Source organism: Microbacterium sp. LMI12-1-1.1, from assembly GCF_040676455.1.
Taxonomy (GTDB): domain Bacteria; phylum Actinomycetota; class Actinomycetes; order Actinomycetales; family Microbacteriaceae; genus Microbacterium.
The window spans coordinates 786,890-841,869 of the sequence record NZ_JBEGIA010000015.1 but is presented as its reverse complement, the minus strand read 5'-3'; the positions used below and the strand labels follow the sequence as shown (position 1 = coordinate 841,869).

Annotated in this window: 54 protein-coding genes, 1 tRNA gene and 2 pseudogenes (2 of these 57 running past the window's edge); 41 read left to right on the top strand and 16 right to left on the bottom strand. The window is 70.3% G+C overall.

Features of this window, described 5'->3' with window-relative positions:
• The 5 genes in view from scpB to der are tightly spaced (at most 34 nt apart) and all read left to right on the top strand, a layout consistent with a single transcriptional unit that may run on beyond the window.
• Positions 1–289: the 3' portion of an SMC-Scp complex subunit ScpB gene (gene scpB, locus MRBLMI12_RS18030; protein WP_363357613.1), read on the top strand. Its footprint begins 311 nt before the window's first position; only the last 289 of its 600 coding nucleotides appear in the window; its start codon lies beyond the left edge, outside the window; its stop codon occupies positions 287–289.
• A complete protein-coding gene (locus MRBLMI12_RS18025) occupies positions 286–1,119 on the top strand; it encodes a pseudouridine synthase (RefSeq protein ID WP_363357612.1) in 834 nt (277 codons plus the stop codon). The genes scpB and MRBLMI12_RS18025 overlap by 4 nt, the downstream gene beginning before the upstream one ends.
• Before the next feature lie 34 nt (positions 1,120–1,153).
• On the top strand, positions 1,154–2,296 hold the full coding sequence (locus MRBLMI12_RS18020) for a prephenate dehydrogenase (protein WP_414686229.1): 1,143 nt from the start codon (positions 1,154–1,156) through the stop codon (positions 2,294–2,296).
• The gene (cmk, locus tag MRBLMI12_RS18015) at positions 2,289–3,053 is read left to right on the top strand and encodes a (d)CMP kinase (protein ID WP_363357611.1); all 765 of its coding nucleotides are present in this window, start codon (positions 2,289–2,291) and stop codon (positions 3,051–3,053) included. Before MRBLMI12_RS18020 ends, cmk begins: the two co-directional genes overlap by 8 nt.
• Before the next feature lies 1 nt (position 3,054).
• Positions 3,055–4,596: a ribosome biogenesis GTPase Der gene (der, locus tag MRBLMI12_RS18010; RefSeq protein WP_363357610.1), complete on the top strand. Its 1,542-nt coding sequence runs from the start codon at positions 3,055–3,057 to the stop codon at positions 4,594–4,596.
• 52 nt (positions 4,597–4,648) lie between these two features.
• Here the strand turns inward: der and MRBLMI12_RS18005 are convergent, their stop codons facing one another.
• Positions 4,649–5,074 (bottom strand): GNAT family N-acetyltransferase, encoded by a 426-nt coding sequence (locus MRBLMI12_RS18005; protein WP_363357609.1) that lies wholly within the window; start codon positions 5,072–5,074, stop codon positions 4,649–4,651.
• Between the two features lie 101 nt (positions 5,075–5,175).
• Here MRBLMI12_RS18005 and MRBLMI12_RS18000 point away from each other — a divergent pair, with 101 nt between their 5' ends.
• The 3 genes from MRBLMI12_RS18000 to MRBLMI12_RS17990 all read left to right on the top strand — a co-directional run bounded on the left by MRBLMI12_RS18000 (position 5,176) and on the right by MRBLMI12_RS17990 (position 8,371).
• Positions 5,176–6,078, top strand: coding sequence for an NUDIX hydrolase (locus tag MRBLMI12_RS18000; protein ID WP_363357608.1), 903 nt, complete (start codon positions 5,176–5,178; stop codon positions 6,076–6,078).
• A gap of 155 nt (positions 6,079–6,233) precedes the next feature.
• Positions 6,234–7,856, top strand: a complete 1,623-nt coding sequence (locus MRBLMI12_RS17995) for a helix-turn-helix transcriptional regulator (protein ID WP_363357607.1) — start codon at positions 6,234–6,236, stop codon at positions 7,854–7,856.
• Positions 7,857–7,966: 110 nt separating this feature from the next.
• Entirely contained in the window at positions 7,967–8,371 is a 405-nt protein-coding gene (locus MRBLMI12_RS17990) for a hypothetical protein (protein WP_363357606.1), read from the top strand.
• On the opposite strand, the gene MRBLMI12_RS17985 is transcribed toward MRBLMI12_RS17990, so the two are convergent.
• Entirely contained in the window at positions 8,289–8,666 is a 378-nt protein-coding gene (locus tag MRBLMI12_RS17985) for an RNA-binding S4 domain-containing protein (RefSeq protein WP_349427848.1), read from the bottom strand. The two genes, MRBLMI12_RS17990 and MRBLMI12_RS17985, sit on opposite strands and share 83 nt — an antisense overlap.
• The gene (locus MRBLMI12_RS17980) at positions 8,663–9,340 is read right to left on the bottom strand and encodes a lysoplasmalogenase (RefSeq protein WP_363357605.1); all 678 of its coding nucleotides are present in this window, start codon (positions 9,338–9,340) and stop codon (positions 8,663–8,665) included. The genes MRBLMI12_RS17985 and MRBLMI12_RS17980 overlap by 4 nt, the downstream gene beginning before the upstream one ends.
• 37 nt (positions 9,341–9,377) lie before the next feature.
• Here MRBLMI12_RS17980 and MRBLMI12_RS17975 point away from each other — a divergent pair, with 37 nt between their 5' ends.
• On the top strand, positions 9,378–10,556 hold the full coding sequence (locus MRBLMI12_RS17975) for a low temperature requirement protein A (RefSeq protein WP_363357604.1): 1,179 nt from the start codon (positions 9,378–9,380) through the stop codon (positions 10,554–10,556).
• 25 nt (positions 10,557–10,581) lie between these two features.
• Here MRBLMI12_RS17975 and MRBLMI12_RS17970 read toward each other — a convergent pair whose 3' ends face one another.
• Entirely contained in the window at positions 10,582–11,169 is a 588-nt protein-coding gene (locus tag MRBLMI12_RS17970; RefSeq protein ID WP_363357603.1) for a GNAT family N-acetyltransferase, read from the bottom strand.
• Between the two features lie 131 nt (positions 11,170–11,300).
• Between MRBLMI12_RS17970 and MRBLMI12_RS17965 the strand changes: the two genes are divergently transcribed.
• From MRBLMI12_RS17965 to MRBLMI12_RS17955, 3 genes are all read left to right on the top strand, one after another.
• Positions 11,301–11,377 (top strand) — tRNA-Pro (locus MRBLMI12_RS17965).
• A 520-nt stretch (positions 11,378–11,897) separates the two neighbouring features.
• Positions 11,898–12,986, top strand: a complete 1,089-nt coding sequence (locus tag MRBLMI12_RS17960; RefSeq protein ID WP_363357602.1) for a DUF2510 domain-containing protein — start codon at positions 11,898–11,900, stop codon at positions 12,984–12,986.
• Between the two features lie 347 nt (positions 12,987–13,333).
• Positions 13,334–13,891, top strand: coding sequence for a hypothetical protein (locus tag MRBLMI12_RS17955; protein WP_363357601.1), 558 nt, complete (start codon positions 13,334–13,336; stop codon positions 13,889–13,891).
• 393 nt (positions 13,892–14,284) lie between these two features.
• Here MRBLMI12_RS17955 and MRBLMI12_RS17950 read toward each other — a convergent pair whose 3' ends face one another.
• The 3 genes from MRBLMI12_RS17950 to MRBLMI12_RS17940 form a co-directional block, all read right to left on the bottom strand.
• A complete protein-coding gene (locus tag MRBLMI12_RS17950) occupies positions 14,285–14,593 on the bottom strand; it encodes a hypothetical protein (protein WP_363357600.1) in 309 nt (102 codons plus the stop codon).
• A 280-nt stretch (positions 14,594–14,873) separates the two neighbouring features.
• Positions 14,874–15,671 carry a transglutaminase-like domain-containing protein gene (locus MRBLMI12_RS17945; RefSeq protein WP_363357599.1) on the bottom strand — a complete coding sequence of 266 codons (798 nt, stop codon included), beginning with the start codon at positions 15,669–15,671 and terminating at the stop codon, positions 14,874–14,876.
• 52 nt (positions 15,672–15,723) lie between these two features.
• Complete coding sequence (locus tag MRBLMI12_RS17940; protein WP_363357598.1) at positions 15,724–17,046, bottom strand: flavin monoamine oxidase family protein; 1,323 nt, start codon at positions 17,044–17,046, stop codon at positions 15,724–15,726.
• A 122-nt stretch (positions 17,047–17,168) separates the two neighbouring features.
• On the opposite strand from MRBLMI12_RS17940, the gene MRBLMI12_RS17935 reads away from it, so the two are divergent.
• The 5 genes and pseudogenes from MRBLMI12_RS17935 to MRBLMI12_RS17920 all read left to right on the top strand — a co-directional run bounded on the left by MRBLMI12_RS17935 (position 17,169) and on the right by MRBLMI12_RS17920 (position 20,702).
• Complete coding sequence (locus tag MRBLMI12_RS17935; protein WP_363357597.1) at positions 17,169–17,639, top strand: hypothetical protein; 471 nt, start codon at positions 17,169–17,171, stop codon at positions 17,637–17,639.
• Between the two features lie 52 nt (positions 17,640–17,691).
• Positions 17,692–19,200 carry a multicopper oxidase family protein gene (locus MRBLMI12_RS17930; protein WP_363357596.1) on the top strand — a complete coding sequence of 503 codons (1,509 nt, stop codon included), beginning with the start codon at positions 17,692–17,694 and terminating at the stop codon, positions 19,198–19,200.
• 50 nt (positions 19,201–19,250) lie between these two features.
• A complete protein-coding gene (locus tag MRBLMI12_RS17925; protein ID WP_363357595.1) occupies positions 19,251–19,964 on the top strand; it encodes a hypothetical protein in 714 nt (237 codons plus the stop codon).
• Positions 19,949–20,503, top strand: a pseudogene (locus MRBLMI12_RS22260) (lipoyl protein ligase domain-containing protein); the annotation flags it as partial. The gene MRBLMI12_RS17925 and the pseudogene MRBLMI12_RS22260, both read left to right, overlap by 16 nt.
• 28 nt (positions 20,504–20,531) lie before the next feature.
• Positions 20,532–20,702 carry a hypothetical protein gene (locus MRBLMI12_RS17920; RefSeq protein WP_363357594.1) on the top strand — a complete coding sequence of 57 codons (171 nt, stop codon included), beginning with the start codon at positions 20,532–20,534 and terminating at the stop codon, positions 20,700–20,702.
• 5 nt (positions 20,703–20,707) lie between these two features.
• Here MRBLMI12_RS17920 and MRBLMI12_RS17915 read toward each other — a convergent pair whose 3' ends face one another.
• Positions 20,708–21,634, bottom strand: coding sequence for an Lrp/AsnC family transcriptional regulator (locus MRBLMI12_RS17915; protein ID WP_363357593.1), 927 nt, complete (start codon positions 21,632–21,634; stop codon positions 20,708–20,710).
• Positions 21,635–21,851: 217 nt separating this feature from the next.
• Between MRBLMI12_RS17915 and MRBLMI12_RS17910 the strand changes: the two genes are divergently transcribed.
• From MRBLMI12_RS17910 to MRBLMI12_RS17885, 6 genes are all read left to right on the top strand, one after another.
• A complete protein-coding gene (locus tag MRBLMI12_RS17910) occupies positions 21,852–23,174 on the top strand; it encodes an MFS transporter (RefSeq protein WP_349427802.1) in 1,323 nt (440 codons plus the stop codon).
• Positions 23,175–23,219: 45 nt separating this feature from the next.
• Entirely contained in the window at positions 23,220–24,890 is a 1,671-nt protein-coding gene (locus tag MRBLMI12_RS17905) for an amidohydrolase (protein ID WP_363357592.1), read from the top strand.
• A gap of 14 nt (positions 24,891–24,904) precedes the next feature.
• A complete protein-coding gene (locus MRBLMI12_RS17900) occupies positions 24,905–26,569 on the top strand; it encodes a thiamine pyrophosphate-binding protein (RefSeq protein WP_363357591.1) in 1,665 nt (554 codons plus the stop codon).
• The gene (speB, locus tag MRBLMI12_RS17895) at positions 26,566–27,546 is read left to right on the top strand and encodes an agmatinase (RefSeq protein ID WP_363357590.1); all 981 of its coding nucleotides are present in this window, start codon (positions 26,566–26,568) and stop codon (positions 27,544–27,546) included. The genes MRBLMI12_RS17900 and speB overlap by 4 nt, the downstream gene beginning before the upstream one ends.
• An 81-nt stretch (positions 27,547–27,627) precedes the next feature.
• On the top strand, positions 27,628–28,056 hold the full coding sequence (locus MRBLMI12_RS17890) for a hypothetical protein (protein ID WP_363357589.1): 429 nt from the start codon (positions 27,628–27,630) through the stop codon (positions 28,054–28,056).
• A 56-nt stretch (positions 28,057–28,112) separates the two neighbouring features.
• On the top strand, positions 28,113–28,544 hold the full coding sequence (locus tag MRBLMI12_RS17885; RefSeq protein ID WP_363357588.1) for a DUF2809 domain-containing protein: 432 nt from the start codon (positions 28,113–28,115) through the stop codon (positions 28,542–28,544).
• A gap of 52 nt (positions 28,545–28,596) precedes the next feature.
• On the opposite strand, the gene MRBLMI12_RS17880 is transcribed toward MRBLMI12_RS17885, so the two are convergent.
• Positions 28,597–29,355 carry an NADPH-dependent F420 reductase gene (locus tag MRBLMI12_RS17880; protein ID WP_363357587.1) on the bottom strand — a complete coding sequence of 253 codons (759 nt, stop codon included), beginning with the start codon at positions 29,353–29,355 and terminating at the stop codon, positions 28,597–28,599.
• Positions 29,356–29,417: 62 nt separating this feature from the next.
• On the opposite strand from MRBLMI12_RS17880, the gene MRBLMI12_RS17875 reads away from it, so the two are divergent.
• A complete protein-coding gene (locus MRBLMI12_RS17875; RefSeq protein ID WP_363357586.1) occupies positions 29,418–30,398 on the top strand; it encodes a L,D-transpeptidase in 981 nt (326 codons plus the stop codon).
• Between the two features lie 43 nt (positions 30,399–30,441).
• On the opposite strand, the gene MRBLMI12_RS17870 is transcribed toward MRBLMI12_RS17875, so the two are convergent.
• Positions 30,442–31,671, bottom strand: a complete 1,230-nt coding sequence (locus tag MRBLMI12_RS17870) for an FUSC family protein (protein ID WP_363357585.1) — start codon at positions 31,669–31,671, stop codon at positions 30,442–30,444.
• 21 nt (positions 31,672–31,692) lie between these two features.
• On the opposite strand from MRBLMI12_RS17870, the gene MRBLMI12_RS17865 reads away from it, so the two are divergent.
• Positions 31,693–32,700 (top strand): aldo/keto reductase, encoded by a 1,008-nt coding sequence (locus MRBLMI12_RS17865; protein WP_363357584.1) that lies wholly within the window; start codon positions 31,693–31,695, stop codon positions 32,698–32,700.
• Positions 32,701–32,931: 231 nt separating this feature from the next.
• Here MRBLMI12_RS17865 and MRBLMI12_RS17860 read toward each other — a convergent pair whose 3' ends face one another.
• The 3 genes from MRBLMI12_RS17860 to MRBLMI12_RS17850 all read right to left on the bottom strand — a co-directional run bounded on the left by MRBLMI12_RS17860 (position 32,932) and on the right by MRBLMI12_RS17850 (position 36,203).
• Complete coding sequence (locus MRBLMI12_RS17860; RefSeq protein ID WP_349427792.1) at positions 32,932–33,333, bottom strand: DUF7144 family membrane protein; 402 nt, start codon at positions 33,331–33,333, stop codon at positions 32,932–32,934.
• Positions 33,334–33,564: 231 nt separating this feature from the next.
• Positions 33,565–35,496: a glycosyl hydrolase family 28-related protein gene (locus MRBLMI12_RS17855; protein WP_363357583.1), complete on the bottom strand. Its 1,932-nt coding sequence runs from the start codon at positions 35,494–35,496 to the stop codon at positions 33,565–33,567.
• Between the two features lie 119 nt (positions 35,497–35,615).
• On the bottom strand, positions 35,616–36,203 hold the full coding sequence (locus MRBLMI12_RS17850) for a GNAT family N-acetyltransferase (protein WP_363357582.1): 588 nt from the start codon (positions 36,201–36,203) through the stop codon (positions 35,616–35,618).
• 50 nt (positions 36,204–36,253) lie between these two features.
• On the opposite strand from MRBLMI12_RS17850, the gene MRBLMI12_RS17845 reads away from it, so the two are divergent.
• Positions 36,254–37,051 (top strand): glycosyltransferase, encoded by a 798-nt coding sequence (locus tag MRBLMI12_RS17845; RefSeq protein ID WP_363357581.1) that lies wholly within the window; start codon positions 36,254–36,256, stop codon positions 37,049–37,051.
• A gap of 288 nt (positions 37,052–37,339) precedes the next feature.
• Here the strand turns inward: MRBLMI12_RS17845 and MRBLMI12_RS17840 are convergent, their stop codons facing one another.
• On the bottom strand, positions 37,340–37,771 hold the full coding sequence (locus tag MRBLMI12_RS17840; RefSeq protein ID WP_363357580.1) for a DUF1294 domain-containing protein: 432 nt from the start codon (positions 37,769–37,771) through the stop codon (positions 37,340–37,342).
• Positions 37,772–37,812: 41 nt separating this feature from the next.
• Between MRBLMI12_RS17840 and MRBLMI12_RS17835 the strand changes: the two genes are divergently transcribed.
• The 4 genes and pseudogenes from MRBLMI12_RS17835 (at position 37,813) to MRBLMI12_RS17820 (ending at position 39,709) form a co-directional block, all read left to right on the top strand.
• Entirely contained in the window at positions 37,813–38,241 is a 429-nt protein-coding gene (locus MRBLMI12_RS17835; RefSeq protein ID WP_363357579.1) for an SRPBCC family protein, read from the top strand.
• Between the two features lie 32 nt (positions 38,242–38,273).
• Positions 38,274–38,573 carry a DUF1905 domain-containing protein gene (locus MRBLMI12_RS17830; protein ID WP_349427786.1) on the top strand — a complete coding sequence of 100 codons (300 nt, stop codon included), beginning with the start codon at positions 38,274–38,276 and terminating at the stop codon, positions 38,571–38,573.
• A 176-nt stretch (positions 38,574–38,749) separates the two neighbouring features.
• Positions 38,750–38,905 (top strand): annotated as a pseudogene (locus tag MRBLMI12_RS17825) (DUF2510 domain-containing protein); the annotation flags it as partial.
• A 135-nt stretch (positions 38,906–39,040) separates the two neighbouring features.
• Positions 39,041–39,709, top strand: coding sequence for a hypothetical protein (locus tag MRBLMI12_RS17820; RefSeq protein ID WP_363357655.1), 669 nt, complete (start codon positions 39,041–39,043; stop codon positions 39,707–39,709).
• Between the two features lie 489 nt (positions 39,710–40,198).
• Here MRBLMI12_RS17820 and MRBLMI12_RS17815 read toward each other — a convergent pair whose 3' ends face one another.
• Entirely contained in the window at positions 40,199–41,584 is a 1,386-nt protein-coding gene (locus MRBLMI12_RS17815) for an HNH endonuclease signature motif containing protein (RefSeq protein ID WP_363357578.1), read from the bottom strand.
• Between the two features lie 556 nt (positions 41,585–42,140).
• On the opposite strand from MRBLMI12_RS17815, the gene MRBLMI12_RS17810 reads away from it, so the two are divergent.
• The 9 genes from MRBLMI12_RS17810 to MRBLMI12_RS17770 all read left to right on the top strand — a co-directional run bounded on the left by MRBLMI12_RS17810 (position 42,141) and on the right by MRBLMI12_RS17770 (position 51,045).
• Positions 42,141–42,560 (top strand): type II secretion system protein, encoded by a 420-nt coding sequence (locus MRBLMI12_RS17810; protein ID WP_363357577.1) that lies wholly within the window; start codon positions 42,141–42,143, stop codon positions 42,558–42,560.
• Between the two features lie 94 nt (positions 42,561–42,654).
• Positions 42,655–43,074: a type IV pilus modification PilV family protein gene (locus MRBLMI12_RS17805; RefSeq protein WP_363357576.1), complete on the top strand. Its 420-nt coding sequence runs from the start codon at positions 42,655–42,657 to the stop codon at positions 43,072–43,074.
• Positions 43,071–43,604 (top strand): PilW family protein, encoded by a 534-nt coding sequence (locus tag MRBLMI12_RS22255; protein WP_414686228.1) that lies wholly within the window; start codon positions 43,071–43,073, stop codon positions 43,602–43,604. Before MRBLMI12_RS17805 ends, MRBLMI12_RS22255 begins: the two co-directional genes overlap by 4 nt.
• Before the next feature lie 1,607 nt (positions 43,605–45,211).
• Entirely contained in the window at positions 45,212–46,096 is an 885-nt protein-coding gene (locus MRBLMI12_RS17795; RefSeq protein ID WP_363357574.1) for a prepilin peptidase, read from the top strand.
• A 28-nt stretch (positions 46,097–46,124) separates the two neighbouring features.
• Positions 46,125–47,153, top strand: a complete 1,029-nt coding sequence (gene pilM / locus MRBLMI12_RS17790; protein ID WP_349427777.1) for a pilus assembly protein PilM — start codon at positions 46,125–46,127, stop codon at positions 47,151–47,153.
• Positions 47,150–47,797: a hypothetical protein gene (locus MRBLMI12_RS17785; RefSeq protein WP_363357573.1), complete on the top strand. Its 648-nt coding sequence runs from the start codon at positions 47,150–47,152 to the stop codon at positions 47,795–47,797. Before pilM ends, MRBLMI12_RS17785 begins: the two co-directional genes overlap by 4 nt.
• Positions 47,797–48,477 (top strand): hypothetical protein, encoded by a 681-nt coding sequence (locus tag MRBLMI12_RS17780; protein ID WP_363357572.1) that lies wholly within the window; start codon positions 47,797–47,799, stop codon positions 48,475–48,477. The genes MRBLMI12_RS17785 and MRBLMI12_RS17780 overlap by 1 nt, the downstream gene beginning before the upstream one ends.
• A 5-nt stretch (positions 48,478–48,482) precedes the next feature.
• Complete coding sequence (locus tag MRBLMI12_RS17775; protein ID WP_363357571.1) at positions 48,483–49,808, top strand: type IV pilus twitching motility protein PilT; 1,326 nt, start codon at positions 48,483–48,485, stop codon at positions 49,806–49,808.
• 1 nt (position 49,809) lies between these two features.
• A complete protein-coding gene (locus MRBLMI12_RS17770) occupies positions 49,810–51,045 on the top strand; it encodes a type II secretion system F family protein (RefSeq protein ID WP_349427773.1) in 1,236 nt (411 codons plus the stop codon).
• A 392-nt stretch (positions 51,046–51,437) separates the two neighbouring features.
• Here the strand turns inward: MRBLMI12_RS17770 and MRBLMI12_RS17765 are convergent, their stop codons facing one another.
• Positions 51,438–53,111 carry a GspE/PulE family protein gene (locus MRBLMI12_RS17765; protein WP_349427772.1) on the bottom strand — a complete coding sequence of 558 codons (1,674 nt, stop codon included), beginning with the start codon at positions 53,109–53,111 and terminating at the stop codon, positions 51,438–51,440.
• A gap of 86 nt (positions 53,112–53,197) precedes the next feature.
• Here MRBLMI12_RS17765 and MRBLMI12_RS17760 point away from each other — a divergent pair, with 86 nt between their 5' ends.
• Together MRBLMI12_RS17760 and MRBLMI12_RS17755 are read left to right on the top strand one after the other, a co-directional pair.
• On the top strand, positions 53,198–54,271 hold the full coding sequence (locus MRBLMI12_RS17760) for a YihY/virulence factor BrkB family protein (RefSeq protein ID WP_363357569.1): 1,074 nt from the start codon (positions 53,198–53,200) through the stop codon (positions 54,269–54,271).
• Positions 54,268–54,980 carry the 5' portion of an NAD(P)H-hydrate epimerase gene (locus MRBLMI12_RS17755; protein ID WP_363357568.1) on the top strand. 55 nt of this gene lie beyond the right edge of the window, so only the first 713 of its 768 coding nucleotides appear in the window; it begins with the start codon at positions 54,268–54,270; its stop codon lies beyond the right edge, outside the window. Before MRBLMI12_RS17760 ends, MRBLMI12_RS17755 begins: the two co-directional genes overlap by 4 nt.

The window sequence follows — 54,980 nt, the reverse complement described above, 5'->3', positions numbered from 1 at the left end:
GGCGCTCGAGACGCTCGCCGTGATCGCCTACAAGCAGCCGGTGACCCGCAGCCAGGTCGCGTCGATCCGCGCGGTGAACGTGGACTCGGTCGTGCGGACGCTGCTGGCGCGCGGGCTCATCACCGAGCTCTTCGCGGATGCCGAGACCGGCGCCATCAACTACGGCACGACCGACGCGCTCCTCGTGCATCTCGGCATCAACTCACTGGACGAGCTGCCGCACATCTCACCGCTGCTGGACGGCGCAGACGAGGTCGGCGACAGCCTGGACGAAGGGATACGTCGATGACCGGCGGAGCAGCACAGGGACCGGGCGCGGAGTCCACCGAGGGCGTGCGCCTGCAGAAGGTGCTGGCGAACGCCGGGGTCGCATCGCGGCGGGTCGCCGAGGACCTCATCGTCGCGGGCCGCGTCCGCGTCAACGGCGAGGTCGTCACCGAGCTCGGCTCGCGCATCGACCCCGAGAACGACCTGGTCGACGTCGACGGCACCGCCGTGCAGCTCGACCAGTCCAAGCGCTACGTCATGCTCAACAAGCCCACCGGCGTCGTGAGCTCTATGAAGGACGACCGTGGTCGCCCGGACCTCCGCCGTTTCACGAAGGACTGGGACGAGCGGCTCTACAACGTGGGCCGATTGGATGCCGAGACCAGCGGACTGCTCGTCCTCACGAACGACGGCGAACTGGCGCACGTGCTGGCCCACCCCTCGTTCGGCGTCACCAAGGTGTACATCGCCAAGGTGGACGGACGGGTGACGCCGCAGACCATCCAGAGGCTCGTCCGCGGCGTCGAGCTCGAGGACGGCCCGATCGCCGCCGACAAGGCCCGGCTGCTGTCGTCCTCGGCTGAAGGCGGCGGGTCGCTCGTGGAGCTCACGCTCCATTCGGGGCGCAACCGGATCGTGCGCCGCATGATGGCGGCGGTCGGGCATCCGGTCGTCGAGCTCGTGCGGCGGCAGTTCGGGCCGCTCCACCTGGGAACCCTGCCAGCCGGGCGCGCCCGCGAGTTGACTAAAGTGGAGCGGGGCGCTCTGCTGACTCTCGCGCGCAGTGCGACTTCTTCCACGCCGGCGGAGGACGCGCCCGATCCCCGCGACGGCGATCAGTCCGCGGAGTGAAGATCCCTCCCTGCGGGGCGAACAGGAGACGCAAGTGACCGACACGAGGCCGACCTCGGCGCGCGAGCGCGCCGGAGAGTCCGCGCTCGCTCCGCGGGTGCAGGGCACGGTGCGGATCGTCGGCGCAGGCCTTCTCGGCGCCAGCATCGGCCACGCGCTGACCGCCCGGGGCGTCGACGTCGCCCTCGACGACACCTCGCCGTCGCAGCTGCGCCTGGCCGTCGACTACGGGGCCGGCCGGCATGCCGCAGACTCCGACCAGCCGTCCCTCGTCGTCGTCGCCGTGCCGCCGGACGTCACCGCCGACGTCATCCAGCGCGAGCTCGCCCGCTACCCGGGCGCCGTCGTGACGGATGTCGCGAGCGTCAAGCTCGAGCCTCTCCGCACGCTCCGCGAACGCGGCGTCGACCTCACGCATTACATCGGCTCTCACCCGCTGGCCGGGCGCGAGCGCGGGGGAGCGATCTCGGCGCGCGCCGACATCTTCGTCGGGCGGCCCTGGGTCGTCTGCCGCGACGAGGAGACGCCGTCCGCCGACCTCGCCCTCGTGGAGGGTCTGGCGCTCGATCTCGGCGCGACGCCGCTCGAGATGAGTCCCGAGGACCACGACCGTGCGGTCGCGCTCGTCTCGCACGTGCCGCAGTTGGTCGCCAGCCTCCTGGCCGGTCGCTTCGTCGACGCGCCCGACGGGTCGCTGCGCCTCGCGGGACAGGGCGTGCGCGACACGACCCGCATCGCGGCATCCGCCCCCGAACTGTGGGTGCAGATCCTCGGGGCCAACGCGGCGCCCGTCGTCGACGTGCTCGACCTGCTGGCGACCGACCTGACCGCCGTCGCCGACGCGCTGCGCGCGCCCGACGCCCCCGGCTCGCGCCGCGCCGTCGCCGACACGATCCGCCGCGGCAACGACGGCGTCGAGCGCCTGCCCGGCAAGCACGGCCAGAACCGCCGCTTCGAGCAGGTCGTCGTCATGGTCGACGACACCCCCGGCCAGCTCGGCCGCCTGTTCGGCGAGCTCGGCGAGCTCGGCGTGAACGTGGAAGACCTGCGCCTCGAGCACTCGCCGGGCGCCCAGTTCGGCCTCGCCGAGATCAGCGTCGTCCCGAGCGCCGTGCGCCGGGCCGTCGACGGCCTCGAGTCGCGCGGCTGGAAGATTGCGAGCACCACCAATGACTGACCCCTCGACCTCCGCCGCGATCGACGGCAGCGCCGGCGCAGCCGGCGTCGTCGTCGTCGCCATCGACGGGCCGGCCGGCAGCGGCAAGTCGAGCGTCTCGAAGCAGGTCGCCCGCCGTCTCGGCTACGGGTACCTCGACACCGGCGCCGCCTACCGCGCACTGGCGTGGCACGCCCTCGAGCGCGGCGTCGACACGTCGGATGCGGCATCCATCCTCGACGTCACCGGCGATTTCGACTACGCGATCTCGCTGGATCCCGATGCGTACTGGGTGCGTGTCGGCGCGGCCGACGTGACCGAGGCGATCCGCGAGCCCCGCGTGTCGGATGCCGTGAGCGGCGTCGCCCGCGTCCCCGCCGTGCGCGAGTCCGTGAACCGGATGTTCCGCGCGCTGGTCGCGGCCTCCGGGCGTCCCGGTGTCGTCGTCGAAGGCCGCGACATCACGACGGTCGTCGCGCCCGACGCCCCCGTGCGCATCCTCCTCACCGCGGCACCGGAGGTGCGCGCGGCCCGTCGGAGCGCCGAGGTGACGACGCAGGATGCCGCGGCCGTCGCCGCCGCACTCCACCGGCGCGATGCCTCCGACTCGGCCGTCGTCGACTTCCTCACCGCCGCACCCGGCGTCGACGTCGTCGACTCGACCCACCTCGATTTCGACCAGACCGTGGATGCCGTGCTCGGCGTGATCCGGGCCGCAGAGCCGGCCCCGATGATCCAGGGCGCCCCCGCGGTCGACCCACTGCAGACAGGAGCCTGAGATGGCCGCCGACAACCCCGCCGACTTCGACGAGTTCGAAGACACCGCCGACGACCACCTCGCGGAGAACCTCGCCGCGCTGGACGACGACCTCGCCGAACAGCGTGCCGCCGCCCTGCGCGCCGGCCTCGAGGAGTACGACCTCGACCCGGAGGACGCCGAGCTGCTCGCTGGGCTGGTGCGCGGCGAGGACGGCATCGAGTTCCTCCCGGCACTGCCCGTCGTCGCCATCGTCGGCCGGCCCAACGTCGGCAAGTCCGCCCTGGTGAACCGCATCCTCGGCCGCCGCGAGGCCGTCGTGGAGGACACCCCCGGCGTCACGCGCGACCGCGTCACGTACAAGGCGGAGTGGATGGATCGCCGGTTCACGATCGTCGACACCGGCGGGTGGGAGCCCGACGCCAAGGGCATCGACCGCTCCGTCGCGCTGCAGGCCGAGGTCGCGATCGACCTTTCGGACGTCGTGATGTTCGTCGTCGACGCGATGGTGGGCGCCACCTCCACCGACGAGCACGTCGTGCGCCTGCTGCGCAAGGCCGGCAAGCCCGTCTTCCTCGTCGCCAACAAGATCGACGATGCCCGTCAGGAGCCCGAGGCCGCGGCCCTGTGGAACCTCGGCCTCGGTGAGCCGTACCCGGTCTCGGCGATCCACGGCCGTGGCGTCGCCGACCTGCTCGACGAGGTCGTCAAGGTGCTGCCCGACGTGTCGGCGGTCGCCAAGCACGAGATCGGCGGCCCGCGACGCGTCGCGATCCTCGGACGCCCGAACGTCGGCAAGTCCTCCCTCCTCAACAAGGCCGCGGGCGAGGAGCGCGTCGTCGTCAACGAGCTCGCGGGCACCACCCGCGACCCCGTCGATGAGATCGTCGAGGTCGGCGGCAAGCTGTGGCGTTTCGTCGACACCGCCGGCATCCGTCGCCGCGTGCACCTGCAGCAGGGCGCGGACTTCTACGCGTCGCTGCGCACGTCGGCCGCGCTGGAGAAGGCGGAGGTCGCCGTCGTGGTGCTCGACGTCACGCAGCCGCTCAGCGAGCAGGACGTGCGCATCATCGACCTGGTGCTGGAGTCCGGGCGCGCACTCGTGCTCGCCTTCAACAAGTGGGACCGCCTGAACGACGACGACATGGACGGGCAGGACCGCCGCCGCTACCTCGAGCGCGAGATCGAGCAGGACCTCGCCCACGTCGCCTGGGCGCCCCGCGTGAACATCTCGGCGCGCACCGGACGCCACCTCGACAAGCTCGTGCCGGCGCTCGAGACCGCGCTCGAGTCGTGGGACCAGCGCATCCCGACCGGCAAGTTCAACGCCTTCCTGTCGGAGCTCATCGCCGAGCACCCGCACCCGCTGCGGGGCGGCAAGCAGCCGCGCATCCTGTTCGGCACCCAGGCGTCCACGCGCCCGCCGACCTTCGTGCTGTTCACCACGGGCTTCCTCGACCCGGGCTATCGTCGGTTCATCCAGCGCCGCCTCCGGGAGCTGTACGGCTTCGAGGGCACCCCGATCGTCATCAACATGCGGGTGCGCGAACGCCGCCAGCGCTGACGCCCGCCGCCGCAACCGCGGGGAGGGCGGATGCCGCGGGTCGCGGCATCGGTCACCCGCCGGTGCGGTGGGCGAATGCCGGTCGCACCATGGCGGTCTCGTCGGGCTCGGCGAAGCCGAACTGCCGGTACAGGCCGTGCGCGTCGCCGGTGAAGAGCGTCCACCGCAGGTCGCGACCGGGCCCGTCGTCGATCATGAGGTGCAGCAGCCGCTTGCCGAGCCCGTGGCCGCGATGCGCGTCGAGCACGAACACGTCGGCGAGGTAGGCGAAGCCGACGCCGTCCGATACCGCGCGAGCGAACCCGACCTGCTCGCCGGTGTCAGCGCGGTACGCGCCGACGACGCGCCAGTCGTTGCCGATCTGGGTCTCGACGTCGGCGCGCGTGCGCCAGCGTCCCCAGTAGGCCTCCGTCGACAGCCAGGCCCACACGACATCGTGCTGGATGCGGGCGGGGTCGTCGTCGAGGTCGTAGTCCATGGCGTCCATTCTGGCGAGTCCTCGCGTGACGACCGGCGGTCCGGTCACCGGCCGGTGGCTCGGTGGTATGACAGGCTGACGGTGAACGAAAGGCCGGCACAGTGACGATCGAGCCCTCCGCCCCCGGCGAGCCCCGGCGCCCTCACGGGCCGCGCGACCCGGGTGACGCGTGGGTGGTCGCACCCACGGGGGAGCGGTACTGGGGCCGCTTCGGCGCCGCTGGACTGCTCGCGGTGGATGCCGAGCGAGGGGTGCTGCTGCAGCACAGGGTCTCGTGGAGCCACTTCGGCGACACCTGGGCGCTCCCGGGAGGAGCGCGCCACGAGGGCGAGTCGGCGTGCGATGGAGCCCTCCGCGAGGCCGCAGAGGAGGCAGGCGTCCCCGACGCCGCCGTGCAGCCGCGCCTGCTGAGCGTTCTCGATCTCGGCTACTGGAGCTACACCACTGTCGTCGGCGACGTCGTCCGGCCCTTCGAGCCGGTCATCAGCGACCCCGAGAGCCACGAGCTGGCGTGGGTGCCGGTGGGCGACGTCATCGGCTATCCGCTCCACCCCGGCTTCGCCGCGTCGTGGGAGGCGCTGCGCGGTCTGCTCGATGTGCGGCCCGCCGTGATCGTGGACGTCGCCAACGTCATGGGCTCGGTGCCCGACGGCTGGTGGAACGACCGCGCGGGCGCCGCCGCCCGCCTGATCTCGCGGATCGCGGGTCTCGCCGGGCGTGGGGTGCCGGCATCCGCTCTCGACCTGCCCGAGCACACCTGGTACCCCGAATGGACCGCCGTCGTCGAGGGGCAGGCGCGGTCCGTGGCAGACGCCGACGGCGTCGAGGTGGTGCGGGCCGCGGCGTCCGGTGACGACGCGATCGTCGTGGCCGCCGAGCAGGCGGTGGCGCGCGGACGTGTCGTGACGGTCGTCACGAGCGACCGCGGCCTGGCCGGGAGGGCGACGGATGCCGGAGCCGCCGTCCGCGGTGCCCGCTGGCTGCTCGACCTGATCGACGCCTGATACAGACCTGTCGGAATCGCCGCCCGCGCGGGGCGGAAGGTCTGCGGCGCGGCCCGCGCCTTGCGGGCCGCGTCTCGGCGGCGGTACGTTTCGCGCAGGATTCGACGGGCGCCGGCGCCGACCCGTGGCCGGGACGCGACCGACGGGGGAGCGACATGATCATCTCCAGCGACCTGGACGCCGGCCGAACCGCGGCGGCGGACCGGCGCTGGGCGGACGCGCTCGAGCTGCTCGCACGTGTCGATGCGCGCGTCGGGCTCGGGGCATCCGATCTCGAGATGCTCGCGACGGCGGCGCTGCTCCGCGGTGAGCCGCGTGTATCCGTCGACGCGCTGTCGCGGGCCTACTCGGCGCACCTCGGCGCGCAGGACACCGCGGGCGCTGCGCGCTCGGCGGGGTGGCTGGCGCTGAACCTCATCGAGCAGGGCGACTTCACCAACAGCGTGATGTGGGCCGCGCGCGCGATGCGGATCGCGGGGGCGATGGCCGAGCCCGGCGCGCTGGCGGGCTTCGTCCGGCTGGCGCCGGCCGTCGGGCAGCTGGGCAGCGGGAACGCCGCCGAGGCGGTCCACTCCTTCGAGGAGATCCTCGATGTCGCCGAGCGCGCGGGCGATCGGGAGCTCGCGGCGTTCACGAGACTCGGCCTCGGCAAGTCGCTGATCGAGGCGGGGTCGCCGGCCGAGGGCTTCGCATGCCTGGACCTGGCGATGGCCGCTGTCGCAGCCGGCGATGTCCCGCCGCTGCCGAGCGGCGTGATCGCCTGTGCCTCGGTCCCGGACGCCCTGCTGGCCTTCGACCTGGAGCGCGCGGACGCGTGGACCGCCGTACTGGCTCAGTGGTGCGGCGAGCAGCCGCAGCTGATCGCCTTCAGCGGGCAGTGTCATGCGCTCGAGGCGGCGCTCCTCCTCGTGCGCGGCGCGTGGGCCGAGGCTTCGACGGCCGTCGATCTCGCGCTGTCGCGCTTCCGGGCGGGCGACTACCGGGCGATCTGGGGTGCTCCCTACCAGCTGGGGGAGCTCGCCCGGCTGCGCGGAGCGTTCCACTCCGCCGAGGAGTCGTACCGCCGCGCGGCGGACTCCGGATGGGAGGCGCAGCCCGGCCTCTCGCTTCTCCACCTCGCGCTCGGACGCACGGCGCGGGCGCAGGGGGAGATCCGCCGGAGCGCGGCCGGCGCCGACCCGGTCACCCGACGGTTCCTCCTGCCCGCGCTCATCGAGATCGAGGTGGCGGCGGGCGATGCCGCATCCGCGCGTCGCGCGCTGGAGGAGCTTCGCGGACCGATACCCGACACGGCCACCCCGATGCTCGACGCCACCGTCGCCACGGCGGACGCGAGGGTGCTGCTCGGTGAGGGGCGCGCGGCAGAGGCCCTCGAAGCGGCGCGAGCCGCCGCGCACGCGTGGGGCGCGGTCGGGGCGCCGTACGAGGCGGCCCGTAGCCGGGTGCTGGCGGGGCATGCACGTCGCGCGCTCGGCGAGACCGAGGCGGCGAGAGCGGACTTCGAGGCGGCCCGCGCGGTGTTCCTCGAGGTCGGCGCGGAACCCGCCCTCGCCGACCTCGCGGCGCTGATGGGCGATCGGCGCTCCGGCGCCCTCACCGCGCGCGAGCTCGAGGTGCTGCGGCTCGTGTCGACGGGCCTCACGAACCGGGGCATCGGCGCAAAGCTGTCCCTGAGCGAGAAGACCGTCGCGCGGCACCTCGCCAACATCTTCGGCAAGCTCGGCATCTCGACCCGAGCCGCGGCGACCGCCTACGCGTACGAGAACGGGCTGGTCTGACCGGTCGCGCATCGGAGGGTGTCTACACACAATGACCCATGCGCGGCAGCTCCCGAACATGGGCTCTTCGCCCGACGCGGCGCGCGGGCGCGTGCACCTACCGTGGCGATATGGACATCCCGCTGATCGCAGGCACGGTATCGACCGTCGTCTTCGCGGTCAGCAACCTGCCCATGCTCCGCAAGGCCCTGCGCACCGGCGACGTCTCGTCGTACAGCCTGGCGAGCATCGCGATGATCAACGTCGCGAACGTCGTCTACTCGCTCTACGTGTTCAGCCTGCCGCTCGGCCCGATCTGGGCGCTGCACACGTTCTACCTCGTCTCGTGCGCCATCATGCTGGTGCTGTGCCTCGTGCAGCGCCGCGTCGCAGCGAGGAGGGAGGCGCCGAGCCGCGTGCCGGTGCCCGCCGTCACGGAGGGTCTCGAGCCGGTCACTCGCGTCCCCGAAGGCGATCGATCTCCCGACGCTCGCGCTTGGTCGGGCGCCCCGCGCCGCGGTCGCGCTGCGCCATGATCGGCGTGGGATCGCGTGGCGGGGTGCGGTCCTCCATCGCGGTGGGGACCAGCGGGGCGCCGACCCGCTTGGAGATCGGCTGCTTCACGACGAGCATCCGGTCGAACCCGTCGATGCGCACGCGGATCTCGTCGCCGATCCGCACCGGCTGCGCCGCCTTCGCGCGCTCGCCGCCGACGCGCACGTGTCCGGCTCGGCAGGCGGTGGTCGCGGCCGAGCGGGTCTTGTAGATGCGCACCGCCCAGAGCCAGGCGTCCACGCGCACCGCCTTGCCGGCGGTCGAGGCATCCGTCATCTCGTCACCGCCGGTTCCTCCGCCGTGCGCCGCGCGCGGGCGCCGACGAGCACGCCTGCGGCGATGAGGCCCTGGCCGAGGCAGTACGTGAGCATGACGAGGGGACTCGTCCAGTCCGGCATCGCGTCGGGCACGAACAGCCGGAACGCGAGCACCGAGTCGGACGTGAGGAAGAACACGCCTCCCCACACGATGAGCGGGTGGCACCGGGATGCCGCGACCGCTGTGCCGCCCAGCACGAGCCCGTAGAGCGCGACGGCGACGGCGAGGCCGCCGAGATGCGGCCACAGCACGGCGAGGAGCGCGATCCACCAGACGGCGTAGACGGCCGCCCACGGCGGCACGCGCCGGACCGCGAGCATCCGCCAGAACAGCCAGATGTAGCAGAGGTGGGCGAGTCCGAAGAAGAGCAGCATCATCGGCACGGTCGGCAGCCACGGCACGAACGTGCCCGCGCCGTCGCCCAGCCACGAGAGCCCGATCGCGACCACGAGCAGGGTGTGGGCGCGCGTCCAGCCGGATCCGCGCGCGCCCCAGACGACCGCGAGGGCGAGGAGCGGCATGAGTGCGAGCTTGGTCGGCGGTGCGACCGCGGTCGCACCGACCGCGAGCGCCGCCACATGCACGATCGACACCGCGATGTAGGGCACGAACCCGATCCACAGCCGACGCATGATCCTCCTCGACGCGCAGGGCAACCATAATCGTCGCATGACCGATGTGCTGGCCCGGATGGGGCTCGTTCGCATGTCCGCCCGCGACACCGGGGCGGCGCACCGCGCGTCGACGCCGCTCGAGCTGCTGTTCGACCTCGTGTTCGTCGTCGCCGTGTCGCAGGCGTCGCAGAACCTGCATCACCTCATCAGTGAGGATCATGTCGGTCAGGGCGTGCTCTCGTACCTGATGGTGTTCTTCGCGATCTGGTGGGCGTGGATGAACTTCACGTGGTTCTCGTCCGCGTTCGACACCGACGACTGGCTGTACCGCGTGCTGACGATCGTGCAGATGGGCGGCGTGCTGGTGCTTGCGGCCGGCGTGCACGACGCGATGGTCGAGTTCGACTACGTCGTGGTGACATGGGGCTACGTCATCATGCGACTGGCGATGGTGGTGCAGTGGCTGCGGGCTGCGGCATCCGATCCACAGTCCCGCCGCACGGCGCTGCGGATGGCTCTCGGTGTGACGGTGGTGCAGGTGCTGTGGGTTGCGCGCATCTACCTGCTCGACCCGGAGTGGCAGTTCTGGACCTTCTTCGTGCTGGTATTGCTCGAGCTGCTGCTGCCGGTGTGGGGCGAGTCCGCCGGCCGCACGCGCTGGCACCCGCATCACATCGCCGAGCGCTACGGGCTCTTCACGCTGCTGCTGCTCGGCGAGAGCCTGCTGGCATCGGCCAACGCGATCTTCGATGCGCTCGGCGAGGGCGAGTATGTGTCGGAGCTGGTGACGCTCGCGATCTCGGGGATCGTGGTGACGGCCGGCATCTGGTGGGTCTACTTCGCCCGCGAGCAGCAGAGCCGGCTCGACAGCATGCGGTCCGGGTTCCGGTTCGGGTACCTCCATTACGTGATCTTCGCGGCGGTGGGCGCCGTGTCGGCGGGTGTCGAGGTCGAGATCGACGAGATCACCGGCCACACCGAGGTGTCGCCCGAGATCGCGGGCCTCGCCCTGACGCTGCCGATCGCGATCGTGGTGGCGGCGTCGTGGCTCGTGCTGCTGCGCGGCGCGCTGTCGCGCTGGGCCTCCGCGGCCGTCCTCACCGGGGCGGTGCTGATCGGGCTGAGCGGCCTGCTGCCGTCGTCGGAGTACGTCGTGGCGGCGGTTCTTCTCGCCGGGGTGGTCGTCGTGCTCGAGGTGGATCGCATCCGCCGGGAACTCGTCGCCGCCGGCTGACCGCGCCGGATGCCGCGAGCCGCCGTCAGCTCGCGAGTTCGAGGGAGACGATCGCGAGGTGGGGCTGCGGTCGGGCGACCTCGCGGAAGCCGGCATCCTCGAACGTGGACAGCGCGCCGTGGTACAGGTCGTTGACCGGGATCTTCTTGCCTGCGCCGGGATCCAGTGGGTAGGCCTCGATGACGCGTGCTCCGCCGGTGCGGGCGTAGTCGATCGCCGCGTCGAGGAGGCGCGCATTGAGGCCCTGCTTGCGGTGGTCCTTGCGGACCACGAAGCAGCTCACCGTCCACACCGAGTCGTCATCCCACGGCTCTTCGGAGTGTGCGGTGAAATTGCGTGTGCGGCCGATGCGCACCTGGCGCGTGCGGGGACCGACCCGCACCCAGCCCGCGGCCTCGCCGTCGACGTAGGCGATGAGTGCCGGTGGCGGCCCGGCGTCGATCTCGTCGCGCAGCCGCCCCTCGCGCTCCGGCCGCGACGTCTTCTGCCACTCGCTGTTCGGCATCATCCACCACTGGCACTGGCAGCCGTACCCGTCGCCGCCGCCGCTCAGCGCGTGCTGCGCGTCGTCGAAGCGATCTGCGGTGGCCGGTTCGATGGTGATCGTGGTCATGCCGTGACGCTAGTCCGTCCCGCCGACACCGGCAACGGACGGACGGATGCCACGCCCGGGCGCACGCCGGTTCGCGGGGTGTCCGCAGAGCGGGTAGGATGGGGGAGTTGTCCGCGCGCAAGCGGGGGCATCGGGATGTGGCGCAGCTTGGTAGCGCACTTGACTGGGGGTCAAGGGGTCGCAGGTTCAAATCCTGTCATCCCGACCAAACCGGGGGTCGGAAAAGGCCCGGAAAATCAAGGAAAACGCCCCTGAGAGACAGAATCTCTCAGGGGCGTTTCGCGTTACGCTCACATTGCGTGATAAGTCCCTCTGAGGGCGCCCTCGGAGCCCGAACGCTCACATGATTCATGTGAGCGTTATGGCTCAACGGGCGCAGACTGGCTGCCCCCAACCGTGGCCGTCCAGGAGGATCAGCGAGCGGAGGTAGGCCCGCGCTCGTCGGTAAAGCGGCCACCGATCTTCAATGACTAGCTCTCCGCTCCTGGCCCCGGCTGCGCCCGGCATAGCGCCCTTTGGAGCCGTCGATGTCACAGTCGCGGCCTGGACCCGGACCTGACCACCAACCAATTGGGCAATCTGAAGTGCAGGCTGAGCCAATACCGCGCATTATGTGTAGGACGCGGTTCTAGGCTGCCCTTTGGCTCGTCGAGTTTCTCCGGGCTGCTCGAGATCTGGGCCGCGTCATGGCGACGCGGCCTTCTCCCTGGAAGGACCAGAGCAATCCGATGACTGACACCACCTACGCCGCCGGTTGGTACCCCGACGTCAACGCGCCAGGGACGGACCGCTACTACGACGGCACGACCTGGACGGACCAGACCCGCGCGACCGTGCCGCCGGGCGCACCGGTCGCCGCCGTCGCCACACCGGTCGACGCGCCCGCCGACGCGGCCGCCGTGGCGCCCAAGAAGCCCCGGAACATCCTCGGCCTGGTGGCCCTCGCGGTGTCCGCGGTCGGCTTCATCTTCGCCTGCATCCCCGGCGCCCTCATCGTCGGCTGGGTACTCCTGCCGATCGGCTTCATCCTCGGCATCGTCGCCCTATTCCAGAAGGACAAGCCCAAGTGGCAGGGGCTGACCGCCATCATCCTGTCGGTCATCGGCACCATCGTCGGCGTCGTCGTGTTCATCTCTCTGGCCGCCGGTGCGGTCAGCGACGCCGTCGAACCCGCCGTCACCAGCGACGGCGGGTTCTCGCAGGACTCCCAGCGTCCCGATCCCGACGAGGAGGCCGCGGAGCCCGCGGCCGCCGCTCCCAAGGACCTCGCCCTGGGCGAGCAGGCCTGGGGCATGGACTCGTCCGGCTACGGCTGGTACGCGATCGAGGTCACCAACCCGAACGCGGACTACGTGTTCACGTCGTTCGCGGCGATCGAGGTGGAGGCGTACGACGCCGCCGGGGTCCTGCTGGACACCGACTCGTCGTACGGCACCATCCTCCAGGGCACGTCGATGTACGTCGGCCGGTTCCTGGACATCGGCGCCGGAGTGATCGACCACATCGAGGTCCGCGGCCCGGTCGCGTCGTCGGCCACCCACTCGCCGCAGGCGGAGACGGGATCGTTCACCATGGGTGCGATCACCACCGGCTCCGAGTACGACCGGATGACCATCAACGGCACCGTCACGTCGAACTTCTCCGAGGACCAGGACATGGTCCGCATCGACCTGGTGGCACGCAACGCCGCCGGGCAGATCGTGGGCGTCGAGTACGCGTACACCGACCGGGTTCCCGCCGCCGGTACCGCCGCCTGGAACGTGTCGTTCTGGGAGGTCCCGCTGGACTCGCAGGTGACGGCGTTCGCGCACCTCTAGCCAGAGGCCGTTAGAAGGGTGCCATCTGCCGGTGGCGCCCTTCTCTGCGCCGTGGGGCCTAACGGTCTCAGCCGGTCCCGCTAGATCAGACCCCTGCCGCGGTAGGCGGCGACTCGCTCCTCGAACGCTCTGCGCCGGTGTCGCTGGTACGGCGACCATAAGTCCGGCGACGTTAACCTGGCCGTCGACGCCAGCACGATGTGGTCGCTCCCAGGACGGCTCGGACCCAGCCCGTATAAATGCGAGTTCCGCGGCGACGTTCACCTGGCCGTCGACGCGCATCGCCCTAGGCATGCATCAGATGCTAGACCGGGGTCTGACGGGCAGGCGCTGTACGGTCGGGTGCGATGGAGAACACGGAGTTCGAACGCATCGTCGCCCTTCGTGTCGCGGTCGTCTCCGAACTGTGCGTGACGGCCGAGACGATCGCGGCACGGCCCGCTGTCATGGCTGACGTCTCGCAACCGTTGCTCGTCCGATACGCGTGCTTGCAGGCGTTCCTGATCGACGTTCGAGCCCTGGCGGTGTTCCTCCTCGGGCCTGGAAAGGGTCGAGTGTTCGAGGGTGACCTTCACGCGACCGACTTCGTCGCGGACTGGGTTGCGAGTGAGCCGGAGGCCGATCGCCTGCGCGACATCGTGGACGACGTGAACAAGCAACTCGCACACTTCACGGTGACCCGGATGGGGGATGGACGATATCAATTGCCGGTCGAGATGGACTTCTCCGATGAGCAGGTACGCGCCATTGCTGATGACGTCGGCAGGCTGTGGGACGACTTCGCGGCGCGAAGCGATGACTTGTATCAGATCGGGGAACTGCCACCCTGGCATGTCCCGGGTACCGACCGGCTGAGGACCGAGGCGGACGGTTGGCCTATCACCTGGTTGGGCCCAGCGTCCTGATGCGCCCACGGCGGGAGCCCGCGGAACTCCTCGACGAACTCCTCGACGGTCGTCTCATCAGCAACGGCGAACCTCAAGTCGAATCGCGACATCAGTCCGCCTCGTCGATGTCGTGCGGCTGGATGCCGCCGGGGTTGTGACACCCGACGAGGTAGTCCTAGCAAGCTCGGGCGGACTCGATCGGCGTCGTCGGCGCGGTGCGGGCGTACGCCTCCTCGAAGCTGATCCCGTGACGGCGCACGCACCCGACCAGTGTCAACGCACTCGCGACTGCCACAGCCCGAACAGACCGCGCATTGCCAACGAACCTGAGCTGCCCGCCCGCAGCCGTCTGCTTCGGGCACGTGACTGAACCAACCGAACTTTCCTCTCGACGAGTTCGAATGCCGTCGCCTACTGGCGCTGCATCTCCACGGTCACGGTGACGCCCATGGCGGTGAGCTCGTAGCTGAGCATGCCATTTGAGTAGCTGACCGTCTTGGTCGGGTCCTGCGACGCGAGGAGCGCATTCCCGAGCGCGGCGGCGTCCGCCTGCGACTCCCAAGAGTAGGTGTCGGTGTCCTCGGTCGGTGCAGTGTAGGTGCCGACCCAATAGACAGCCTTCGTGGAGTCGGCGTCGTGACCCAGTTGACCTCGACGCGGTCGGCGGTGATCGTGGCCGCCTGGTACGAGTCGGCTGAGTTCGAGTTGGTCTGCATCCATTCACCGGCGAGGTCCAGCGGCTCGGCAGGCGGAGCCTGCGTTTCCTCGGGCGCTGATGATGCGGAGCTGCCGTTGCTGTTGCCCCTCGAGTCTGAGTCGGCGGGGGAGCAGCCGGTGAGGAAGAGGGCGGCGATCGCAAGGGGCGCGAGGAGGCCGTGCTTCATGGCTCGGATCCTATGGGCGGGCTCCCACGCGCAGCGGGGCGGGCACGCTCGCGGTGATCCAACCGTGAGAGATGCCGGACGATGTCCCCGGCCGCGGGTGCCTTGCAGCGGCGTGGTCAGAGCACGCTGGCCAGCTGGTCGAGGTCGTCGTCGGGCAGTTCGTCGGCGACGGCGGCGACCGATGTGCTCACGAGGTCGGCCCGGCCCGAGATGACGTTGAGGAACGCGGTGTCGGCGGCATCCCTGCCGGTCGCGATCCTCACGAGGGTCGAGCGCGGTGCGAGCGTCGTCGCATCGACCGCCCGCCACGCACCGTCCACCCACGCCTCGGCGACCGCGTGGAAGTCCATCGGGTCGAGCCCGGGCGCGTATACCGCGACCGACCGTGCCGGCACCCCCTGTGCGCGCAGCAGCGCGACGCACAGGTGGGAGTAGTCGCGGCAGACGCCTCGTCGCGCGAGCAGCGTCCGCACCGCGCCGTCGGTCGGAAGGGAGGAGCCCGGCACATAACTCAGGCGCGTGCCGACCCACGAGGACACCGCCGTCAGAAGCTCGGCCGCGCCACGGATGCCGCGGAACTCGGCGGCAGAGGTCTCGGCGAGCGCGTCCGACTCGGAGTACCTGCTGGGGCGCAGGTACGTCAGGAGCTCCACGTCGTCGCGGGCCGTCGGCGTCGCCGCCCCCTCGATGGTCGCGTCGTAGCTCATCACCAGCTCGCCGATGCCGCTCTCCACCCGGTGCAGCCGCGTGGAGTGGACGTCGGTCAGCTGGGTGATGGAGACGGGTGCGCCGTCCAGAGTCGCGGCGACGCGCTCCCTGCTCAGCTCGTAGACGCCGGCCGCCGCGATCGAGAAGACCAGGTCGGCGGGCTCGGTGATGTCGAGGACGATGGTGCTGGTGACCGTGCGCTGCATCTGCCCAAGCCTGCCCTGAACGCCGCGAGAAAGCGAAAGTGACGGCGAACGCTCAGGTCCAGGCGGTGTCGATCGGGATGTCGTGGCCGAGGACGGCGGCCGCCGCGCGGTGACCGGAGGCCAGCGCCGCGGTCACGGTGGCCGGGTCATCGGTCCAGGTCGCCTCGCCGGCGAGATGCAGCACGCCGCCGACCGGCGTCGCGAGATCGTCGTGGTCGGAGGTCGTCGAGCCCACGGTCATGTAGGCGTAGGACCCGTGCGACCACGGGTCGTCCTGCCAGTCGGTGACGTGCACGGATGTCGGGTTCTCGACGCGGTCGCCGTAGAGACGCCGCAGCTGCACGAGGATCGACTCGACGATCTCCTCCTCGGTCCAGTCGCGCGTCTCGACGGCCGCAGGTCCCGCGGCGAACGTCAACAGCGTCGGGGTGTCGTGCAGCGCGGTCAGGTCGTACCACGAGTGCCACCACCGGCTCTCGGGCCCCTGCTGCCGGATCGCGTAGACGTCGTCGTCCCAGAACCGGGTGGGAAAGCGCAGGAACACCTTCTCGAAGGCGTTCATGCGCAGCCGGCTCAGCGCGCCGGCGACCGGCTCGGGGAGCGCAGGCTCGATGACGAAGTCATCGGACTGCAGCACGCCGACCGGCACGGTGACGACGGCGGTGTCGGCCGAGAAGGCTCCGTGGTCGGTGGTGATGACGACCCCCTCCGCCGACCACTGCACGCGGGAGACGACGTGGATGAGGCGGATGTCGATGCCCTCGGCCAGTCGCCGCGGGAGGCGGTCGTACCCGTCGGGGAACACGACCTCGTCGCCGTCGATCGAGTCGTCGTCCAGGCCGTGGGCGGCGAGGTCCTCGATCCAGGCGCCGTATTGCTCCTCCGAGCGGTGCTCCAGGTACTCGCGCACGCGCTCGGCGCGTTCGGCGTCCCAGCCCTGCGCGGCGAGCGCGGTCTCGGTGACGTCGCGGTAGGAGGCGTCGGGGGCGGACGCCGCGACCACGTCGAGCAGGGCGGCGTCGAGCGCGTGGATGTCGTCGACGAACGCCTGCGCGGCGGCATCCGTCAATCGAACGCCGTCGGGGCCGTAGTACGCGATCGGACGGCTGTCGGGCTGGAAGCCCCCGACGGTGAACTCGACGGTGCGCATGCCGAACGCCTCGGCCGCGGCCGCGACCGGCGAGCCGGTGATCCCGTGGATCCAGGACGCACCCATGTCTGTGACGAGCCCGAAGCGGCGGTCGGTCGACACCCGGCCGCCGACGCGGTCGCGCGCCTCGAGCACGACGACATCGCGCCCGGCTTCGACGAGCAGCCGGGCCGCGGTGAGCCCCGCGACCCCCGCGCCGACGACGATCGTGTCGAAATGATCCATGTGCACCGTCCTCCTGCGCGCGCAGCACCGCGCGCTCCGACGCTATCGCAGGGGTGCCGATGTATCACCGTGCCGTCGGCGTGCTCTGGAGTGTCATCGCATCAACACCCTGGGGGAAAATCATGCGCCTCGCATACCGCATCATCTCGTTCACCATCTGCGCGCTCGTCGCGCTGCAGGCGGCGTCCCACGCGTGGGCGTCCGCCGGGCTCGGCCTCTACATCGCCGAAGGCGGAGTGGTCGACGCGTCGGCCCAGGAGGGCCCGCCGCCGTTCCCGGAGGTCATGGGCTTCATGATCCACGGCATGAACGGCATGTTCGTCATCCCGCTCCTCGCGCTCGTCCTGCTGATCGTCTCGTTCTTCGCCAAGGTTCCGCGCGGCGTCGCGTTCGCGGTCGGCGTGCTCGTGCTCGTCGTTCTGCAGGTGACGCTCGGCCTGCTCGGCCATGGCATCCCGTTCCTCGGATTCCTGCACGGCATGAACGCGCTGCTGCTGTTCGCCGCCGCCCTGATCGCGGGGCTGCGCGCGTCGAAGAACCGGGTGTCGGCTGCTCAGGCGGCGACCACCACCACAGCCGGTGCCACCGTCTAGGACTGACCCTGCGCCGAGCCGGTGGGCGTGGTTCGCCCGCCGGCTCGCCGTGGTGGTCGCGGCGATCGCGCTCGCCGGCGTCGGCTGGGCATGGTGGGCCAGCATCCTGCCGGGGACGTACTCCGCGATGGATATGGGCGTGCCGGACTACGGCGGAGGACCCGGCTCGGCGGCGCTGCACGCGGGAGCGCACGGCGGCCGCGCCGCCGACGACGCCGCGGCCGGTGCCGCGCACGCGGCCGTCACCGGGACCGCGAACGACCCGGCCGCGATGAGCGTGACAGACCTCGTCGCCGATCCCGGGCGGCCGGCGGACGTCCGTGTCGAGCTGGTCGCGCGCGCCGAACGCATCACGCCCGACGGTGGTGAGCCGTTCGACGGCTTCACCCTCAACGGCGAGTCACCGGGTCCGGCCATCCGTGCGACGGAGGGGCAGCTGGTCGAGGTCGTGCTGCGCAACGACGACGTGCCGGACGGCGTCACGCTGCACTGGCACGGCGTCGACGTGCCGGCCGCGATGGACGGCGTCGCCGGCGTCACGCAGGACGCCGTGCGCGCTGGTGAGAGCTTCACCTATCGGTTCGTCGCCGAGCAGTCGGGCACGTTCTGGTACCACTCGCACCAGGTCTCCCACCCGCAGGTGGTCGGCGGTCTGTTCGGCGCCGTGATCCTCGAGCCCGCAGCGGGGACGATGGGTGCCGCAGCCGACGTGGTCGCGGCGATCCACACGTATCCGGGCGGGCAGCGCACCCTCAACGGCGCGACCGGCGACGGGCACCACCGGGCGGAGCCCGGAGCGACCGTGCGCGTGCGGCTGATCAACACCGACAGCACGCCGACATCGGCGTGGGTGACCGGCTCGGCCTTCCGGGTGCTCGCGATCGACGGGCAGGATCTCCACGGTCCCGGCGAGGTGGAGGGGCGTGCGGTCGAGCTCACCGCCGGTGCGCGCGCCGACCTCGAAGTGCGCGTGCCCGTCGAGGGTGCCGTGCGCGTGCAGGTGCCGGGCGCGTCGCTGCTCGTCGGACCCGACGGGGCGCAGGCCGACACCTCGTCGGCGCCGCGCGAGCCGGTCGACGTCCTCGCGTACGGCGAGCCCGCCGACGCGGGCATCGACCCGGCCGACGCCGACCGCACCTTCACGTACGACATCGGACGACTGCCGGGGTTCCTCGACGGCCTGCCGGGGTACTGGTGGACGATCAACGGCGGCATCCTGCCCGCCGTCCCGATGTACATGGTCGACGAGGGCGACATCGTCGTGATGCGCATCGCGAACAACAGCGGCGAGGTGCATCCGATGCATCTGCACGGCCACCATCTGCTGGTGCTGTCGAGGGATGGGCAGCCGTCGACGGGCAGCCCGTGGTGGGTGGATTCTCTGGATGTCGAGCACGGCGAGTCGTACGAGGTGGCGTTCATCGCCGACAATCCCGGCATCTGGATGGACCATTGCCACAACCTGCCTCACGCGTCGGAGGGTCTGATGACGCATCTGGCGTACACCGGCATCACGACGCCGTTCCGGCTCGGTCGCGACTCGGGCAATGACCCCGAGTGAGCGATCCTCACCGATCTACCCCTCGTCGAGGCCGAGTGGGACGATGAACCATGACGCCTGGGGCCGAGCATCACGAAGACACCGGCGATGCCCGCAGCGACGCGGCGCTCGCCCGGCGACTGCAGATCCTCGCGACCGAGCACTGGGGCCTGCTCGCCGCGCGCAGCACAGCGCAGAACGAGGTGCTCACCCGCATCAGCATCTACCTCACGCTCGTCTCGGCGGGCCTTGTCACCATCGGCCTGCTCGGGCAGGCGACGCAGTTCGGATCCTGGTTCCCGGTCGCCGCGCTGGCGATCCTCGGGTTCCTGATGCTGGTCGGTCTGCTCACGCTGATCCGCGTCCTCACGGTCTCGGAGGAGGACATGATGTACGTCCTCGCGATGAACCGGATCCGCGGCGGCTACGCCGATGTCGACCCGACGGCGGCCGAGTACTTTCTCGCCTCCACCCACGACGACTTCGTCGGAATGGCCGCCACCTATTCGTTCCTGCGGCATCGCGGCGGATTCGAGCAGGTGCTCGGCTCCTCGCTGATCATGAGCGGACTGGTCACGGGGTCGGTGGGAGGGATGTTCGCCGGCGGTCTGTGCGCCGCGCTGGGCATGCCCACGGGCGGAGCGGTGACCATCGGCGTCGTCGTGGGGCTGGCGATCGTCGCCGCCACCGCCTGGTACGGCGGGTATCGCTTCAGGGGGGCGTGGCAGACCTACACGCCGCGGCGACCGAGCGCGGGGCCGCCGGCGCAATGGGGACCGCGCTGACGCCACCGTCTCGAGGTCGTGAGAGTGTGGTGCCCGTGGCATCGCCTGCACTGCTCCCGTCGCACGGCCCGGCGCTCGTCATCCGCCAGGAGGAGCGAGCGGGTGCCGAGGCCGACCTCGAGCGATCCGTCGAGCTCCTGCGGGCCGTGGCCATGGGCGTGATCGCGCACGATCGCGTGGTGCGGCTGTACGCGCCCGCGCCGACGGTCGCGATGAGCCGCCGCGAGAGCCGCCTGCCCGGGTTCGCCACGGCGAGCCGCGCGTCGATCGCGCACGGCTTCGCGCCGGTCATCCGTCCCACCGGCGGCCGCGCGGTCGCCTACGACGAGACGTGCATCGTGTTCGACGTGATCCACCGCGAGGAGGACGGCGCCATCGACCAGACGCGGTTCTTCACGGAGATCGGCGATGCGCTCGCCGCAGCGATGCGCGGGCTCGGCGTCGACGCGCGGGTCGGCGACGTGCCGGGGGAGTACTGCCCGGGCGAGTTCAGCATCAACGCGCGGGGCGCTGTCAAGCTGATCGGCACGTCGCAGCGGGCGGTGCGGCGCGCGGCTGCTCAGCGGGATGCTGCCGCTCGACGGCGTCGAGCGGTTCACCGAGGTGCTCGTCGCCGTGAACGAGGCTCTCGGACTCGACTGGGATCCGGCGACCTTCGGCAGTCTCGGCGCGGAGACGACGCGGATCCCACGCGCGACGGCGGAGGATGCCCTGATCGCGGCGCTCGCCGGGGGCTGATCCGGTCAGCCGCCCGTCGAGCCGACCGGCTGCGGGATGCCGCCGCCGGCGGGACGCAGCGTCCGGGCGTAGTCCTCCTTGAGGACGGCGAGGTGGAACCAGGCCTCGACGTTCGCGACGCCGGGGATCGCCCGGATGCGCTCGAGGCTCGCGTACAGGGCGCCGGCGGAGGGCTCGACCAGCGTCGTGACGACGTCGAAGCGGCCGAGCGTGCGCGCGGCGAAGTCCACGCCGCGCCAGGTGCGGAGGGCCTCGGTCACGCGGTCGTCGGACCCGGTGAGGTTGAGGCCGACGCCCATCGAGAGCTGCCGGTGCGCGAGCCCGCGGGCCTCCACGGCGCTGATCTTGATCACCCCGCCGTCGACGAGCCGCTGCACCCGGGTCGTCACGGCCGAGGGGGACAGGCGCACGGCCTCGCCGAGCGCCCGGTAGCTCTTGCGGCCGTCGCGCTGCAGCTGCTCGATGAGCGCGGTGTCGATGGCGTCGATGGTGACGTCGCCGTGGTACTCCGAGACGAAGAACCCTTTGACCACGTCGGTGTAGATGAGGGTGTTGATGTCGGCCACTCCCGGCAGAGCCCGGATCTGCGCGAGCAGGTCGTGCAGGGCGGGCATCGATCCGAGCCGCACCTCGGTCACGAGGTCGTGGGCGCCCCCGACCGCCGACACGAGCACCGTCTCGCCGAGTCCGCGCAGGTGCTGCGCGACGGGCTCGACGCCGCCGCGGGTGCGGATGGAGACGTGTGCGAGCACGTGCTGGCCGAGGAACACCGGGTCGACGGCGGCGACGACCCGCACGGTGCCGTCGGCCAGCATCGCGTTCAGGCGCGTCGAGACCGCAGCCCGTGACTGGCCGAGCCGGCCGGCCAGGGAGTGGATGCTGGCGCGGCCGTCGACCTGCAGCTCGCGGATGAGCTCGGCGTCGAAATCCATACCGATCCTCGATTCGTCGATTTTCCCGAGATCGCGCGCAGTGAGTCGCAGAAGTCGAGTCTAGGGCGGAACTCACCGGACGGTGCGCGTTGATCTGCGTCTTAGAGCCTTCAGAACGCCAGTCCGAAGCGCTCAGTGCTGGAGTTCTGCCCTTGCCACCGGCATCCGTTCGTCCCTACCATCCAATCCATCCCGACACATCCGCAAAGGAGCGGCCATGACTACGACCAGCAGCAGGGCGCGGCGCGCAGGAATCGCCGCGTTCGTCGGCACCACCATCGAGTGGTACGACTTCTACGTCTACGCGACCGCCGCCGCGCTCGTCTTCGGACCGCTGTTCTTCCCCAGTGGTGACCCTCTCGCCGAGACGGCGGCGGCGTTCGCGACGTTCGCCGTGGCGTTCCTCGTCCGTCCCCTCGGCGGCATCATCTTCGGGCACATCGGCGACAAGCTCGGGCGGCGCGTGTCGCTCGTGATCACGCTGCTGCTGATGGGCATCTCGACCGTGCTCGTGGGCTGCCTTCCGACCTACGAGACGATCGGCATCGTCGCGCCGATCCTGCTCATCCTCCTGCGGGCGATGCAGGGCCTCGCCGTCGGCGGCGAGTGGGGCGGCGCGGTGCTGATGAGCGTCGAGCACGCACCGGCCGGCAAGAAGACCTTCTACGGCGGCTTCACGCAGCTGGGCAACCCCGCCGGCGCGCTGCTGGCCTCGGGCATCTTCGCGATCATGTCGCGCTTCGGCGACGACTTCATCATGAACGGCGGCTGGCGCATCCCGTTCCTCCTGTCGATCGTGCTCATCGCCGTCGGCTTCTGGGTGCGCTACCGCGTCGAGGAATCGCCGGTGTTCGAGCAGAAGATCGAGGGCCGCAAGCAGAGCATGCCGCTCGCCTTCGCGCTGCGCGTCAACTGGAAGCCGATCCTCCTCGGCATCGGCGTGCTGCCGATCTCGACCGGCGGCTACTACCTCGCGACGACGTTCGCGACCGCCTACGCCACCGGCGAGCCGATCAGCATGAGCCCGCAGCTGATCCTCGACGCCATGACGATCGCGTCGTTCATCGAGTTCGTGGTGACACTGCCCGTCGCCTGGCTCGGCGACAAGTGGGGGCGCAAGAACGTCATGTACATCGGCCTGGTGACCTCGGTGCTCACGTTCGTGCCCTTCATGCTGGTGCTGCCGGGCAAGGTCGAGCCGGTGATCTTCCTGATGGCGTCCCTCGTGCGCATCGCCATGAGCGCCACCTACGCGCCGATCGCCGCGATCCTCGCGCAGATGTTCCGCCCGCAGGCGCGTTACACGTCGATCGCGCTGTCGTACGGCGTCGGCGCGGCGATCTGGGCCGGATTCTCGCCCTGGTTCGCGACGCAGCTCATCGCATGGACGGGGAGCATCTGGTCGGTCATCGCGATGTTCACCGGCATGGCCGTGCTCGCCGGCATCTGCACGTGGCTCGCGCCGCAGCACTCCGACGAGGCGCCCGTGACGGACTCCTTCACGCCGCGCACCGACACCACGACGGCCCGCACCTCCTGAGCCCGACGCGGCCCCGCCCCGGCACGACCCACCACTGAGGTAGACATGCGAAAGCTCGCCCCCTTCGACCGCCCCGCGCAGCAGACCCCGCGCCTGCTGACGGCCGCCGCGATCCACACCGTCGACGCGCTCGACCGCACCGCCACGGCGATGCTCACCGATCGCGGCCGGATCGTCGCGATCGGCACGGCGGCACAGTGCCGCGAGGCCGCAGTCGCCGCCGGCCTCGAACCCGAGGTCGTCGACCTCGGCGACGCGGTGGTCGTACCGGGGTTCGTCGACGCGCACGCGCACCCGCTCATGTACGGGCAGCTCATGACGTGGGTCGACTGCGGACCAGAGAAGGCGGGCAGCATCCCCGAGATCGTGGCGCTGCTGCAGGCCGCCGCGGCAGACCTGCCCGAGGGACGGCCGGTCCGCGGGTACGGCTACGAGCACCGCAATCTGGCGGAGCAGCGGCATCCCACCCGGTTCGAGCTCGACGAGGTCGCGAGCGATCGCGAGGTCTACCTCATGAACGCGTCGGGGCACGGCGGGGTCGTGAACTCGTACACGTTCGCGCAGAACGGCATCGATCGCGACACCGCGAACCCCGATGGCGGCGAGATCTTCCGCGACGCCGACGGGGAGCTGACCGGAGAGATCTCGGATGCCGCGTGCAACATGCTCACCGGCGTGCACGGCGTGAAGATCGGCCATCACGGTCCGAACTTCCATCTCGCCGATGAGCCGGAGGAGCACCTCCGTCAGCTCGATGCCGCGACGCAGCGCTTCCTGGCCGGGGGAGTGACGACGCTCGGCGACGCGCAGGTGTCGCGCCGCGAGTTCGACATGTACCTGCGGCTCGCCGAGGCCGGACGGCTGGACCTGCGCGTGTCGATGTACCTGCTGTCGCACCTGCTCGACGAGGCGCTCGAGATGGGGCTGGTCGGGCAGTTCGGCAACGCGCACCTGAGCTTCGCGGGTATCAAGCTGTACGCCGACGGCACGCTCGGCGGGTGGACGGCGTACTTCCCCGACGGCTACGTCGGCGACCCGTGCCGCACCGGGCAGCTGTACCACGAGCCCGCCGAGTACGCCGAGCTCATCCGCAAGGCGCACGCGGCGGGCCTGCAGACGGCGACGCACGCGCAGTCCCCGACCGCGATCGAGATGGTCGTCTCGGCGATCGAGGCGGCGCTCGCCGAGCGCCCCGACGACGACGCACGCCACCGGATCGAGCACTGCGGGCTGCCGACACCCGAGCAGATCCAGCGGATGGCGGCCGCCGGCATCCGTCCGGTGAACCAGACGCAGCACTACTTCAACTGGGGCGAGGGAGTCGAGCAGGCGATCGGCACACCGGGTGAGCGCTTCAACCCGCTCGGCGAGTTCGAGGCGGCGGGGGTGCCGTTCACGATCTCGTCGGACGCGCCGGTCGCCGAGCCGATCCCGCTCGAAGCGATCCAGACGGCCGTGACGCGCGTCACCCGCCGCGGGCACAAGCTCGGACCCGACGGCCTGCGCGTCTCGGCACTGGCTGCACTCCGCGGACACACGATCGAGGGGGCGGTGTCGCTCGGTCGCGAGGACGACCTCGGCTCGCTCGAGGTCGGCAAGCATGCGGACTTCGCGGTGCTCGGCGGCGACCCGCTGGCCGTGGACGCGTCGGCGATCTCAGAGATCCCGGTGCTCGAGACCTGGGTCGGCGGCGTGCGCCGATTCGCGGCATCCTGAGGCGGGGGGCTGACATGGACGCATACGACGAGATCGCGGCGCGGTACGCCGACACCACCGGCCGGGCCGTGCTCGAGACGATCCGCGCCTATGGCGTGACGGCGGTCTTCGGCATCCCGGGGACGCACAATCTCGAGCTGTACCGGCCGCTCGCCGACCTGGGCCTGCGCGCGGTGACCAATCGCCACGAGCAGGGCTCGGGGTACGGCGCCGACGGCTGGGCCCAGCAGACAGGCCTGCCGGGCGTGGTGATCACGACGTCGGGTCCGGGGCTGCAGAACGCGATGAGCGCCATCGGCACCGCGTTCTGCGAGTCGCGGCCGCTGCTGGTGATCTCGCCGGGCGTGCCGCTCGGCGCCGAGTTCCAGGACGTCGGCACGCTGCACGAGACGAAGGACGCGACAGCCATGGTCGGCGCGATCGCCGAGTGGTCGCGGCGCGTGACGAGCGGGACGGATGCCGTCGACGCCGTGCACGACGCCTTCGCGCTGTTCCGCACCGGGCGCCCGCGCCCGGTGCACATCGAGATCCCGCTGGACGTCCTGGAGGCGCCTGCCGGCGTCCCCGCGGCGGCACGGGCGGCGCGCCCGGTGCCGGCACCGGTGCGCGGCGACGCTGCCGCGGTGCGCGAGGCGATCGCCCTCCTGAGGTCGGCTCAGCGGCCGGTGATCGTCGCGGGCGGCGGGTCCACCCGCGCCGGCCGGCAGGTGACCGCGCTCGCGGAGCGGCTCGGGGCGCCGGTCGTCACGACCCTCAACGGCAAGGCGGCCGTCGACGAGCACCACCCCCTCTCGCTCGGATCGAACCTGCGGCTGGGATCCGCCCGCCGCGTCGCCGAAGATGCCGATGTGCTCCTGGTGCTGGGGTCGAAGCTCGGCGAGGCGGAGCTGTGGGCGCCCCGGCTCGAGGCGCGCGGAGCGGTCGTGCGCGTCGACATCTCGGCCGCGCAGCTGCACAAGAACCTCGATGCCATGGTCGGCATCGTCGGGGACTGCTCCGCGGTCGTCGAGGAGCTGCTCTCGGGGCTTCCTGCGGAACCGCGGCCGCCCCGAGACCTCGCGGACGAACGCGCCGCGATCGCCGAGGAGACCCGCGGCGTCCTCCCCGAGACTGTCGCCTTGGCGCAGGCGATCGCCGCGGCGCTGCCGCATGACGCCATCGTGGCGGGGGACTCGTCGCAGATCGTCTACATGGCGCTCGCGAACGTGCTGAGGCAGTCGGCGCCGCACTCGCTGCTCTACACGCCCACCTACGCCACGCTGGGCTACGGCCTTCCCGCGGCGATCGGCGCGCGCGTGGCGCAGCCGGCCGAGGGTGGGCGACCCGTCGTCGCGGTGGTCGGCGACGGCGCGCTCATGTTCAGCGTCAACGAGCTCGCCACCGCCGTCGAGCAGCGGCTCGATCTCACCGTGGTGTGCGTCGACAACGGCGGGTACGCCGAGATCAAGCAGAACGAGGTGGATCGCGGCATCCGTCCGGTCGGCGTCGATCTCGTGCAGCCCGACTGGGTCGCGCTCGCCCACGCGTTCGGCGCGACGGGGCGACGCGCCGAGAGCCACGACGACATCGCGCCGGCGCTCGCCGCGGCGATCGAAGCCGGCGGCGTGCAGCTGGTCCACATTCCGCAGACGCGCAGCGCCGCGAGCGCGACGCCGTCCACTCCGAAGGATGAGTCATGACCGAGCACCACGAGCCCGTCGGCCCCGTCGACGCGTCCGTCCACCCCCGCTACGCCGGCATCGCGACGTTCGCGCGACTGCCGCGCATCGAAGACGTGCCGCGCGCCGACATCGCGATCGTCGGCATCCCGTTCGACACCGGCGTCAGCTACCGCCCCGGCGCGCGCTTCGGCCCGTCGCACGTCCGCGAGTCGTCACGGCTGCTGCGGCCCTACAACCCGGCGCAGGACGTGTCGCCGTTCGCCGAGGCGCAGGTCGTCGACGCCGGCGACATCCCGGCGAATCCGTTCGACATCGGTGCGGCGGTCGCTGAGATCGAGCAGGCCGCCCTCGACCTGGGCTCCCGGGTCGAGCGCATCGTCACGGTGGGCGGCGATCACACGATCGCCCTTCCGCTGCTGCGGGCCGTGAACCGGAAGCACGGGCCCGTCGCGGTGCTGCACTTCGACGCGCACCTGGACACGTGGGACACCTACTTCGGCGCGCCCATCACGCATGGCACACCCTTCCGGCGCGCGAGCGAGGAGGGGCTGATCGACCTCACCGCGAGCTGCCATGTCGGCACGCGCGGGCCGCTGTACTCGAAGCAGGATCTCGACGACGACGAGCGGCTCGGGTTCTCGATCGTCTCGAGCGTCGACATCGAGGAACGTGGCATCGAGGCGGCGATCGAGCGGGTGCGGCGCCGCATCGGCGACCGGCCGCTGTACATCTCGATCGACATCGATGTGCTCGACCCCGCGCACGCCCCCGGCACCGGAACGCCCGAGGCCGGCGGCATGACGAGCCGGGAGCTGCTCCGGATGCTGCGTGCCCTGAGCGACCTCGACATCGTGGGCGCCGACGTGGTCGAGGTGTCGCCGGCGTACGACCACGCGCAGCTGACCGGCATCGCGGCGAGTCATGTCGTCTACGAGCTCGTCACGTTGATGGCCGCCCGGATCGGCGCCGCGCGGACCGGCGGAGAACAGGGCTAGCGCGCTCGCACCCCGTCTGCAACCCCCTGCACGGGCCGCCCCGCACGCCGCAGGGTGGAAGCAGATGCAGAGGAGGACGCCATGAGCGGCTATGCAGATGATGCGCGGAACCCGGAGCAGACGACAGGCGCCGGCGACGCGATGACGGGCGCGACGACAGACGCGACCACGGGTGCGACGCCAGGCGGGACGCCAGGTGCGATGCCGGGCACGGCGGCGGAGGCCCACGAGTACAACACCACGACGGATCACGAGGTGATCCGCAGGTGGGCAGAGGACCGTCACGCCACACCGGCGACGGTCGGAGGCTCCGAAGGCGACGGCATCGTCGGAGAGCTCCGTCTGGACTTCGACTTCGGCAACGACCTCGAAGACCTGCGGGCGGTCACCTGGGACGAGTGGTTCGTGGCCTTCGACGAGCGCGGCGACCAGTTCGTCTACCAGGAAACCACGCGCCCCGACGGGTCGCGTTCGAACGACTTCCACCTCGAGGAGCGGCGAGCGCGCTGAGCCGGACCGGGGCTGCGCGGGACAGACGCGCGGCCTCGGTGCGCGAGACTGGGCGCATGGGTTTCACTCGCGACGCGGCCACGGTGTCGCGAGCGCGGCCGGGCACCCGCAGGCGCGTGCTCGCGGCGGTGCTGCTGGTCCTCACCATCGGCGCAGGGCTGGTCGTCCACGCGGCGCTGCCCGACAGCAGCGCGACCGATATCGCCGGAGACGCGCTGTACGCCGTCGCCGCCTACCTGGCGGTGGTGCTGATCGCTCCCCGGCTGCGCGCGCTCGCCGTGGGCGGCATTGCGATGCTCTGGTGCGTCGGCGTCGAGCTGTTCCAGCTCACCGGCCTGCCGCTCGCGTGGGGCGCCGAGTTCGCCCCCGCGATGCTCGTGCTGGGGACGGTCTTCGACGCGCGCGACCTCGTCGTGTACATCGCGACCATCGCGGTCGCCACCGCGCTCGACGCCGTCGTCCGCTCCCGCACCCGAGCCGCGCGCTGACGGACGTCGGCGTGCCGACCCCTCACGAAGCAACGGGACGGATGCAGCGACCTCAGGCGCCGGCATCCGCTTGCGTGTCCGTGGCCCGGGCGCGGGCGACGACGATCCCGCGCTGAGAGGCGGGGAACCGGTCGAGCATCGCACGCAGCTCGGCGCCGTCGACGTCGGCGCCGAACGCCTCGGCGCCCGGCTCGAGCATGATGCCCGCGGCAAGGGGACCGGCGACCACCGGGTCGAATCCGAGATCGTCGACGAGCTGGGCCACGAGCGCCACGTCATCGGCGTCGTCGCCGGCGACGGCGATCGCCTTGCGCCCAGGAGTGCCGGCGGGCCGGGCCTCTTCGTCGAGGTCGCGGTAGCCCATGTGGTTGAAGGCCTTGACCACCCGTGAGCCCGGAAGGAAACGCTGCACGGTCTCGCTGGTCGACGTGCGCAGGTCGCCGAAGTCGGCCCGCAGCCCGTCGACCTCCCACCAGTAGTTCATGGCGTCGATGACGAGGGCGCCGTCCAGCCCATCGACCGGAAGGGTGCGGTGCTGGGGGAGCGGCAGCGCGAGGACGACCGCGTCGGCGTCGCGTGCGACGACGGACGCCGCGGCGGCGACCGCGCCCGGAGCCGCAGCGGCGAGGGTGGCGGCGATCCGCGACGGATCGCCCGACCCGGCGACGAGCACCTCGTACCCGGCAGCGACGGCGAGGCGTGCGAGCACCTGACCGACGCGTCCTGCGCCGATGATGCCGAGGACGCGGATCGCCCGGTCGGCCTCGCGACGGTCCGGCGCCTGCCGCTGATCTGGGCCGTCACTGCTCACCGGCCCAGGCTAGTCATCGGCGTGGAGTTGCGGCATCCGTCCTCGCAACAGACCATGGGGGGATGGGGGATGCCGAGACAGACGGCCCGGCTGCGGTCGAGCCCGCCGCGCCGGACGCACGGCCGACGACGCCGACCACGGCGCGTCGCCCGCTGCGCGTCTGGCTGCTCGTGGCGCTCGCCGCAGTGGTCGTCGCCGGCGGGCTGGCGGCGGCGTGGCTGCTGCAGCCGCCCGTCACCGAGGCATCCGCTCCGCCGTCGCCCTCGCCGACCCGGACGGCGACCACTCAACCCAGCCCGACGCCCACGCCGACACCCACGCCCGCCGGCTTCCCGGCGAACACGGCGGGGTACGACGTGACGACCCTGCCGCAGGTGAACGTCTTCGCCGTCATCCCCGGGCTGGCCGTCGACGACGCGGCGTTCACCGCTCCGCTGCCCCTGCGCGCGGTCGCGCTCGGGGTCGGTGCGCCCGTGTGGGCCGATCCGACCGCGCAGCCGGTCGCGTACCTGCCGCACGAGTTCCCATTCGACGGCACAGCCGTGCCGGTCGTCGAGGAGCAGGAGCACTGGGTGAAGGTGCTGCTGACCGGGCGCCAGGCGGTGCCGTCGCAGGGCAGCCCCGCCCAGGTCGCCGGCTGGCTGCGCAAGAGCGACGTCGAGGTGGCGCCGAGCGACACGAGCGTCGTGGTGAGCCTCTCGGGCCGCACGGTCGACATCGTCCGCGGCGGAGTGGCCGAGCGGATCGCGACGGACTTCGCGTGGGGCACGGATCGCACCCCCACACCGATGGGGCGCGCGTTCATCATGACGACGCGCGTCGTGCCCGAGTACGGCTACACACGTGGACACCCGATCGTGTACCTGTCGGTGCAGTCGCCGACGCTCGACGGCTTCGGGGGAGCGGATGTCGCGGTCACGGCCTTCCACTACCACGACGACCGTTCGGGGCCGATCTCGAACGGATGCCTCCGCGTCGATCCGACGGCGATCACGAAGCTCTCGGAGCTGCCGCTCGGAACGCCCGTGATCGTCAACCCCTGAGCGGAACGCTCCGGGAGTCCCGGGGACGCAGAGGGGGAGCCGATCAGACGAATGGTCGGGTGACGTCGATGATGCGGCGGAGGCACAGCTCGACCGCCGCACCCGCGGCCATCTTCGCCCGGCTTCCCGGCTCCGGGGCGCCCAGCGCGCTCTGATAGTCGGCGAGGGCCTCGCTCGCGCCCCGGAACCGGTCGGATGCCGCGGGGTCGCCGAGAGGGGTGGCGATCAGGTCGGCGGATTGCCGGATCGCGTGGGCCAGGCGCTCCCGTACGGCACCGGTCAGCGCGACGTTATCGGGCGCCTGCAGCTCGACCAGCAGGTCGATGAGCTCGCGGGTGAGGAACGCCGTGCGCTCGAGCGCGGCCATGCGGCGGGCATTCTCCTCCCGCTCCTCCTGGTGACGCCGGCGGCGCGGATTCGCGCGGGCGCTCTCGTCGGCTTCGTCGACGACCTCGGTGACCGCCGACCGCGTCGCGCCGAGGTCGTCCAGCGCCGCACGGAAGCGCTCGGGATCCAGCTGGTCGTCGGCGACGGCGTCCGCGGCGTCTCGCAGCACCCCCGTGACGGCGTCGCGCAGCGCGGACAGCCGCTCGCTCGCACGGCGGAGGTACAGGGGAGGGACGATGATGAGGTTGACCGCGATGCCCACCACCACGCCGAACGCCGTCGTGCCGAGGTACGAGATCGAGAAGCCCTCGGGATCGCCGCCGGCGGCCAGCAGCACGAACAGCGCCGCGAGGGCGACCCAGTCGCCGCCGGCGCCGAGCAGCCGCCAACCGCCGAGCAGCACGCCCACGCCGATGACCACTCCCAGCACCACACCGCCGGGTACCCCCAGCCGGAGGGCCGCGATGCCGCAGAGGCTGAGGGCGATGCCCAGCGCGAGTCCCATCAGCACCTGCCCGCCGACCTGGGCGGAACGGGCGATGGTCGGGTGCATGGTGACGAGCGCGCCGAGCGGGGCGTAGTAGGAGTACTGGTCCTCGGTGAACGGGATGAGCGGCGCCAGGTACCACGCCAGCACTGCCGCCAGCGAGGTCTTGATCGCCAGCAGCAGGCGCGGCTGATCGGCGAGGCGCGCGGTGTACGAGACGGCGCGGCGCAACGGCCGGGTGTGCTCGGCGATGGCGACCTCCCTCCCCGTCGGTCGCAGGCAAACGTACTCGCTCGACGTGCCGTGCACACCGGGCTTGCGTGCGCCGGGGTCCGCCGGTAGCCGATCGAAGAGGGGGCCCTCGACGCCGCACCACGTGGGATGCTGGAGACCACCCATCGTTCGATCCGGAGGATCCTCATGCAGCAGCGCGCTCTCGGCCGCACCGGACGCTCGGTCTCGGCGATCGGACTCGGCACCTGGCAGCTGGGCGCCGACTGGGGCGCGGTCTCTGAAGAGGACGCGACGGCGGTGCTCGCGGCATCCGTCGACAACGGCGTCACCCTCTTCGACACCGCCGATGTGTATGGCGACGGCCGCAGCGAGTCGATCATCGGGCGCTTCCTCGCCGCCCGGCCCGGCCATGGCATCACCGTCGCCACCAAGATGGGCCGGCGCCTGGCGCAGGAGCCCGAGAACTACACGCCCGAGAACTTCCGCGCGTGGACGGATCGGTCCCGCCGCAACCTGGCTGTCGACACGCTCGATCTCGTGCAGCTGCACTGCCCGCCGACCGCGGTGATCGAGGACGACGCCACCTACGACGCCCTCGACGACCTCGTCGCCGCCGGAGCGATCGCCGCGTACGGCGTGTCTGTCGAGACGTGCGCACAGGCGCTCGCCGCCATCGCGCGGCCGAACGTGACCAACGTGCAGATCATCTTCAACCCGTTCCGGCTCAAGCCGCTCGACGAGGTGCTGCCGGCGGCCGAGGCGGCGGGCGTCGCCGTCTTCGCCCGCGTGCCGCTCGCGTCGGGACTGCTGTCCGGAAAGTACACGGCAGACACGACGTTCGCCGCCGACGACCATCGCACGTACAACCGGCACGGCGAGGCGTTCGACCGGGGCGAGACGTTCTCGGGCGTCGAGTTCGAGACCGGCGTCCAGGCGGCCGCCGAGCTCGCGGGGGCCCTGCCCGACGGAGTGACGCTCCCCGCCGCGACCCTCGCGTGGATCGCCTCCCGGCCCGGCGTCACGAGCGTCATCCCGGGCGCCCGCAACGTGCGCCAGGCGTCATCGAACGCGGATGCCGCAGCCTTGCTCGACGGTGCGCAGCAGAAGACCGGTTTCGATGTCGCCGCCTTCGACCGAGTGGTCCGCGACGTGTACGACCGCGACCTGCGGGACGACATCCACCCGCTCTGGTGACCTCGGGGCGTTTCGTCTCGCTTCGCTCGCTCAACGACCGGATGCGTGCATGAGTTGCGGTCGTTGAGCGAGCGAGGAACGAGCGAGACGAAACGCCTCGAGTGTCCGCGAAGGGGGCGGGCGTGTTTCGTCGCTTCGCTCGCTCAACATCGGCACGTGACAGGCGGATGCCTCGGGCCGGCGTGAATCGCCGGGCCGAGGCATCCGTTCGCGCTCCGGCTTCTCCGCGTGTCAGGTGCGCTTCAGCTCCCGGCCGTGGACGATCAGCGCGTAGATCACGATGATGTCGAGCAGGATCATGATGAGGGACCACAGGGGCTGCACGGCGAGGAGTCCCATCTGGCTGATCGCGTTGATCGACACCAGGACGACACCGACGATGCGCGCCCAGGTGGCGCCCCGCAGCACGAAGATGCCGACCACGACGATGGCGGCGCCGATGATCAGATGCCACCAGCCCCAGCCCGCCGCGTCGAGCAGGATCACTGCTTCATCCGTGAGGAACAGGTACTCGTTCGAAGGCAGCAGGATCGCCGTCAGTCCCAGGAGGGCGTCGAACGCGCCCGCGATGATCATGACGATCCCGGCGAACACCACCCATCCGGTCCAGCTCTGCTCTTGCGGATCGGTCATGGCGTTCTCCTTGCCCGAAGGCCCGCGCGGCTCTGCGTGGGCGGTTGCTCGAATGGTAGATCCGAACCACCGCGCCGCAAAGGATGAAGGATGCCCCGGCCCTCGCGTGTCGCGTGAGCCGAGGCATCCGGTCCGGTCGTTGAGCGAGCGAGGAACGAGACGAAACGCCTGGGCTTGCGAGAGTCGCTTGCCGCGTTTCGTCTCGCTTCGCTCGCTCAACGACCGAGAGGGTTACGGCAGCGGGTAGTCGACCACGAACTGCGGCGTGCCGGTGTTCGTGTTGTCGGCCTGCCCGCCCACGCCGTTCACGACGTGCTGGACCGTGCCTGCCGACAGGTTCACCGTCATGATGTGGTGCAGCTGCACGCCGGGCGCCTCGGGCACCTCGAACCCGTTGGCCGTCAGGATCGACGGGTTGTTCTGGTTGAAGACGTACACGCCTGCGCCGTCGAGGCGGTGCGTGGCGACGTCATCGGCGACCTTGTACCCGGGGTAGCCGAGCGTGCCGTTCGGCTGCGTCCAGTCGGCCTGCGTCGCCGGATCGTACGGCAGCTCGTTCTGATAGAGCACGACGCGTCCGTTCTCGCCGTTCCAGACTGTGTTGTACGTCTGGAAATGCTCGACGAACAGGCCCGTCGCGGTCACATCGTCGCCGTTGACGATCACGCCGACGGTGCCGGTGTTGGTCTGCCACCGGTCCGTGTCGCCGTTGACGCCGTTCGTGAAGCCTTCGACGCCGTGGTCGCCGCGCCACACCCAGGTGTGGTCGATGAGCACGTCGTCGGCGTTCACCTCGAGCGCCGTGGTCGTCTTGCCGATGTGGGGCCCGCCGACGCGGAAGTACACGTCGCTGAGCGTGATCGGGTTCGCCGGGTCGAGCGCCTTGTCGCTGTCGGCGGCGCCCACGCGCAGCAGCACCGGCGAGAGCTCGGTGCCCGCGTCGATCGTGACGCCCGCGACGACGATGCCGTCGGCATCCTTCACCTCGAGCGGCACCGCACCGCCGACCGCGGTGAGGGTCGCATGCCCGAGCCCGAGCACGACGGTGTTCGCGCGCTTGACCTTGATCGTCTGGGCGATGTCGTACACGCCGGGCGTCAGGATCAGGTGCTGGCCGCGTGCGAGCGCGTTGTTGATGTCCTTCACCGAGTCGGCCGGGGTGGCGATGTAGAAGTCGGTGATCGGGATGCTGCGCCCCGCCGTCTCGCCGTCGGCCCAGGTGACGCCGCTCGACTCGTGCTGCGCCGCGGGCACCCGCACGTTGTAGCGACCGTCGTCGTCGACGTACAGGTACGGCTTCTCGCGGCTGACCGGCGTCGTGTCGAGCGTCGTGTACGGCGGGTCCGGGAATCCGGCGTCGTCGGGTGCGCCCACGACGCCCGAGAAGACCTGGTTCCAGACGGCGTTCGACCAGCCCGCGACCTCGCTGTTGCGGATCAGCCACTGCTGCTGCGAGCCGTTGATCACGTTGGGCAGGCGCGAATCGGCGATGAAGCCGCCGCTGGCGTACTGCGGACCGGCGGTGCAGTAGTCCATGAGCGACAGGTTGCCGCCCGCGACGTCGAGACGTCGCATCGAGACCGCCTGCGACACCGCCCAGAAGTCGGTGCCGGTGCGGCAGCCGCGGTCCGCGGCCTGGATGTCGATCGACAGGTTCGAGATCGTGCGCCAGAAGTTGACGAGCGCGAGGCAGTTGCCCGTGCCGCCGTCGGCGAGGCAGCGGTTGTAGACCTCGACGGCACCGTGGACGGTGACGTCCTCGGGCGACGCGCCCAGGCCTGCGATCTCGGTGTAGTAGCCGACCTTCACCTGCAGCGGATCCGCCGCCGACCCGTACTCGCCGGGCAGGAAGTAGACCGCCTGGCGTTCGGTGCTCATCTCGGCATCGACCTGCTGGGCGTGCAGGGCGTCGAGATCGGCCCGGATGTCGGCGACGGGCGTGTCGGGGGAGTAGATCGTCACGTTCGGCCCGAAGTCGGGGTGGAACGGATCGACCGTGCGCGGCGGCGCCGCGGTGGCGGGCGTCGCGAGCAGGGCGCTCGCGATCAGCGCGGTGCCGGTGGCGACCGCCGCGATGCGCGCGGCGCGTGCGGTCCGTGCAGTGCGCGCGGCGCGTGCCGTGCGTGCGGTCGGCGCCGTGAGGCGGGGAACGGGGGCGGGCATGGGGAGTCCTCTCCGTTGAGGGTGGGAGTGCGCGGCGGGGATGCCGATTACTTACTGGAATGTAACCAACCATGGGAGCGGTCTCAAGCATCAATGTCGGAGAGCGTTTGCTCGTCCCGTCAGAAGTCGAGGCGCATCACGAGCCGTCGCTTCGTCGGATGCGACACCTCGCGGAAACCGGCAGCGAGGAACGGACCGACGGGTCCGACGTTGAGCTCGTCCCAGATGACGCTCGCGCCGCCGGTCAGCATCGGGTAGCCCTCGATGGCCGCCGCGCCGCGGGAACGGGCGTGCTCGGCGGCCGCGGCGACGAGCGCATACGTGAGTCCCTGGCGGCGATAGCCCTTGCGCACGATCATGCAGGCGATCGCCCAGACGGTGTCGTCGTCGGGGTCTTCGTCGCGCCCCTGCCACGGCACGGGCGACCCGCGGACGCGTCCGTAGACGCCGCGCCGGTCCACTGCGCACCAGGCGACGGGCTCGTCGTCGCGATAGGCGACGATGCCGATCGTCTCGGTCGCGCGCGGGTCGTCGCAGTGGGTCTCGGCGCGCAGGATCGCGGCGCGTTCCGATTCGGGCATGTACCACCAGTCGTGATCGCCCAGGCGCTGGCGCTGGCATTGGCAGCGCCCGGCGACGCCCGTGAGGACCGCCTGCAGGTCGTCCCACGACGCCTCATTGGCGGGCACGACGCGCAGTCCGCTCATGTCGGCAGGCTAGCGCCGCCTGCCGACACGGCGGGAGTAGGGTGGCGCTTGTGCCCCTCGCCCCTCGCGTCGCCGTGGTCATCCCGTGCCGGAACGACGCGGCATATCTGGATGCATGCCTCGCCGCGCTCGCGGCGCAGACGCACCCCGCCGACGTGTTGATCGTCGTCGACAACGCCAGCACGGATGCCTCGGCCGCCGTCGCGCGTGTCTACGATGCGGTCGTCGTGGAGGAGTCGTCGATCGGCATCTGGCCGGCCGCGGCGCGCGGCTACGACGAGGCGCTGGAGCAGGCCGACATCATCGCGCGGCTCGACGCCGACTCGCGGCCGCATCCCGACTGGATCGCAAGGCTGGTGCGCGCATTCGTGTCCGACCCGACACTTGGCGTGCTCACCGGCGGGGCCGAGTTCTACGGCGGGACGCCGCTGCAGAACTACCTCGGTGAGCGCTGGTACATCGGCGGCGGCCACTACTGGATCAAGAAGTGGCTCGGCATCCCGCTGGTCTTCGGGTCGAACTTCGCGATGCGTGCCCAGGTGTGGGAGCGCGTGCGCGACCACGTCGATCGTGACAACGCCCGCATCCACGACGACCTCGACCTGACCATCCGCCTGCGGCCGTCCGACGGCGTCCGCTACGACCCACAGTTGCGCATGCCGGTGTCGGCGCGCCCGGTGCAGACCCTCTCGGGCCTGTCGCGCCGGGTGTTCAAGGTCGCGTCGACCTTCGCGGTGAGCTGGCCCGAGGGTGCAAAGTGGCGCCGCGCACAGCCATCGGCGGGTTCCGCATCAGCCGCCGAGTGGGTTCCCGACGGCGACGACTGGGCCGCCGGATACGGCCGCTGACGCCGTCCGCGTCCGCGCGCTGCTGCGGCCGCCGATGACCCGGCGCTGACGCCGTTGCAGCCGTCCGCGTCCGCGTCCGCGAGCTGTCCCCACCTCCGTCGCCGCACATTTGTCAACCCCCAGGCGTCGCCGCTCGACGCGGTCTTAACCTTCGGCGTGGGAGGGGTTTTCGGCGTTGACGAATCCACCCCGACGCGAGAGAGACGGCGACCCGAGGATGGAGCAACCCGAATGCTCCGCCCCCGGGTCGCTTCTCGCGACACTGCGCGGCAGCACACCGGCGGGACGTCAGAACAGGGGCATGCCGGCGACGACGTACACGGCGGCCGCCAGCACGAGGATGTTCACCCCGACCGTGCCCCAGAACGCCCGGCGGAATGAGCGCTTGCGCGTCTTGTGCCGGAACAGCTGCTGCGCGACGATCGCTCCGGGCCAGCCGCCGACGAGTCCGAGCAGGAGCAGCGTCTGCTCCGGGACGCGCCCTGCGCTGCGGCGGGCCGCCGACTTGTCGATCCCATAGGCGGCGAACGTGATGAGGCTCGCGGCGCCGTAGAGCGCCGGCAGCCACCACGCGAGTCCGAACAGGAAGTACGCGACGGTGAACGCCGCGGCGAAGACGAGCAGCGTGATCCAGCTGAGCGCCGGGGGAAGCGGCTTCGAGAGGTCGCGGCCCGGCCGGTCCGGCGTGGCGAGAGGTGGCCGGGGGCGCGCGTTCGACATGCGCTTGATCCTATGGGGGAGGCCCGGCGTACGTTGTCAGCATGCATGAGCTCACCGAAGAGGCGCTGGTGGCGGCATCCGTCGATGTCGTGTGGCGCGAGTTCACCGTCGCAGGTCTTCTCGCCGAGTGGTTCTGGCCACCCCGCTTCGAGACGACCGCGGTCGTCGAGGTGCGCGAGTTGGGTCGCTGGGAGGTGCGGTCGGCGCCGGCCGGCATCGCCGTCGAGGCGACGGTGCTCACGTTCGAAGCGCGGCGCGCGCTGCGGCTCGCGTGGCGGTGGGCGGGGGAGGAGCACGCGACCGATGTCGAGGTCGTGCTGGAGCCGGCAGCGGATGCCGCGACCCGCGTCATCGTGCGCCAGTCCGGTTTTGCGAGCGGCGAGGAGCGCGATCAGCACATCGACGGCTGGTCGAGCTGCCTGCAACGCCTGGTGGACCGCCACGGTGGGCCTCCCGGCGAGCACCTGTGACGCGTGTCCCCGGCCGACGGTAGCGTCGAAAGGTGATCATCGAGTTCGACAGCGATGTGTTCCGCTGGGCTGCACGGGAGGACTCCTCGTGGTTCTTCACGGCGGTCCCGCCTGAGCTGAGCGAGGAGATCCGCGAGATCCCGCGGCCGTACCGCGGATTCGGCTCCGTGCGCGTGCGCGCGCGGATCGGCGGCAGCGAGTGGACGACGTCGATCTTCCCGTCGTCCGACTCGGGTTCGTACGTGCTGCCGCTCAAGAAGGCGGTCAGGGATGCCGAGCAACTCGTCGACGGTGGCCCGGTGACCGTGCGACTCGAGGTGCTGGACGGCTGAGTCCGTGAGCGGGCGTGGGTGTTCGTCCGTGGAGCGGTCGCCTCTCGGTAGATGATGCTCGCCGGTGAGGCATGGCCGGCGCGGGAAAGCAGCGGTGGCGTGCTCGCTGTTCCGCGTTCACACTGGACATGAGGTGACAAGCAGAGCTATGGCACTCGCAGTCCCATCGGTCCGGTATGTTGGCCGCAGCGAGAATCATTCTGCTGGGGAGCATGATGTCGGACGGGTCTCAGGGGGGACCGCCGCCCGGGTGGTACGCGGACACGTCGCGCACCGACCGCCTGCGGTGGTGGGACGGTGCTGCGTGGACGGACCAGTTCCGCCTCCCGGAATCGGATGCCGCAGCCCCGGCTGACCCGCCCGTCGACGCTGCCGCACCGATGAGTCGGGCGCAGCTCCGCGCATCGCGTCCGATCCCGGCGAATGCGGGGACGACTGCGAACGAGGTGCCCGCCGGCGGAGCATCGGTGGACGATGTGCCTCCCGTCGGAGCATCGGGCGGCGAGCGGTCGGGCGAGGCGCCGGGTTCGGCGCCCGTGTGGCCGGCCCCGTCGTCGCTGGCCGCCCCTGCGCCGGCACGGGATGCGACTCCGGTGCCGATGGACGCCGCGCCCGCGGCATCCGACTCCGCACCGGTCGTGCCGCCTGCTGCCACGAAGCCTCCGTCGCCCGGTGGACCGATGACGACAGGGGCCCGCGCGACGCGGTCCGGCGGCATTCCCGACCAGATCGCGCCGCGCCGCATCGCGCCGGGCGCCGATCGGATGCCCACACCGATCGTGTACGAGCCTGTCTCGAGCTCGTACGTGGGTGGGATGCGACCGCCGATTCCGGAGGCCGCGCCCGCGAACATCCCTGCTCGTGCGGCGATCGTGATGATCGCCCTGGCGGCGATCGGTGGCGTGGCGGTGGTCGTGTGGCTCGCGAGCCGGGATCAGGCGATCGCCGGCATGGTGAGCCTGGTCAGCGTGGCCCTCGCAGCCGGCGCGTTCTTCCTCGCGATCGGCGGACTCATCGTCTCCCGGCAGCGGAGGACGAGTCGTGTCATGTCCGTGGTCGCCCTGGCAGTATCGGTCGTGCTCGTGGCATGGCTCGTCTTCGTCGCGACCGAGTTGGCGCTCGCGATTCTGGCCTGACGGATTCTGCGCTGCGGCGTGATCAGGGCGCTACGGCGTGATGCAGGCGCTGCTGCCTGATCCAGGCGCGTCGGCGATCCAGCTGCTACGGCGTGCTCCGGGCACGACGGAGTGAACCGGGCGCTGCTGCGTGATCCGGGTATAACGGCGTGATCCGGGTATACGTGGTCCGGGTATAACGGCGTGATCCGGGTATACGTGGTCCGGGTATAACGGCGTGATCCGGGTATACGTGGTCCGGGTATAACGGCGTGATCCGGGTATACGTGATCCGGGTATAACGGCGTGATCCGGGTATACGTGATCCGGGTATAACGGCGTGATCCGGGCGCTGCTGCGTGCTCCGGGTACGACGGCGTGCTCCGGGTACGACGGCGTGATTCAGGCACGTCGCGTGATCCGGGCGCTAGTGGTTCATCCAGGAGGTAGGTGGTGAACCAGGCACGACGGCGCGATCCGGCTCGGTTTGCGCGGCGTGGATGGGCGGTGTCACCAGGGCGCTGGTTCGGTGGGCACGGTGAGGGTCGTGGGGGAGACCCACCATGTTGCTCCGGTCACGTCGTCTCTGTAGAGCGTCCATTTGCTCTTCGACTTGAGTACGTGGTGCCCCTCGCAGAGTGGCGCGAGGTTGGTGTCGACCGTCGCGCCGCCGTGTTGCCATTCGAGTCGATGATCGATGTTGCAGTCGCGGGCGGCGCGTCTGCAGCCCGGTCCGATGCAGACCGTGTCGCGCACGCCGAGCCATCGTCGCAGTGCCTTCGGAACCCGGTAGGTGGTGCGATCGACGTCGAGGACGGTGCCGCTGATCGGGTGCGTGAGGATCCGTACCCAGCTGGATGCCTCCCCGGCGAGCCGACGGGCGGTCTCGATGTCGATGGGGCCGTACCCGTCGAGGGTGGCGGGTTCGTCGTCGAGACCGAGCAGCGTCATAACCGGCACGGTGATTGCGACGGACGGGCGAGGCGCACGTGTGTCTGATCCGGCGAGCGCCGCCGTCGTCATGAGGTCGAGAAGTGCGTCGGCGCGGAGCTGCGCGACGGTTCGTTCCTCACCCGGCTGAACGCTCTCGTGGTGGGCGCGGGCGTCGGCGTGGTCGTACAGGGCGAACACCCGGTCGGCGGGGCCGAGCACCGTGAGCGTCGCCATGCCGTCGTGTTCGGCCTCGAACCACGCGTTGCGATCCTTTGCCGCGCGCTGGTGGCGCACTTCGAGGGACTCGGGGTGAACGCGCTCGCGGACCACGCGGGCGCGCAGCCGAAACTTGCCGGGCGGCAGCTGCTGCGCCCCCGTCTCGAGGGTCTCGTCGAACCGTTCCCAGGCTTCGGCGGCGTCATCGGGAAGCGAGGCCGCCAGCTGGGCCGCGGCGGCCGCATTCTGCGCTGGCAAGCGCCCGGCGCGAAATGCGTCCCAGATCCGAGGGCATCGCTCGCGGAGCGTGTCGGCATGTGCGGCGCGAGTGCGAACCGCCGTCTCCGACATCCCCAACCGCGTCGCAACGTCGAGCGCTGCCGCCCGCACGGCGATGTTGCGGCGTTCCGCGCGCACCGCAGCGACCGAGCGACCCTGCGGGTCACGCCAGTCGGGGTCGTGGGTCGGATCGGCTCCGACCCAGGGGTCGGGGCAGGCCGCGGCATCCGTCAGAATCATCGCGATGGCGGCGTACTCGTCGGCGATGAGCACGCGGGCACGAACACTCAGGCCCTCGAGCGCGGTGACCGCCGCGGTGTGGGCCTCGCCACTCGAGTAGAGCGCCGCGACGGCGACATCGGGAGGAGTCAGCGCCGGATCATCAGGGTCATCGGGCGCCCAGAACCAGTCGTCGGCATAGTCAGCGCGCCACTCCAGATCATCGAGGGTGTTCGCTGAGATATCCATATCTGAAGGATACCAAGGTTTACGCAGTATAGAAAGTATGTTCGAGAAAAGCAGCCTCGAAATATCGTTCCGCAGTGACCGTGGCGCACCTGCCGCGCCGGCGAGTGATGTCCCGACTCGTGATCCTCCGCGCGATCGTGTCGGACGTCTAGCCCGGCGCGTACACGGGTCTCGCGCTTGCGTGTCGGGCGCTGCACGGTGATGACGGCGCCGACGATCGGACGCAGGAATGCGGCGATCCGTCATGAGACTCCCGACCGCCCAGACACCGGGCTGAGCCGCCGCAGGTATCTCCGTACCGCCGGCATCGCACTCGGAGATGTGGTGAAGCGACTTGAGGAAGTCCTGAGGCAACACTGCATGCGCTCGCGTTGACATGAAGGGGCTGAGTCTGACACCGTCGACGGCGGGAGGGGACCCGCGTTTGGGCGCGTGTCTCGAACCCAGCTCTGACAGAGTCTGGGAGTTCGTTACTGGGGTTACATGTGAACCGGTACTTGCTGTGCCGGCGGTCAGAGCTGACCAATCAATTCACACACTGGGGAGACACTGCGCCATGCGTGCAACTATCAAGAACTATGTTGAGGCGGCGAATCGTCGCCGTGAAGAAGAAGGCGAAGAGGGCTTCTCGCTCATCGAGCTCATCATCGTCGTCGTGATCCTGGGGATCCTCGTCGCGATCGCGATCCCGATCTTCGCCAACATCCAGAGCAGCGCCGAGACCAACGCGGTCAAGGCTGCCGCCGCGGAGAGCGCCACCGCGGTGGCGGCTGCGCTCGCCGACAACGACACGAACACGACAGTGACCACCGCGATTGCGCCGTACAACGTGACAGGTGCCAAGATCACGGCGGCCACCGTGAATGCCGCGGGAGCAGCTTTCACGCCGACGAAGGTTGAGGAGGTCTGCGTGAAGGCCTCCGGCTTTGGTACTACGGCGGCGCCGCTTACGGCGGAGTCGGGGCCAGGCTGCTGACCGAGTCAACCGCCGGATCGGTTGGCTTCGCTAAGTCTCCGTGAACGCTGGTTCGCATGCGGGGCCGGGGCGTTGCTCCTCGGCCCCGTATGACATGATGATCAGGGATTCTGCCACTTGGGGAGGTGTGCGGATGAGGGGTCGTAGCACTGATGCTGCGGGGTTCAGCCTTGTCGAAGTGATCATCGCGATGTTCTTGCTGGGCATCGTCGCGGTGGCGATACTTCCTGCCCTCTGGCAGGGGATCATGCTGTCGTCGCAGCAGGCGTCCACAGCGACCGCGACGCGCTACATGAACTCCATCGTTGACGACGCGCGAGCAACGCCGACCTGTCCCTACCTCGGTTCGATCGCAGCACGGCCTGCCGTGACCGACGGACGTGGGGTCTCTCTTTCGGCGTCCACGAGCTCCGTTACCGGGTGCGCCCCCGGCGCGACAGCCACATTGACCGTCAACATCGTCGGCGAGGGACGCACCCTCGCCACGAGCACTGCACTCATCTACGTCCCATGACACGTCGCACGAGCACGACCGACGACGACGGACTCGGCCTGATCGAGCTCATCGTCGCCATCGTCGTGAGCGGAATCGTCATCGCCGCGATCGCGACGATCTTCGTCAACTCGTGGCGCACGCAGGAACAGGTGACCAGCGTGACCCAGGCGACCAACCGCGGGCAGCTCGTCTCATCGACAATCGAGCGGGCGATGCGCAACGCGCTCTACTTCGACGTCACGGAAAGCGGCACAGTACTGCGGGTGAGCACCTCGCTCACCGGCGACCTCAAATGCCAGGGCTTCCGCCTCACCGATCCGGGCGCTCAGTTCACCACCGATTCCGGCACGCTGTCGTCCCCCAGCACCGCGTGGCCGACCTGGCAGACAGGTATCACGAAGGAGGGCACAACGCCCTACTTCGTCCGCACGACAGCGAACTCGCTGACCTACACGTTCAAGATCACGACCGATGCAGCGCCGGTCACGTTCTCGGCCGACATTGCGCCCCGGTCGATTCAAGAAGCAGGGAGCGACGGATGCTGGTGATCGATCGGCTGCGCAGGACTCAACAGCGCACGGATGCACGTCCCGACGACGACGGGGCCGTGCTGGTGACCGTGGTGGTCGTGATGTTCGTCGGCTTCATCATCGCGGCGACCATCGCCGCGTCCGTGGTCTTCACGATCGGCGCGAACGTCGACAATAAGGACCGCACGCAGGCGTTCATCGCCGCCGAGTCGGGCCGCGATGTAGCTGTGGATTCGCTGACGTCGGCGATCACCTCGACCGGACTCAACTGCGGTGCCGTGACCATGTCGGCGAACTCGACCGCCGGTGCCGCGCCGACGTACACCTACTCGATCCGATCCTCAGAAGCCGCCGACAGGCCCGACGCATGGGACGCGGCGGGTGTGACCGCAACCTGCCCGATACCCACGACGAAGTGGGTGGTCATCCGGTCCACGGGGACCGGTACCGATGACGCGCAGACCACCATCGACTCGGTCTACCCGTGGTACCACGGCCCGGCGACTCAGCCTGCGGGGACGCTCGCCTTCTTCGAAGGCGAGTTCACCGCCACCAAGTCGACCTACCAGGGCGACCTGGTGATTCGGGACGACGGCGACTACACCTGCAACAACGCGGACGGCGTCTCGATCCAAGGTGACCTGTGGGTGCTGAAAGGTGGCCTGTCGATCACGAAGGACTGCGTGATCACCGGAAGCGTCTACACCCGCGGGCTGATCGACACCAAGAACCACAAGCTGACCGTCGGCGGCGATCTCGTCTCGTTGGACGGATCGATTCTTCTGACAGCCAATGACATCAAGATTGGCGGCGACGTCTACGCGAAGGGCACGATCTCGACGAAGAACGGCTCGGGGAGCGTGAACGGCTCGTTCAAGACCGCAGCAACGGTGACCGATCACAAACCCGCTGACTGGAAGCGACTCGACGGTACAGCCGTGCCGGTACTGGAGAATCAGACGGTGCCGACGGTCACCCCGACGCTGGATCAGGTGTTCGCAGCGACGGCCTGGATCGAACTCACCAACACCGTGCCGTGGAGTACCGACTCGACCGTTTACACCGGATTGTGCTCGGCCGCCGAGCTGCAGACCGTGCTCACGGTGCCCGGAACCCGCGCCTTCATCGACATGACCAGTTGCACGGGTGGCGCCAGTCCGAACGAGATCACTGTCGCGCCCGGGAACTTCGCGCTCGCGCGCGATGCAATCCTGTATGTTCCCGCTACGAAGGGGATGAATCTCGACTTGACGGGCACGATCACGAAGGCGGCAGGTGACCCGCAGCTGTTCATCGTTCACGCGGACGCGAACGGCAGTGACAGCAAGCCCACCTGCACCACGGGCTCCGACAAATTCACCGCGACTTCCACGATCGGTGTGCGCACCATGGTCTACAGCGCGTGCGGCATCACCAACTCCATGGCACTGACGATGACCGGACAGCTCTACATGGGCAATCTCGGCATCCACCTCAACGGCGGCACCTTCACGTGCACCCCTATGGAGTGGAAGCCCCAGATCGGCAAGCTCAGCTGCGGCGTCAAGGGGAGCGGCGGCATCTTCGACCCGACGAACACGGTGACGCGACTCGACAACCGCGCGTATCAGACAGAGCGCTAACCGATGACCGAGTTCACCATCTTCCTCGTCGTCGTCGCAGGGGTCTTCGGCCTCCTCATCGGGTCGTTCCTCAACGTCGTCGCCTATCGCGTGCCGGCGCATATCTCGCTGATGCGCGAGAGCAGGTGTCCGCACTGCGACGTGCCGATCAAGCCGTGGCAGAACGTGCCGGTTGCGTCGTGGATCGCCCTGCGCGGAAAGTGTGCCAACTGCAAGGCGCCGATCTCGGCGCGCTACCCGATCGTCGAAGCGGTGACGGGCATCGCGTTCACGCTCGTCACCTGGTGGGGACTGGCGGTCTACGAGGGTCTCCTGGGTTCGACGCTGCTGACCTACCTCGCCTCACCGGCGTGGGACGGCGTGGTCCGACCCGCTGACGTGTGGGCGGCCGCGCTCATCATCGTCGCGTTCCTGTACTTCGCGGCGATCTCGATCGTGCTGACGCTCATCGACCTCGACACCCACCGGCTGCCGAACAGCATCGTGCTGCCGAGCTACCTGGTGGCCGGCATCCTGTTCACCGTCTCGGCCTGGCTCACGGGCGACTGGGAACTGTTGCTGCGAGCCGCGATCGGCATGGCGGTGCTGTACGTGTTCTACTTCCTGCTGCGGTCGGTGCGACGCGGCGGGATGGGCGGGGGCGACGTCAAGCTCGCCGGAGTCATCGGCATCTACCTCGGCTGGCTGGGCTGGGGAGCCCTGGCCGTGGGCGCGTTCGCCGCATTCCTCTACGGGGGACTGTTCGGCATCGCACTGCTGCTGCTCCGGCGTGCCGGGCGCAAGACCGCCATCCCGTTCGGCCCGTGGATGATCCTCGGCGCCTGGACGGGAGTGTTCGCCGGCGAAGCCGTCGGACGGTGGTACGTGAATCTCTTCGTCGGCGCGTAAGCCCGACGGACTTGGGGAAGGGAAGAACATGGCGAAGACGATCGTGGGGCTGGAGGTGACCGAAGAGAGCGTGCGCGCTGCGGAGCTCTCACTCGGTCGCAGACCCCAGCTCATCGCATACGGCGAAGTGCCGCTGCCGCCCGACGCTGCGAAGGACTCGGAGGTGCTCGACCCGGGCGCCGTCGCCGTCGCACTCCGGCAGCTGTGGACCGGCGCGAAGTTCAAGAGCAAGGATGCCGTGCTCGGCGTCGCCAGCCGCCGCATCCTGGTGCGCGAGTACACGACCCAGGCGATGCGGCCCGACCTGCTGCGCGAGGCCCTGCCCTACCAGGTGCAGGACCTGCTGCCGGTGCCCGCGAGTCAGGCGGTGCTGGACTTCTTCCCGCTCGCCCAGAACGGCGACCAGGTGTCGGGTCTGCTGGTGGCGGCCGTGTCGGACAGCATCGAGCAGATCATCTCGACCCTGTCGAAGGTCAAGGTGCGCGCGCAGGCAGTCGACCTGGCGGCCTTCGGACTCGCCCGTGCGACCGCAGCACTCGCGGCACCGGACGAGACTGTGGCGACAGTCGGCATCGGCGACCACACCACGCAGGTCGTGATCTCGCGCGGCGGGGTGCCGCTCTTCGTACGACTCCTGCCCATCGACGTCGCAACCGCAGCGGTTCGCCGGCACAGCGCGGAGATCGCCGAGCCGGAACTCGAGCTCGCCGCCGCAGGCGGGAACGGCCTCGGCTCCGCCGTCGCCGCCGGCCGCACGCGCGGTGCGATGCGCGCGGCGACTCCGCCGGGAGCATCCGACCTCGCCGCACGCGTCCGCAGCACGCTGGCCTTCTTCGGCAGCCGGCCGAGCGCCGCGCCGCTGACGCGCCTCTTCGTCACGGGCGCCGGCGCTGCGGTCGAAGGCGTGATGGCGGCACTCACCGCCGCCATCGACACGCCCATGACCATCGTGTCGGCCGGCGACGTCGTCTCGATCGTGACGCCGCCGCCCGCCGGCGACGTCTCGCTCAACCTCGTCGGCACCATCGGCATCGCACTCGGGGAGGCCGGCCGATGACCGCCATCCCGGCCCCGTTCGCGGGAGTGCCCCGCGTCAACCTGATGCCGCGCAGCGAGGTCGTGCGTCGCGAACGTGACAAGCTCGTACGCCTCTGGGTGTGGGTCGTGCTCGGCGCCATCGTCGTCGCACTCCTCATCATCGCCGGCGCCTTCGCGTTCAAGTTCTTCGCCGACCAGCGCCTCGCCGCGGAGCAGGCCGAGACCAACGCGCTCCTGGTCGAGATCTCGTCGCTCTCGGAAGTGAGTCAGGCGCTCGCGACCGAGGCCGAGCTCACCGACTACCGCACCGAGGCCATGGCCGCCGACCTCGCCTGGACGCCGGTGATCGCCAAGATCTCCGGCATCCTGCCCGCCGAGACCACCCTCACCGCCTTCGACTTCGCCGCCGGCGGCGCGGCGCAGGGCGACGACCCGACGGCCGAGCAGGGTGTCGTCGGGACGGTCACGATCGACAGCCCGACACCGCTCGACATCGTCGCGATCATCCGGTCGCTGCGCGGTGTCGAGGGCGTGCTGTACGCCGACGGCCAATCCGTCACGTCGAGCCAGGTGTCGGAGGGGCGCTACGCGTACCTGCTCGACGTCGAGTTCGACCAGACCGTTTACTCCAATCAGTACGCGGCCGAAGAAGGGAGCGAGTGATGCCCAAGCACCTCGTCACCGCGCTCGGACTCATCGTCTCGCTCGGCGTCATCGCGCTCGGCGTGTTCCTGGTCGCCCTGCCGCTCTACTTCCAGGCGGTCGGCGTCGACGGGCAGACCGCCACCGTCGCGAACACCAACGCGATCTATCAGGCCCAGGTCGACCATCTCACCGCCGAGGAGGAGAACCTCGAGCAGATCAACGCGGAGGTCTCCGGGCTCCGTTCGCAGATTCCCGCCACCGCGCAACTCGACGACGTCTTCGAGGTCGTCGGACGCGCGGCCGAGGCATCCGGAGTCTCCCTCACCTCCGTCACCGCCGGAGAGCAGGTGCTCTTCACGACACGCACCGGCGTCATCGACGGTGACGCCGCCGCGGTCGCTCCGGCGCCGGCACCCGAGCCGACGCCGTCGGCGACCGAGGGCGCCGCCGACACCACCGCCGGAGCGACGACGGATGCCGCCGCCGGCGGAGGCATCGCCGCCGCGGCGGGACGCCAGCAGGTCGACTTCGTGATCAGCGCCAGCGCGACCGACATGGCGCAGGCGACCGCGTTCCTCGACGCGCTGCGCGCGGGCCCGCGCCTGCTCAACAGCATCACGGCGACCACGACGCAGAGCGGTGAGGGCACGTTCGACGTGCAGATCACCGCCCTGACCTTCATGGACGCAGAAGGGTGACGGCCATGGACGAGCTGGACTTCGAGACGCTCCTGGCGCGCGGCGCGCGCTACCGGGCCTCCGACGTGCACATCACTGCCGGCGCGCCGCCGCTGCTGCGCGTGGACGGCGACCTGGTGCCGGTGCCCGGGTACCCCGAGGTGCTGTCGGACGAGTGGGTCGAGCGCACCGCGTTCGCCCTCATGAGCGAGGGGCAGAAGCGGGAGTTCCTGGAGCACGGCGAGGTCGACCTGGCCCACGCGACAGCGGGCATCGGTCGCTTCCGTACGAACGTGTACCGGCAGCTCGGGTCGATCGCGATCGCGCTGCGCTACATCCCCGACCGTGTGTACACCCTCGAAGAGCTCGGTGCTCCGCCGATCGCGCGCGACCTCGCGCTGCGCCCCCGCGGGCTCGTGCTGCTGACCGGGCCGACAGGTTCGGGCAAATCGACGACCCTCACGGCCATGGTCGACATCGTCAACCAGCTGGTGGCGGCGCACATCATCACGATCGAGGACCCGATCGAGTTCCATCACCAGTCCAAGCGCGCGCTCATCCACCAGCGCGAGGTCGGCCGCGACACCAACTCGTTCGCCGAAGCGCTCCGGCGCGTGCTTCGCCAGGACCCCGACGTGATCCTCATCGGCGAGCTGCGCGACCCCGAGTCCATCTCGACGGCCCTGTCAGCGGCCGAGACCGGACACCTGGTGCTGTCGACGCTGCACACGCAGGGCGCCGCGAAGAGCATCAACCGCATCATCGACGTGTTCCCCGCCGACCAGCAGCATCAGATCCGCACGCAGCTGGGCGACACGCTGCAGGGCATCATCAGCCAGACGCTGCTGCCGCTCGCGCAGGTGAACGGCCGCACGATCGCAACCGAGGTGCTCATCAACACGCCTGCGGTGGCCAACATGATCCGCGAGGGTCAGGTCGCGCAGATCTACTCGGCGATGCAGGCGGGCTCCGAGATCGGCATGCACACGCTCGATCAGGATCTTCGCCGCCTCGTCGCCGACGGCACGATCGCCCGCAACGTCGCGATGGACTTCGCGGTCGACCCGAAGAGCCTCGACGGCGTCTACGTCAAGCCGCGCGACCTCGACGCCGAGGAGTGGGCGCACCACGCCGGCGAATGGCGGCAGGCGGATGCCGCGGCATCCGTCCCCGCGAATGCCGCCGCGGGAACGGGCGTCGGCATGGGCTCGCGCTTCGGTTCGCCGACGGTGGGCGGCCGCGTCGACCCGACGGCACGCGACGTCGAGTGGGGCGCTGCCGACGACACGTATCTGAACGACGCCGACTCGTGGGCCGAACTGGGCCTGCCGGCGCCCGAGAAGGGGGCCTGACATGGCCGTCGTACAGGAATTCGTCTACCGGGCCGTCGATCCGCGCGGCGGATCGGTCGTCAAGGGCACGATCGAGGCGGCGAGCGAGTCCGCCGTAACCGGCAAGCTCAAGGCGCAGGGGCTCACGCCTCTCGAGGTCACGCTCAAGTCGAACACCGGCCTGAACCGCGACATCAAGCTGCCGGGAGCCACCAAGACCGTCTCGGCGCGCACCCTCGCGGTGTTCTCGCGACAGATGGCCGGTCTCATCAACGCCGGCCTGCCGCTCATGCGGACGCTCGCGATCCTCATCGAGCAGACCGACGACAAGCGCCTGCAGCCCGCCCTCGTGCAGGTGCAGGCCGATGTCGAGTCAGGCTCGTCGTTCTCTGCGGCGCTCGCGCGGCATCCGCAGACCTTCCCGCCGCTGATGCTCAGCATCGTGAAGGTGGGCGAGGCCGGCGGCTTCTTGGGCAGCGCCCTGACGTCGATCGCCGACAACTACCAGCGCGACGCCGAGCTGCAGAACAAGATCCGCGCGGCCATCACCTACCCTGCGATCGTGCTCTTCATCGCGATCGTCGGCGTGCTCGTCATGGTGACGTTCGTCGTGCCGATCTTCGAGGGCATGTTCAAGGGGCTGGGCAGCTCGCTGCCGCTGCCGACGCAGATCCTCGTCACGATCTCGAACAACATGTGGTGGATGATTCCCGCCATCGTGCTCGTCGTGATCGTCGCGGTGATCTGGTGGCGCACCAATCGCCACACGCTGCAGTACCGGAAGGTCGTCGACCCGATCAAGCTGAAGATGCCCGTCTTCGGCAAGCTGACCACCAAGATCGCGGTCGCCCGATTCGCACGCAACCTGTCGATGATGCTGAACGCGGGCGTTCCGATCATCCAGGCGCTCTCGATCGTCGGCCAGGCGTCGAACAACTGGAAGATCGAGGAGGCCGTGCGCGACGTGCAGGAGTCGATCCGTCAGGGTCGCTCGTTCGCCGCACCGCTCGCGAAGGCCGAGGTCTTCCCGGCGATGGTGCCGCAGATGGTCTCGGTCGGCGAGGAGTCGGGCACGCTCGTCGACATGCTCTCGTCGATCGCCGACTTCTACGAGGACGAGGTCGAGACGGCGACTGCCCAGCTGTCGTCGACCATCGAGCCGATCCTCATCGTCGGTCTCGGCATCGTGATCGGCGGCATGGTGATCTCGCTCTACCTGCCGATCTTCACGCTCTACGGGGAGCTCGCACAGCAGTAGGGGCGCGTTTCGTCTCGCTCGTTCCTCGCTCGCTCAACGACCGGGGGTGGGGGCTCGCTCAACGACCGGGGCGGGCGCGTTTCGTCTCGCTCGTTCCTCGCTCGCTCAACGACCGGGGCGGGGGCGCGCTCAGCGACCGGGGGTGGGGCGCGTTTCGTCTCGCTCGTTCCTCGCTCGCTCAACGACCGGGGCGGGGGCGCGCTCAACGACCGGGTGGTGGGGCGTTTCGTCTCGCTCGTTCCTCGCTCGCTCAACGACCGGGGGTCGGAGCGGTGGCGTGCTTCGACGGGCTCAGCGCCTGAGCAGAGGTGCCGGTCGTTGAGCGAGGGAGCGCCAGCGACCGAGACGAAACGCGCCGAGCCGCTCGGATGCGCCGGGAGCCGGCGGGCGCGTCATACGGTGACGCGGAGGACCTCTTCGATCGTCGTCAGGCCTTGCGCGACCTTGGACCAGCCGTCCTCGCGCAGCGAGATCATGCCCTGCTGCAGCGCAACCTGACGGATCTCGCTGCCCGTCGCCCGCGTCACGACGAGCGTCTCGATCTCGTCGCTCAGCGTCATGATCTCGTGGAGCGCGACGCGGCCGCGGTAGCCGGTGTTCGAGCAGGCGGGGCACCCGGCTGCCCGGTACAGCTGCGGCAGATCGCCGGGGTCGTGCGGGAAGCCCAGCGACGTGAGCACCTCGCTCGTCTCGACGAGCGGCTCACGGCAGCGCATGCAGAGCCGGCGTGAGAGGCGCTGCGCGATGACCGCCGACAGTGCCGTGGCGACGAGGAACGGCTCGCAGCCGATCTCGGTCAGACGCGTCAGGGCGGACGGCGCGTCGTTTGTGTGCAGCGTCGACAGCACGAGGTGACCGGTGAGCGCCGCCTCGATGGAGATGTTCGCGGTCTCGAAGTCGCGGATCTCGCCGACGAGCACGACGTCGGGGTCGGAGCGGAGGATCGACCGCAGCGCGGTCGAGAACGTCAGTCCGGCGCGGTTGTTCACCTGCACCTGGTTGATGCCGGCGATGCGGTACTCGACCGGGTCTTCGACGGTGATGACGTTGATCTTGGGGTTCGCGATGGCGCGCAAGGCCGTGTACAGACTGGTCGACTTGCCCGAACCGGTCGGCCCCGTCGCGAGGATCATGCCGTGCGGCTTCGTGATCGCCTCACGGAACCGCTTCTCGTTGGTGCTCGAGAACAGCAGGTCGCGCATCGTCATGACCTGGCCGGTGTTGTCGAGGATGCGCATCACGATCTTCTCGCCCCACACCGTGGGCAGCGTCGCCACACGCAGGTCGACCGAGCGGTTCTCATGCGTGACCGACAGGCGGCCGTCCTGCGGCTTGCGCTTCTCGGCGATGTCGATCGACGACATGATCTTCAGGCGCGAGATGATGCCGTCCTGGATGGCGCGGTCGGCCTTCTGCATCTCGTGGAGCACGCCGTCGATGCGGAACCTCACCGTGAGCTGCTTCTCGCCCGGCTCGACGTGGATGTCGCTGGCACGGTCGTTGATGGCCTGCGCGATCAGCAGATTGACGAAACGGACGATCGGGGCGTCGTTGTCCTGCTCCTCGAGCGTCTCGGTGAACGCGGCCTGGTTCGACTCGCTGGACTCCTCGATCGTCATCGACAGCTCGCTGAGCTCTTCGTCGGAGCGGAGGAACCGCTCGAACATCTGCGTCAGCGCGTCTTCGGCGACGACGACCGGCTCGACGAAGAGGTCGGTGATGCTCGCGACGTCGTCGAGCGCGACGATGTCGGTCGGGTCGAGCACGCCCACGGTCAGACGTTCGCCCCGGAGGTCGACCGGGATGAGTCCGTACTTGCGGCACAGGTTGCCCGGCACGAGCGCGACCACGTTCGGGTCGAGCGGCATGCTCGCGAGATCGACGTACCTGTGGCCGGTATGCAGGGCGATCGCCTCGGCGACCTGCCCCTCGGTCACGAGCTTCGAGCTCACCAGCAATCGCTGCAGCTCGGGCCCGTCGGCGCCCCCCGCCTGCGCGATGGCGGCTGACATGTCGGCGGCTCGTACGGCTCCGGTGAGCACGAGCGTCTGTGCAAGACCTCTCACGGCAATTCCCCAATCCCCATGGACATACTATGTGGCCCGCGTCAAGCCTGGGCAGGGTCCCCGCGCGCACTCGATAAGGTGGCGCCATGGCGGACCTGATCGCGAAGCTGACGGCCTGGGCGCTGTCACTGCGGCTCGTACGGGTGTGGCTGCACTACGCTGCGCGGCGCGGCCCGATGCTCTCGGACAGCATCACCTACCGTTCCCTGTTCTCGGTGTTCGCGGGTGTGCTGCTGGGCTTCTCGTTCGCGGCCGTCTGGCTGAGCGACAACCCTGCGGCATGGAAGTCGCTCGTGGACGCGGTGGATGCCGCGATCCCGGGCCTCGTCGGCGAGGGCGGGATCGTCGACGTCTCCGACATCCAGGCGCCCGCTGGATTCACCGTCGCCGGGATCATCGCGCTCGTCGCGCTCGTCGGAGCGGCGATCGGCGCGATCGGGTCGCTGCGCGTGGCGATCCGCACCCTGGCCGACCGGGTGCACGACGACGTCTTCTTCGTCTGGGTGCTGCTGCGAAACCTGCTGCTCGCGATCGCGATCGGCGGCGGGTTCGTCCTGTCAGCGGGTGCGACCTTCGTGGGCACCTCGTTCATCGGAACCGTCCTCGACTGGCTGGGGATCACGCAGGACGACTTCGCGGCGATCGCCACGCGCAGCGTCTCGATCGTCGTCGTCTTCCTGCTGGACATGGCCGTCGTCGCCCTCGCCTTCGTCAGCTTGAGCGGCGTGCGCGCGCGTCCTCGTGCGCTGTGGTCGGGTGCCTTCCTCGGCGCGCTCGGGCTCACCGTCCTCCAGCAGCTGTCGGGACTGTTCGTCGCCGGCGCCGGCTCGAACCCCCTCCTCGCCACGTTCGCCAGCCTCATCGCCCTGCTGCTGTGGCTGAACCTGTCGGCGCAGGTGATCCTGCTCGCGTCGACGTGGATCATCGTCAGCGAGCGCGAGCACGTCGACCGCGTCCGCGAGCGGTTCGGCTCGCCGACGTTCGCCCTGCGCCGGGTGCGGCAGGCGGAGGATGCCGTGCGGGTCGCCACCGAGGAGCTCGCGCACGCGCGCGCCGACGCCGACCGCGAACGGCTCGCCGCCCAGAAGAAGAAGGCGGACGAGCAGCCGGCCGCGCCGACGGAACAGGAACGCGTCGGGGCGGGAAAAGAGCAGTCGTGAGCCACCAGGTGCCGACCTACACCGCCGAGCAGGTCCGCGCAGCCGAACGCCCGCTCCGCGACGCCGGCACGCCGCTCATGCGCCGCGCAGCGCGCGCCCTCGCCGACGTCGTCCGCGCGGAACTGTCGTCGTCGCAGACCCCCACCACCATGACCAGCGCTCTGGAACCCGTGACTCTCGATCACCCCGACACGCCGCGCCCGCGGGTGCTCGCGCTCGTGGGCAGCGGCGACAACGGCGGAGACGCGCTCTACGCCGCGGCGCAGATCGCCGCTGTCGCCGACGTCGACGCGCTGCTGGTCTCCGACCGCTTCCACGAGTCAGCCCTCGCGGCCGCCGTCGGCGCCGGCGTGAGGAGGGTCGACCTCGCTGAGCTGGCCGACACCGCCCACCGCTACGGACTCATCGTGGACGGCATCCTCGGCATCGGCGCCTCGCAGGACCCGGCGCTGCGCGGCACCGCGCGCGAGGCGGTCACCGTGCTGCTCTCGACCGTCCCGCGCGCCGGGCGCCGGCAGCGCGTCGTAGCCGTCGACATCCCGAGCGGCCTGCACCCCGACACCGGGACCGCGGATGACGCCGTGCTCCCGGCATCCGTCACCGTCACCTTCGGTGCGGTCAAGGCGGGACTCGTCACCGGACGCGGCCCGGAGCTCGCCGGCGAGATCGTGCTCGTCGACATCGGACTCGGCCCGGCGCTGGAGACCGC

Bases quoted from the DNA above. Each gene is read 5' to 3' on its own strand.
- MRBLMI12_RS18025 (WP_363357612.1), top strand. From the start codon at position 286: ATGACCGGCGGAGCAGCACAGGGACCGGGCGCGGAGTCCACCGAGGGC.
- cmk (WP_363357611.1), top strand. From the start codon at position 2,289: ATGACTGACCCCTCGACCTCCGCCGCGATCGACGGCAGCGCCGGCGCA.
- der (WP_363357610.1), top strand. From the start codon at position 3,055: ATGGCCGCCGACAACCCCGCCGACTTCGACGAGTTCGAAGACACCGCC.
- MRBLMI12_RS18005 (WP_363357609.1), bottom strand. From the start codon at position 5,074: ATGGACTACGACCTCGACGACGACCCCGCCCGCATCCAGCACGATGTC.
- MRBLMI12_RS17995 (WP_363357607.1), top strand. From the start codon at position 6,234: ATGATCATCTCCAGCGACCTGGACGCCGGCCGAACCGCGGCGGCGGAC.
- MRBLMI12_RS17990 (WP_363357606.1), top strand. From the start codon at position 7,967: ATGGACATCCCGCTGATCGCAGGCACGGTATCGACCGTCGTCTTCGCG.
- MRBLMI12_RS17985 (WP_349427848.1), bottom strand. From the start codon at position 8,666: ATGACGGATGCCTCGACCGCCGGCAAGGCGGTGCGCGTGGACGCCTGG.
- MRBLMI12_RS17980 (WP_363357605.1), bottom strand. From the start codon at position 9,340: ATGCGTCGGCTGTGGATCGGGTTCGTGCCCTACATCGCGGTGTCGATC.
- MRBLMI12_RS17975 (WP_363357604.1), top strand. From the start codon at position 9,378: ATGACCGATGTGCTGGCCCGGATGGGGCTCGTTCGCATGTCCGCCCGC.
- MRBLMI12_RS17970 (WP_363357603.1), bottom strand. From the start codon at position 11,169: ATGACCACGATCACCATCGAACCGGCCACCGCAGATCGCTTCGACGAC.
- MRBLMI12_RS17960 (WP_363357602.1), top strand. From the start codon at position 11,898: ATGACTGACACCACCTACGCCGCCGGTTGGTACCCCGACGTCAACGCG.
- MRBLMI12_RS17955 (WP_363357601.1), top strand. From the start codon at position 13,334: ATGGAGAACACGGAGTTCGAACGCATCGTCGCCCTTCGTGTCGCGGTC.
- MRBLMI12_RS17950 (WP_363357600.1), bottom strand. From the start codon at position 14,593: ATGGATGCAGACCAACTCGAACTCAGCCGACTCGTACCAGGCGGCCAC.
- MRBLMI12_RS17945 (WP_363357599.1), bottom strand. From the start codon at position 15,671: ATGCAGCGCACGGTCACCAGCACCATCGTCCTCGACATCACCGAGCCC.
- MRBLMI12_RS17940 (WP_363357598.1), bottom strand. From the start codon at position 17,046: ATGGATCATTTCGACACGATCGTCGTCGGCGCGGGGGTCGCGGGGCTC.
- MRBLMI12_RS17935 (WP_363357597.1), top strand. From the start codon at position 17,169: ATGCGCCTCGCATACCGCATCATCTCGTTCACCATCTGCGCGCTCGTC.
- MRBLMI12_RS17925 (WP_363357595.1), top strand. From the start codon at position 19,251: ATGACGCCTGGGGCCGAGCATCACGAAGACACCGGCGATGCCCGCAGC.
- MRBLMI12_RS17920 (WP_363357594.1), top strand. From the start codon at position 20,532: ATGCTGCCGCTCGACGGCGTCGAGCGGTTCACCGAGGTGCTCGTCGCC.
- MRBLMI12_RS17915 (WP_363357593.1), bottom strand. From the start codon at position 21,634: ATGGATTTCGACGCCGAGCTCATCCGCGAGCTGCAGGTCGACGGCCGC.
- MRBLMI12_RS17910 (WP_349427802.1), top strand. From the start codon at position 21,852: ATGACTACGACCAGCAGCAGGGCGCGGCGCGCAGGAATCGCCGCGTTC.
- MRBLMI12_RS17905 (WP_363357592.1), top strand. From the start codon at position 23,220: ATGCGAAAGCTCGCCCCCTTCGACCGCCCCGCGCAGCAGACCCCGCGC.
- MRBLMI12_RS17900 (WP_363357591.1), top strand. From the start codon at position 24,905: ATGGACGCATACGACGAGATCGCGGCGCGGTACGCCGACACCACCGGC.
- speB (WP_363357590.1), top strand. From the start codon at position 26,566: ATGACCGAGCACCACGAGCCCGTCGGCCCCGTCGACGCGTCCGTCCAC.
- MRBLMI12_RS17890 (WP_363357589.1), top strand. From the start codon at position 27,628: ATGAGCGGCTATGCAGATGATGCGCGGAACCCGGAGCAGACGACAGGC.
- MRBLMI12_RS17885 (WP_363357588.1), top strand. From the start codon at position 28,113: ATGGGTTTCACTCGCGACGCGGCCACGGTGTCGCGAGCGCGGCCGGGC.
- MRBLMI12_RS17875 (WP_363357586.1), top strand. From the start codon at position 29,418: ATGGGGGATGCCGAGACAGACGGCCCGGCTGCGGTCGAGCCCGCCGCG.
- MRBLMI12_RS17870 (WP_363357585.1), bottom strand. From the start codon at position 31,671: ATGGGTGGTCTCCAGCATCCCACGTGGTGCGGCGTCGAGGGCCCCCTC.
- MRBLMI12_RS17865 (WP_363357584.1), top strand. From the start codon at position 31,693: ATGCAGCAGCGCGCTCTCGGCCGCACCGGACGCTCGGTCTCGGCGATC.
- MRBLMI12_RS17860 (WP_349427792.1), bottom strand. From the start codon at position 33,333: ATGACCGATCCGCAAGAGCAGAGCTGGACCGGATGGGTGGTGTTCGCC.
- MRBLMI12_RS17855 (WP_363357583.1), bottom strand. From the start codon at position 35,496: ATGCCCGCCCCCGTTCCCCGCCTCACGGCGCCGACCGCACGCACGGCA.
- MRBLMI12_RS17850 (WP_363357582.1), bottom strand. From the start codon at position 36,203: ATGAGCGGACTGCGCGTCGTGCCCGCCAATGAGGCGTCGTGGGACGAC.
- MRBLMI12_RS17840 (WP_363357580.1), bottom strand. From the start codon at position 37,771: ATGTCGAACGCGCGCCCCCGGCCACCTCTCGCCACGCCGGACCGGCCG.
- MRBLMI12_RS17835 (WP_363357579.1), top strand. From the start codon at position 37,813: ATGCATGAGCTCACCGAAGAGGCGCTGGTGGCGGCATCCGTCGATGTC.
- MRBLMI12_RS17815 (WP_363357578.1), bottom strand. From the start codon at position 41,584: ATGGATATCTCAGCGAACACCCTCGATGATCTGGAGTGGCGCGCTGAC.
- MRBLMI12_RS17810 (WP_363357577.1), top strand. From the start codon at position 42,141: ATGCGTGCAACTATCAAGAACTATGTTGAGGCGGCGAATCGTCGCCGT.
- MRBLMI12_RS17805 (WP_363357576.1), top strand. From the start codon at position 42,655: ATGATGATCAGGGATTCTGCCACTTGGGGAGGTGTGCGGATGAGGGGT.
- MRBLMI12_RS22255 (WP_414686228.1), top strand. From the start codon at position 43,071: ATGACACGTCGCACGAGCACGACCGACGACGACGGACTCGGCCTGATC.
- MRBLMI12_RS17795 (WP_363357574.1), top strand. From the start codon at position 45,212: ATGACCGAGTTCACCATCTTCCTCGTCGTCGTCGCAGGGGTCTTCGGC.
- pilM (WP_349427777.1), top strand. From the start codon at position 46,125: ATGGCGAAGACGATCGTGGGGCTGGAGGTGACCGAAGAGAGCGTGCGC.
- MRBLMI12_RS17785 (WP_363357573.1), top strand. From the start codon at position 47,150: ATGACCGCCATCCCGGCCCCGTTCGCGGGAGTGCCCCGCGTCAACCTG.
- MRBLMI12_RS17780 (WP_363357572.1), top strand. From the start codon at position 47,797: ATGCCCAAGCACCTCGTCACCGCGCTCGGACTCATCGTCTCGCTCGGC.
- MRBLMI12_RS17775 (WP_363357571.1), top strand. From the start codon at position 48,483: ATGGACGAGCTGGACTTCGAGACGCTCCTGGCGCGCGGCGCGCGCTAC.
- MRBLMI12_RS17770 (WP_349427773.1), top strand. From the start codon at position 49,810: ATGGCCGTCGTACAGGAATTCGTCTACCGGGCCGTCGATCCGCGCGGC.
- MRBLMI12_RS17760 (WP_363357569.1), top strand. From the start codon at position 53,198: ATGGCGGACCTGATCGCGAAGCTGACGGCCTGGGCGCTGTCACTGCGG.